General features: G+C 68.6%; 56 protein-coding genes (2 of these 56 cut by a window edge). 23 read left to right on the forward strand and 33 right to left on the reverse strand.

Going from position 1 to position 55,473, the window contains the following annotated elements; genetic code table 11:
- From ABD719_RS03805 to purD, 3 genes are all read right to left on the reverse strand, one after another.
- Positions 1-1,487: the 5' portion of a TonB-dependent receptor plug domain-containing protein gene (locus ABD719_RS03805; RefSeq protein ID WP_344692063.1), read on the reverse strand. 1,183 nt of this gene lie to the left of the window's left edge; the window shows 1,487 of its 2,670 coding nt (coding positions 1-1,487); its start codon is at positions 1,485-1,487; its stop codon lies beyond the left edge, outside the window.
- Between the two features lie 904 nt (positions 1,488-2,391).
- Complete coding sequence (locus tag ABD719_RS03810) at positions 2,392-3,207, reverse strand: hypothetical protein (RefSeq protein ID WP_344692064.1); 816 nt, start codon at positions 3,205-3,207, stop codon at positions 2,392-2,394.
- Positions 3,208-3,246: 39 nt separating this feature from the next.
- Positions 3,247-4,521, reverse strand: coding sequence for a phosphoribosylamine--glycine ligase (gene purD / locus ABD719_RS03815; protein WP_344692065.1), 1,275 nt, complete (start codon positions 4,519-4,521; stop codon positions 3,247-3,249).
- On the opposite strand from purD, the gene xseA reads away from it, so the two are divergent.
- Genes xseA through ABD719_RS03830 form a run of 3 tightly spaced genes read left to right on the forward strand, consistent with a single transcriptional unit; the run spans position 4,520 to position 7,024 of the window.
- Complete coding sequence (gene xseA, locus ABD719_RS03820) at positions 4,520-5,893, forward strand: exodeoxyribonuclease VII large subunit (protein ID WP_344692066.1); 1,374 nt, start codon at positions 4,520-4,522, stop codon at positions 5,891-5,893. The genes purD and xseA overlap by 2 nt on opposite strands.
- A 28-nt stretch (positions 5,894-5,921) precedes the next feature.
- On the forward strand, positions 5,922-6,122 hold the full coding sequence (locus ABD719_RS03825) for a DUF2093 domain-containing protein (RefSeq protein WP_344692067.1): 201 nt from the start codon (positions 5,922-5,924) through the stop codon (positions 6,120-6,122).
- A complete protein-coding gene (locus ABD719_RS03830) occupies positions 6,119-7,024 on the forward strand; it encodes a M23 family metallopeptidase (protein ID WP_344692068.1) in 906 nt (301 codons plus the stop codon). The genes ABD719_RS03825 and ABD719_RS03830 overlap by 4 nt, the downstream gene beginning before the upstream one ends.
- Here the strand turns inward: ABD719_RS03830 and ABD719_RS03835 are convergent.
- On the reverse strand, positions 7,021-7,581 hold the full coding sequence (locus ABD719_RS03835) for a hypothetical protein (protein WP_344692069.1): 561 nt from the start codon (positions 7,579-7,581) through the stop codon (positions 7,021-7,023). The genes ABD719_RS03830 and ABD719_RS03835 overlap by 4 nt on opposite strands.
- 208 nt (positions 7,582-7,789) lie before the next feature.
- On the opposite strand from ABD719_RS03835, the gene ABD719_RS03840 reads away from it, so the two are divergent.
- Positions 7,790-10,678, forward strand: a complete 2,889-nt coding sequence (locus ABD719_RS03840; protein ID WP_344692070.1) for a TonB-dependent receptor domain-containing protein — start codon at positions 7,790-7,792, stop codon at positions 10,676-10,678.
- 105 nt (positions 10,679-10,783) lie between these two features.
- Here the strand turns inward: ABD719_RS03840 and ABD719_RS03845 are convergent, their stop codons facing one another.
- Positions 10,784-11,515, reverse strand: a complete 732-nt coding sequence (locus ABD719_RS03845; RefSeq protein WP_344692567.1) for a FadR/GntR family transcriptional regulator — start codon at positions 11,513-11,515, stop codon at positions 10,784-10,786.
- A gap of 273 nt (positions 11,516-11,788) precedes the next feature.
- Here ABD719_RS03845 and ABD719_RS03850 point away from each other — a divergent pair, with 273 nt between their 5' ends.
- From ABD719_RS03850 to ABD719_RS03860, 3 genes are all read left to right on the forward strand, one after another.
- A complete protein-coding gene (locus ABD719_RS03850) occupies positions 11,789-12,400 on the forward strand; it encodes a TetR/AcrR family transcriptional regulator (RefSeq protein WP_344692071.1) in 612 nt (203 codons plus the stop codon).
- Between the two features lie 172 nt (positions 12,401-12,572).
- Complete coding sequence (locus ABD719_RS03855) at positions 12,573-13,007, forward strand: hypothetical protein (RefSeq protein ID WP_344692072.1); 435 nt, start codon at positions 12,573-12,575, stop codon at positions 13,005-13,007.
- 102 nt (positions 13,008-13,109) lie between these two features.
- A complete protein-coding gene (locus ABD719_RS03860) occupies positions 13,110-13,535 on the forward strand; it encodes an organic hydroperoxide resistance protein (protein ID WP_192125233.1) in 426 nt (141 codons plus the stop codon).
- A 69-nt stretch (positions 13,536-13,604) separates the two neighbouring features.
- Here the strand turns inward: ABD719_RS03860 and ABD719_RS03865 are convergent, their stop codons facing one another.
- Genes ABD719_RS03865 through crcB form a run of 3 tightly spaced genes read right to left on the reverse strand, consistent with a single transcriptional unit; the run spans position 13,605 to position 15,720 of the window.
- Positions 13,605-14,234 (reverse strand): FMN-binding negative transcriptional regulator, encoded by a 630-nt coding sequence (locus ABD719_RS03865; RefSeq protein ID WP_344692073.1) that lies wholly within the window; start codon positions 14,232-14,234, stop codon positions 13,605-13,607.
- Entirely contained in the window at positions 14,234-15,346 is a 1,113-nt protein-coding gene (locus ABD719_RS03870; protein WP_344692074.1) for an RluA family pseudouridine synthase, read from the reverse strand. Before ABD719_RS03870 ends, ABD719_RS03865 begins: the two co-directional genes overlap by 1 nt.
- Positions 15,343-15,720, reverse strand: a complete 378-nt coding sequence (crcB, locus tag ABD719_RS03875) for a fluoride efflux transporter CrcB (RefSeq protein WP_344692075.1) — start codon at positions 15,718-15,720, stop codon at positions 15,343-15,345. The genes ABD719_RS03870 and crcB overlap by 4 nt, the downstream gene beginning before the upstream one ends.
- Before the next feature lie 120 nt (positions 15,721-15,840).
- Between crcB and ABD719_RS03880 the strand changes: the two genes are divergently transcribed.
- The gene (locus tag ABD719_RS03880; protein ID WP_344692076.1) at positions 15,841-16,062 is read left to right on the forward strand and encodes a hypothetical protein; all 222 of its coding nucleotides are present in this window, start codon (positions 15,841-15,843) and stop codon (positions 16,060-16,062) included.
- 50 nt (positions 16,063-16,112) lie between these two features.
- On the opposite strand, the gene ABD719_RS03885 is transcribed toward ABD719_RS03880, so the two are convergent.
- Entirely contained in the window at positions 16,113-16,676 is a 564-nt protein-coding gene (locus tag ABD719_RS03885; RefSeq protein WP_344692077.1) for a glycine zipper 2TM domain-containing protein, read from the reverse strand.
- Between the two features lie 174 nt (positions 16,677-16,850).
- Positions 16,851-17,174: a glycine zipper 2TM domain-containing protein gene (locus tag ABD719_RS03890; RefSeq protein WP_344692079.1), complete on the reverse strand. Its 324-nt coding sequence runs from the start codon at positions 17,172-17,174 to the stop codon at positions 16,851-16,853.
- A 148-nt stretch (positions 17,175-17,322) separates the two neighbouring features.
- On the opposite strand from ABD719_RS03890, the gene ABD719_RS03895 reads away from it, so the two are divergent.
- A complete protein-coding gene (locus ABD719_RS03895; protein WP_344692080.1) occupies positions 17,323-17,967 on the forward strand; it encodes a trimeric intracellular cation channel family protein in 645 nt (214 codons plus the stop codon).
- 226 nt (positions 17,968-18,193) lie between these two features.
- Here ABD719_RS03895 and sppA read toward each other — a convergent pair whose 3' ends face one another.
- The 9 genes from sppA to hisB all read right to left on the reverse strand — a co-directional run bounded on the left by sppA (position 18,194) and on the right by hisB (position 24,665).
- A complete protein-coding gene (sppA, locus tag ABD719_RS03900) occupies positions 18,194-20,131 on the reverse strand; it encodes a signal peptide peptidase SppA (protein WP_344692568.1) in 1,938 nt (645 codons plus the stop codon).
- A 225-nt stretch (positions 20,132-20,356) separates the two neighbouring features.
- Positions 20,357-20,734: a histidine triad nucleotide-binding protein gene (locus ABD719_RS03905; RefSeq protein WP_344692081.1), complete on the reverse strand. Its 378-nt coding sequence runs from the start codon at positions 20,732-20,734 to the stop codon at positions 20,357-20,359.
- Positions 20,734-21,045, reverse strand: coding sequence for a phosphoribosyl-ATP diphosphatase (locus tag ABD719_RS03910; protein ID WP_344692082.1), 312 nt, complete (start codon positions 21,043-21,045; stop codon positions 20,734-20,736). The genes ABD719_RS03905 and ABD719_RS03910 overlap by 1 nt, the downstream gene beginning before the upstream one ends.
- Before the next feature lie 41 nt (positions 21,046-21,086).
- Positions 21,087-21,455 carry an STAS/SEC14 domain-containing protein gene (locus ABD719_RS03915; protein ID WP_344692083.1) on the reverse strand — a complete coding sequence of 123 codons (369 nt, stop codon included), beginning with the start codon at positions 21,453-21,455 and terminating at the stop codon, positions 21,087-21,089.
- Between the two features lie 77 nt (positions 21,456-21,532).
- On the reverse strand, positions 21,533-22,294 hold the full coding sequence (gene hisF / locus ABD719_RS03920) for an imidazole glycerol phosphate synthase subunit HisF (protein ID WP_344692084.1): 762 nt from the start codon (positions 22,292-22,294) through the stop codon (positions 21,533-21,535).
- Positions 22,295-22,457: 163 nt separating this feature from the next.
- Positions 22,458-23,195: a 1-(5-phosphoribosyl)-5-[(5-phosphoribosylamino)methylideneamino]imidazole-4-carboxamide isomerase gene (hisA, locus tag ABD719_RS03925; RefSeq protein ID WP_344692085.1), complete on the reverse strand. Its 738-nt coding sequence runs from the start codon at positions 23,193-23,195 to the stop codon at positions 22,458-22,460.
- Positions 23,183-23,788: an imidazole glycerol phosphate synthase subunit HisH gene (gene hisH, locus ABD719_RS03930; RefSeq protein WP_344692086.1), complete on the reverse strand. Its 606-nt coding sequence runs from the start codon at positions 23,786-23,788 to the stop codon at positions 23,183-23,185. The genes hisA and hisH overlap by 13 nt, the downstream gene beginning before the upstream one ends.
- Complete coding sequence (locus ABD719_RS03935; protein WP_344692087.1) at positions 23,785-24,069, reverse strand: YciI family protein; 285 nt, start codon at positions 24,067-24,069, stop codon at positions 23,785-23,787. Before ABD719_RS03935 ends, hisH begins: the two co-directional genes overlap by 4 nt.
- A complete protein-coding gene (gene hisB, locus ABD719_RS03940; protein WP_344692088.1) occupies positions 24,066-24,665 on the reverse strand; it encodes an imidazoleglycerol-phosphate dehydratase HisB in 600 nt (199 codons plus the stop codon). Before hisB ends, ABD719_RS03935 begins: the two co-directional genes overlap by 4 nt.
- Positions 24,666-24,737: 72 nt before the next feature.
- Between hisB and ABD719_RS03945 the strand changes: the two genes are divergently transcribed.
- A complete protein-coding gene (locus tag ABD719_RS03945) occupies positions 24,738-25,220 on the forward strand; it encodes an SspB family protein (protein ID WP_192125258.1) in 483 nt (160 codons plus the stop codon).
- A 34-nt stretch (positions 25,221-25,254) separates the two neighbouring features.
- On the forward strand, positions 25,255-25,674 hold the full coding sequence (locus ABD719_RS03950; RefSeq protein ID WP_344692089.1) for a GNAT family N-acetyltransferase: 420 nt from the start codon (positions 25,255-25,257) through the stop codon (positions 25,672-25,674).
- 25 nt (positions 25,675-25,699) lie between these two features.
- On the opposite strand, the gene ABD719_RS03955 is transcribed toward ABD719_RS03950, so the two are convergent.
- Positions 25,700-26,290 carry a hypothetical protein gene (locus tag ABD719_RS03955; RefSeq protein ID WP_344692090.1) on the reverse strand — a complete coding sequence of 197 codons (591 nt, stop codon included), beginning with the start codon at positions 26,288-26,290 and terminating at the stop codon, positions 25,700-25,702.
- 62 nt (positions 26,291-26,352) lie between these two features.
- On the opposite strand from ABD719_RS03955, the gene fumC reads away from it, so the two are divergent.
- The 4 genes from fumC (at position 26,353) to gmk (ending at position 28,943) form a co-directional block, all read left to right on the forward strand.
- On the forward strand, positions 26,353-27,744 hold the full coding sequence (fumC, locus tag ABD719_RS03960) for a class II fumarate hydratase (RefSeq protein ID WP_344692091.1): 1,392 nt from the start codon (positions 26,353-26,355) through the stop codon (positions 27,742-27,744).
- 63 nt (positions 27,745-27,807) lie between these two features.
- Complete coding sequence (locus ABD719_RS03965; protein WP_344692092.1) at positions 27,808-28,020, forward strand: hypothetical protein; 213 nt, start codon at positions 27,808-27,810, stop codon at positions 28,018-28,020.
- On the forward strand, positions 28,017-28,226 hold the full coding sequence (locus ABD719_RS03970; protein WP_192125264.1) for a hypothetical protein: 210 nt from the start codon (positions 28,017-28,019) through the stop codon (positions 28,224-28,226). Before ABD719_RS03965 ends, ABD719_RS03970 begins: the two co-directional genes overlap by 4 nt.
- 114 nt (positions 28,227-28,340) lie before the next feature.
- Positions 28,341-28,943, forward strand: a complete 603-nt coding sequence (gene gmk, locus ABD719_RS03975; RefSeq protein WP_192125495.1) for a guanylate kinase — start codon at positions 28,341-28,343, stop codon at positions 28,941-28,943.
- 177 nt (positions 28,944-29,120) lie between these two features.
- Here gmk and ABD719_RS03980 read toward each other — a convergent pair whose 3' ends face one another.
- Genes ABD719_RS03980 through ABD719_RS03990 form a run of 3 tightly spaced genes read right to left on the reverse strand, consistent with a single transcriptional unit; the run spans position 29,121 to position 30,699 of the window.
- Positions 29,121-29,801 (reverse strand): ATP12 family chaperone protein, encoded by a 681-nt coding sequence (locus tag ABD719_RS03980; RefSeq protein ID WP_344692093.1) that lies wholly within the window; start codon positions 29,799-29,801, stop codon positions 29,121-29,123.
- Positions 29,798-30,049 (reverse strand): hypothetical protein, encoded by a 252-nt coding sequence (locus ABD719_RS03985; protein WP_344692094.1) that lies wholly within the window; start codon positions 30,047-30,049, stop codon positions 29,798-29,800. Before ABD719_RS03985 ends, ABD719_RS03980 begins: the two co-directional genes overlap by 4 nt.
- The gene (locus ABD719_RS03990; RefSeq protein WP_344692095.1) at positions 30,046-30,699 is read right to left on the reverse strand and encodes an HAD-IA family hydrolase; all 654 of its coding nucleotides are present in this window, start codon (positions 30,697-30,699) and stop codon (positions 30,046-30,048) included. Before ABD719_RS03990 ends, ABD719_RS03985 begins: the two co-directional genes overlap by 4 nt.
- A 73-nt stretch (positions 30,700-30,772) precedes the next feature.
- Here ABD719_RS03990 and ABD719_RS03995 point away from each other — a divergent pair, with 73 nt between their 5' ends.
- Positions 30,773-31,468: an aspartate/glutamate racemase family protein gene (locus tag ABD719_RS03995; RefSeq protein ID WP_344692096.1), complete on the forward strand. Its 696-nt coding sequence runs from the start codon at positions 30,773-30,775 to the stop codon at positions 31,466-31,468.
- 163 nt (positions 31,469-31,631) lie between these two features.
- Here the strand turns inward: ABD719_RS03995 and ABD719_RS04000 are convergent, their stop codons facing one another.
- Positions 31,632-33,674 (reverse strand): M13 family metallopeptidase, encoded by a 2,043-nt coding sequence (locus ABD719_RS04000; protein WP_425567118.1) that lies wholly within the window; start codon positions 33,672-33,674, stop codon positions 31,632-31,634.
- Positions 33,675-33,980: 306 nt separating this feature from the next.
- Here ABD719_RS04000 and ABD719_RS04005 point away from each other — a divergent pair, with 306 nt between their 5' ends.
- Both ABD719_RS04005 and ABD719_RS04010 read left to right on the forward strand, forming a co-directional pair.
- Positions 33,981-34,988 carry an alpha/beta hydrolase gene (locus ABD719_RS04005; RefSeq protein ID WP_344692098.1) on the forward strand — a complete coding sequence of 336 codons (1,008 nt, stop codon included), beginning with the start codon at positions 33,981-33,983 and terminating at the stop codon, positions 34,986-34,988.
- 61 nt (positions 34,989-35,049) lie between these two features.
- On the forward strand, positions 35,050-37,017 hold the full coding sequence (locus tag ABD719_RS04010) for a CocE/NonD family hydrolase (RefSeq protein ID WP_344692099.1): 1,968 nt from the start codon (positions 35,050-35,052) through the stop codon (positions 37,015-37,017).
- 105 nt (positions 37,018-37,122) lie between these two features.
- On the opposite strand, the gene ABD719_RS04015 is transcribed toward ABD719_RS04010, so the two are convergent.
- The 5 genes from ABD719_RS04015 to ABD719_RS04035 all read right to left on the reverse strand — a co-directional run bounded on the left by ABD719_RS04015 (position 37,123) and on the right by ABD719_RS04035 (position 45,738).
- Positions 37,123-38,454, reverse strand: coding sequence for a BNR repeat-containing protein (locus tag ABD719_RS04015; RefSeq protein WP_344692100.1), 1,332 nt, complete (start codon positions 38,452-38,454; stop codon positions 37,123-37,125).
- A gap of 11 nt (positions 38,455-38,465) precedes the next feature.
- Entirely contained in the window at positions 38,466-41,405 is a 2,940-nt protein-coding gene (locus tag ABD719_RS04020) for a TonB-dependent receptor (RefSeq protein ID WP_344692101.1), read from the reverse strand.
- 117 nt (positions 41,406-41,522) lie between these two features.
- Entirely contained in the window at positions 41,523-42,884 is a 1,362-nt protein-coding gene (locus ABD719_RS04025; protein WP_344692569.1) for an efflux transporter outer membrane subunit, read from the reverse strand.
- 20 nt (positions 42,885-42,904) lie between these two features.
- A complete protein-coding gene (locus tag ABD719_RS04030) occupies positions 42,905-44,083 on the reverse strand; it encodes an HlyD family secretion protein (RefSeq protein WP_344692102.1) in 1,179 nt (392 codons plus the stop codon).
- A complete protein-coding gene (locus ABD719_RS04035; protein ID WP_344692103.1) occupies positions 44,080-45,738 on the reverse strand; it encodes an MFS transporter in 1,659 nt (552 codons plus the stop codon). Before ABD719_RS04035 ends, ABD719_RS04030 begins: the two co-directional genes overlap by 4 nt.
- A gap of 82 nt (positions 45,739-45,820) precedes the next feature.
- Here ABD719_RS04035 and ABD719_RS04040 point away from each other — a divergent pair, with 82 nt between their 5' ends.
- Both ABD719_RS04040 and ABD719_RS04045 read left to right on the forward strand, forming a co-directional pair.
- The gene (locus tag ABD719_RS04040; protein WP_344692104.1) at positions 45,821-46,306 is read left to right on the forward strand and encodes a hypothetical protein; all 486 of its coding nucleotides are present in this window, start codon (positions 45,821-45,823) and stop codon (positions 46,304-46,306) included.
- A 132-nt stretch (positions 46,307-46,438) separates the two neighbouring features.
- A complete protein-coding gene (locus tag ABD719_RS04045; protein ID WP_344692105.1) occupies positions 46,439-46,972 on the forward strand; it encodes a hypothetical protein in 534 nt (177 codons plus the stop codon).
- A 37-nt stretch (positions 46,973-47,009) separates the two neighbouring features.
- Here the strand turns inward: ABD719_RS04045 and ABD719_RS04050 are convergent, their stop codons facing one another.
- The 3 genes from ABD719_RS04050 to ABD719_RS04060 form a co-directional block, all read right to left on the reverse strand.
- The gene (locus tag ABD719_RS04050) at positions 47,010-48,194 is read right to left on the reverse strand and encodes a glycoside hydrolase family 88/105 protein (RefSeq protein WP_344692106.1); all 1,185 of its coding nucleotides are present in this window, start codon (positions 48,192-48,194) and stop codon (positions 47,010-47,012) included.
- Complete coding sequence (locus ABD719_RS04055) at positions 48,194-49,540, reverse strand: MFS transporter (RefSeq protein ID WP_344692107.1); 1,347 nt, start codon at positions 49,538-49,540, stop codon at positions 48,194-48,196. The genes ABD719_RS04050 and ABD719_RS04055 overlap by 1 nt, the downstream gene beginning before the upstream one ends.
- A gap of 72 nt (positions 49,541-49,612) precedes the next feature.
- The gene (locus ABD719_RS04060) at positions 49,613-50,320 is read right to left on the reverse strand and encodes a FadR/GntR family transcriptional regulator (protein WP_344692108.1); all 708 of its coding nucleotides are present in this window, start codon (positions 50,318-50,320) and stop codon (positions 49,613-49,615) included.
- A gap of 79 nt (positions 50,321-50,399) precedes the next feature.
- On the opposite strand from ABD719_RS04060, the gene ABD719_RS04065 reads away from it, so the two are divergent.
- Positions 50,400-51,425 (forward strand): DUF4861 family protein, encoded by a 1,026-nt coding sequence (locus tag ABD719_RS04065; protein ID WP_344692109.1) that lies wholly within the window; start codon positions 50,400-50,402, stop codon positions 51,423-51,425.
- A gap of 125 nt (positions 51,426-51,550) precedes the next feature.
- Here the strand turns inward: ABD719_RS04065 and ABD719_RS04070 are convergent, their stop codons facing one another.
- A complete protein-coding gene (locus ABD719_RS04070; protein ID WP_344692110.1) occupies positions 51,551-52,225 on the reverse strand; it encodes a DsbA family protein in 675 nt (224 codons plus the stop codon).
- Between the two features lie 47 nt (positions 52,226-52,272).
- On the opposite strand from ABD719_RS04070, the gene ABD719_RS04075 reads away from it, so the two are divergent.
- Entirely contained in the window at positions 52,273-53,613 is a 1,341-nt protein-coding gene (locus tag ABD719_RS04075; RefSeq protein ID WP_344692111.1) for a 2OG-Fe(II) oxygenase family protein, read from the forward strand.
- A gap of 89 nt (positions 53,614-53,702) precedes the next feature.
- Positions 53,703-55,473 carry the 5' portion of a M14 family metallopeptidase gene (locus ABD719_RS04080; RefSeq protein ID WP_344692112.1) on the forward strand. Its footprint extends 1,016 nt past the window's final position, so only the first 1,771 of its 2,787 coding nucleotides appear in the window; the start codon lies at positions 53,703-53,705; the stop codon falls past the right edge of the window.

The following is a 55,473-nucleotide window of genomic DNA, read 5'->3' on the forward strand; positions in this document are numbered from 1 at the left end:
GCATAGGGACCCGTGCCATAGGATTGCGGGTCGCCGGCGGTCTGTTCGTAGGTTTCCTTGCGGAACTCGCCGCCCGCCGAGATCGTCAGCGGCGCGGCCAGGCCAAGGTCGGCCGCATAGGTGAAGTCCGCGTTGACGTTCACCTCGCGCTGGATCAGGTCGCCGAAGTCGAAGCTGGTCTGGGTCGCGGGACCGTAGGAGAAGTTGGCGGAGTTATACATTGACAGCGATAGTTTGTTGCGCGCCAGCGTGCCCGACAGGTCGTAGCTGAAGTCGCCCGTCGTACCCTTGTAACCCAGCACGCCGTAGAGTTGCTCGGTTTTCCCGACGAAGCGCGGGGTGAAGCCGGCCGGGTAGAGCGTGGCGAAGCGGAACGTGTTGGCGTCGCGCACGAATCCGCCGGTCGGGCAGGTGGCGTTGCCGGCGGGGCAAGGGGTCAGGAAAAAGGTGTTGTTGTAGACGGCGTTGGCGTTCTGCGGACGCACCACGCCGTTGGTATCGACGGCGGTACTCGACACGGACGGGCGATACTGGAAGCTCTGGTCGCCCTTGCCCCGCGCGAAGTTGGCGAAGGCGTAGATCTTACTGCTGTCGCTGACGTTGATCGCCGCGTTCACCACGGACTTGAAGCCGTGCGAGGGCGAATTGCCCCAGAACTGCACCGGTCCCGGCGCGTTCGGCAGTTGCGACGCCAGTGCGGGGAAGTTGCGCGCGAAATTGGCGGCCGCCGGACGCGTGACCCCGCGGCTGGTCTGCCCCTCGTCCACATATTCGCCGGTGACGTTGACGAAGCCCCAGTCACCCTTCAGTCCGGCATTGGCCGCGATCTGATAGCTTTCGCCGTCGCCGTCATAATATTGCCCGGTGCGGCCGACGATCTCGATGCCCTGATCCTGGCGCAGCCCATAGTTGAGCACGCCTGCGATTGCATCCGAACCATATTGTGCGGTCGCGCCCTCGCGCAGCACCTGCAGGCTGCTGATGGCGAGCGACGGGATGGCGGAAATGTCGGGACCCTGCGCGCCGCGGCCCAGCCCGGTATCGCTGCCGCCATAGACCTGAACCAGCGCCGATCGATTGTACCGTTTGCCGTTGACCATCACCAGTACCTGGTCGCCAGACAGGCCACGCAGCGAGGGCGAGCGCACGAAGGTGGAGGCATCCGAGATCGAGTTCTGGCCGGCATAGAAGGACGGGACAATGTTCTTCAGCTGGTCGATCATGTTGGCGGCGGGCTGCGCGGTCAGTTCGGCGGCACTTATGACGTCGACCGGTGACGCCGAATTGGTCAGCGTGCGATCGGTGCGCCGCGTCCCCAGGACGACAATGTCGCCGGCCGGTTCGTCCGAAGCGGCGGAATTCTGCGGTGCGTCCGCCAGCGCGGTCGGCGCAGCGGATGTGGATCCGGTTTGGTCGGCGGCAAACGCGGGTGCCCCCGCAATAAACGCGAACGCCATTGCAACAGTCGAACTCGTGTGTCTGATCATCTGAGGCCCCTTGTGGTAGTGGCTCCCAGGCTCCTGCCCCGACGTGCTTATCACTTGGCCGACGACTATAACCGTCGCGCCCGATTTGTTGTTTGGCCATCCCGCAAATGTGCCGACGTCGTTCGATTGCATCGTGCTACGTCTCTAATGGCCAGTTGTATTTCACCGGCGCAAGCAAATTATGAAACGTGTATGACGATCTACGTCTAAGCGACAATTCAGCCACACTTTGTCATAGAATGAATATTTGTAGGACAATAACTATGAATATTCTAGACAATGGTAAGCCGTACTTACTCTTTTGTAGAAATGCGGGTCCCATGTTATGTGGCATTAGGTGACATGTTGATACGTGAAGATTTTCGGCCGAACTGAATCATCAGAGCTTCGTATGATGGCCATTTTCGGATTCGCGATTTGTGCAGGCGAAGGGGCTGGTATGGATGGGGCGGGCTTTTTCGCGTGATCCGGCGCCCTGTTGCCATCCGCTACGACAAGCCCGCCAGCCCCCGCATCAGCTTCGTCATTCTCGCCTCAGAACTGCTGTGGCTGCCCTTTGTCCACTTAGCCTGATCTGTCGGTGGAGATTTACCGCGCTACGGCATTCGGCAGGCCGATCTGTGCAACCGGAAAAACGTCGAACAGCTATTTCGGCACGCAACCATTGAGCATGGAATGCACCGGTCGTAGCCTTTACCAAAATCGGACATGAAATGGGAAAACGACCCCGCCAGTTCGACGGTTGGTCACAAGCGAGCAAGATCGCCAGAGTTCGTTCCCGATTTGATTCTCCCCAACGTGTCCGGGGACGATCAGGAAACGGAAAATTTGACCGAGCGGTAGCGGCATCGCGTGGCGGTCGGGTGTCCGTCACGATCCGGCGATCACCGCCGCCCCGTAAACCCTAAAGCCGCCCGAACGCCGCTTCGAACCCCGCACGGTCGCCGCTGGCCAGCAGGCGGGCCTGTTCGAGCCAGCGGTCGCGGGCCATGCGGCCGGTGAAGGGGCCGAGCTGCGCGTCGAGCGAGGCGGCTTCCGCGGGCGACAGGGAGGCGAGCTGGCCGACGGTGGTGATGCCAAGCGCGGCGAGGCGGGCTTCCAGCTTGGGACCGAGGCCCTTCAGGATCGTCACCGGCGTATCGGCGGGATCGGTCGCGGGCGCCTGAGCCGGTTCGGGCCGGGCCGGCATTTCGATCGGGGTGAGGCCGACGGGTGCCGGCTCCGTGGTGGCGACGGTGGCGGGGCTGGCATCGAACGGCGCGGCGGCGGCGATCGGTTCGTCGGCCAGCGGCGTCGGCTCGGGCGCCGCGCGTTCGACCGGGGGCGGGGCTACCGGCGCGGGCGTGGCGGGCGCGGGCATGGGTGCCGGCGCAGGAACGACCGGGGCGGCGGCGACCGGCGCGGGAGGGGGCGGCGCGGGAGGGGGCGGCACGGGAGCGGGCGGCGGGGGTGGCGGCGTGATGGGGGCAGGTTCGGATGCCGGCGTCGCGGCTTCCTCGATGGTCGGCACGCCGGCGTCGCGAGCGTTGCTTTCGACCTTGCGCTCGGCATGGCGGCGGGCGGCGGCGCGGCGCATCCCGACGATGATGATCGCGATCGCGGCGATCGCCACCAGCGCCATCAGCACGAGATGGACCGTCGTGATCGCGCCGATGCCGTCGGGAAGCAGGCTGGCGCCGGACTGGCCGGTCGTCGAGGATGTCGCGCTGGTGTCGTTCATGCGGCCGTTCCTAACGGGGACAGGGGCGGGCGGCGAGTATTAATCGGGTGTCGCCTCCCGCGCCACCTCGCGCCAGCCGATGTCGCGGCGGCAGAATCCGTCGGGGAAATCGAGCGCGTCGATCGCGCGGTATGCCGCCGCCTGCGCCGCCGCGACGCCGTCGCCCAGCGCCGTCACCGCCAGTACCCGGCCGCCCGCCGCGACCAGCGTGTCGCCCTGCGTGCGCGTGCCGGCGTGGAACACGGTCGCGCCGGTCGCTTCCGCCGCCGCGATCCCGTCGATCGCACCACCGGCGGCGGGCGTGCCGGGATAGCCGCGCGCGGCCATCACCACCGTCAGCGCCGCCTGCGACGAAAAGGCGGGGGCGGGCACCTCGTGCAGTCGGCCGGTGGCGGTGGCGAGCATCAGGGCCACCAGATCGCCCTCGTGGCGCAGCATCAGCACCTGCGTTTCCGGGTCGCCGAACCGGGCATTGTATTCGATCAGCTTCGGCCCCTGCGCAGTCAGCATCAGCCCGGCATAGAGGACGCCGACGAACGGCATCCCCTCGTCGCGCATCGCGTCCACGGTGGGGCGGACGATCGTGTCGATCGCCTGTTGCTCCAGATCGGGGGTCAGGATGCGCGCCGGGCTGTACGCGCCCATGCCGCCGGTGTTGGGGCCGGTATCCCCTTCGCCGACGCGCTTGTGATCCTGCGCGGTGCCGAAGGGGACGAGGGTGGTGCCGTCGGTCAGGACGAACAGGCTGACCTCCTCGCCGCCCAGGAATTCCTCGATCACCGCCTCGCCGCCGGGTTGGGCGAACAGCGCGTCTATCGCGGTCATCGCCTCGTCGCGGGTCATCGCCACCGTCACGCCCTTGCCGGCGGCGAGGCCGTCCGCCTTGATGACGACGGGCAGGCCGAAGGTGCCGGTCAGCGCGGCGATCGCGGTGTCGCGGTCGGTGACGCGGCGGTAACCGGCGGTGGGGATGCCGGCGCGCGCGCACAGATCCTTGGTGAAGCCCTTCGATCCCTCCAGCTGCGCCGCCGCCCGGCCGGGGCCGAACACGGGGACGCCCGCGGCGCGCAGGCTATCGGCGAGGCCATCGACCAGCGGCGCCTCCGGCCCGATCACGACCAGCCCGATCGCGTTGGCGGCGCAGAAGGTCGCCACGCCGCCATGATCCGTCGCATCCAGCGGCAGACACGTCGCATGGGCGGCGATGCCGGGGTTGCCGGGTGCTGCGAACAGCGTATCGAGGGAGGGCGATCGCGCCAGTTTCCACGCCAGCGCGTGTTCGCGGCCCCCCGAGCCCAGCAGCAGGACGTTCATGCCCGATCCCTTTTCCGATGAAGTCCGGCTCGTAGCCGAGCCGGTGCCCGGCGACAACGCACTCGCGCTGTCGGTCGGCGAACTGTCGTCGAAGCTGAAGCGGATGGTGGAGGGCGAGTTCGGCCATGTCCGCCTGCGCGGCGAGATTTCGGGGTACAAGCGCGCGACCTCCGGCCATGTCTATATGAGCCTGAAGGACGATGCCGCCGTGATCGACGGGGTGATGTGGAAGGGATCGGCCGCCGCCTTGCCCTTCGTGCCCCAGGACGGGATCGAGGTGATCGCGACCGGCAAGCTGACCATCTATCCCGGTCGCTCCAAATACCAGATCGTGATCGAACGGATGGAACTGGCCGGAGCCGGCGCGCTGATGGCGCTGCTGGAGAAGCTGCGCGCGACGCTGGCGGGGGAGGGGCTGTTCGACGGCGCACGAAAGAAACCGCTGCCGTTCATGCCGCGCGTGATCGGCGTCGTCACCTCGCCCACCGGCGCGGTGATCCGCGACATCCTGCACCGGCTGGAGGATCGTTGCCCGACCCATGTCGTCGTCTGGCCGGTGAAGGTGCAGGGCGAGGGCGCGGCGGCCGAGATCGCCGCCGCCGTGCGCGGGTTCGACGCGCTGGCGCCCGGCGGCCCGGTGCCGCGCCCCGATCTGGTGATCGTCGCGCGGGGCGGCGGCTCGATCGAGGATCTGTGGGCGTTCAACGAGGAGGCGGTGGTGCGCGCGGTGGCGGGCTGTTCGATCCCGATCATCTCCGCGGTGGGGCACGAGACCGACACCACGTTGTGCGACCATGCCGCCGACCTGCGCGCGCCGACCCCCACCGCGGCGGCCGAGATCGCGGTGCCGGTGCTGGCCGACCTGCGGCTGACCATCGCCTCGCACGGCACCCGCACCGAACGCTGCGCGCGCCGCTATGTCGAGCGGGGGCGCGAGCGGCTGGACGCGCTGGCGCGGCTGTTGCCGAAGCGCGACGCGCTGCTCGGGCCGCAGCGCCAGCGCGCGGACGATGCCGGCGCGCGGCTGGACCGGGGGCTGGAACGCCGCGTCACGCGGGCGCGCAGCGATCTGGGCCAGGCGGCCGGGGCGCTGCGCCCGGCGGTGCTGGTGCGGCAGGCGGAGCGGGCGCGCGACCGGCTGGATGCGACGTGGCGGCTGGTCCAGTCGCTCAACCCCGATCGCATCCTGGAGCGCGGCTATGCCCGCATCACCGCGCGGGCCGGCGGCGAGACGCTGTCCAGCGCGGCGGCGGTGCGGCGGGCGGGGGCGGTGTCGCTGCGCTTCCGCGACGGGACCGTCGATGCACGGGTTGAGCGCGGGGGCGGCAAAACCTATGTCGCGACCACGCCCGACCAGCAGACGCTGTTGTGAGGCGCCATCTTTCGCGAAAGCCGCTGCCATGCTGATGTCCAACACCGATCGCCCCGCCCGCCTGCACTTCATGGCCAACGGGTTCCGCGTGCTGGCGCCGGGCGACCATGTGCTGTGCGCGGTATCGAGGGCGCGCATCCCGCTCGACGACCTGCGCTACTGGAGCGTGGCGGAACAGGCCGCCTATGCCAGCGCCGCGATCGCCAGCGAGGCGATGGCGCCGCGATGAGGCGCGCGGCGGCGGCACTGGCGGGCGTCGCCGTCATGGCGGGATGCGTCGGGCCGGGGCCGGGGCCGGGGCCGGTGGCGCAGGCTCCGGTCGGCCACCCCCGCGAACTCCCGCGGCCGGTGCCGGCCGCCACGCCGCCGCGGATCGAGGGTGCGGCGATTCAGGGCGGGCTGGTCCGCGGCATCGCGCGGCCGGGCGCGACGCTGATGCTGGATGGCAGGCCCGTGCCGGTGGCCGCCGATGGCCGCTTCATTCTGGGCTTCGACCGCGATGCCGGCCCGGCGGCGCTGCTGGTCCAGCGCTATCGCGACCCCGCCGGCACCATGCTGGCCACCGAGATAATGCTGACGGTGGCGCCGCGCGCCTGGCGGATCGAGCGGGTCGACGCCCCCTATCGCGCCGGCAAGACCGACGCCGAATTCGCCGCCGCCCGCCCCGCCGAGCTGGCGCAGATCGTCGCGGCGCGGGCGCTGGTGACCGATGCCGCCGGCTGGCGCCAGCCGCTGCGCTGGCCCGCGACGGGGCGGCAATCGGGCTGGTTCGGTGCGCAGCGCGTGTATCAGGGCAAGCCCGGCAGCTATCATTCCGGCGCCGATATCGCGGTGCCGACCGGCACGCCGGTGCTGGCCCCCGCCGACGGCGTCGTCATCCTCGCCGCCGCCCGCCCCTTCACGCTGGAGGGCAACCTGTTGATGATCGACCACGGATCGGGGCTGAACAGCGCGATCCTCCACCTGTCGCGCATCGACGTGGCCGTCGGCGACCACGTCCGTCAGGGCCAGCCCGTCGCCCGATCCGGCGCCACCGGCCGCGCGACGGGCCCGCACGTGCATTGGGGGCTGCAATGGATGGGGGCGAAGCTCGATCCGTTGCTGGTGGCGGGGGTCGGGCCGGCCGGCTAGCGGAGGCGTTTCAGCCGAATGCTGCCGCCTTTGTAGGACCCGATGAAGCTGCCCAGCGCAGCGCGACGGATGTGGATATTATCGCCTGTGTTCGGTGTCAGGCGGACTCGCTCCAGCGTCTGCCAGACCGACCCGTCAGCCAGGTAGATCGCCAGACGATCCCGACCCGACGCAGCGATTCGACGGACGGCGGAGTCCAGCTCGGTGACCTCGATTGCCGCTGGGTCCTGACGGTCCAGTCCGGCGACGGCGGATGCCTGCAGGCCAAACGCCTCACGCTTTTTCTCGGCGATGTCCGAACGGCTCAGCACGACGACCGAGCGTGATTGCTGCGCCTCTGCGAGCGCGGTGACCTGACGGTCATAGCATTCCAGCCTTTTGTCCGATGGGACGATGTCATGACATTCGACGATTCGGGACACGAGCTGATCGCCATCCGTGCGGGTGACACGAACCTGGCCATGGCTCGCGGCCGGCAGTGCAACGGTTGATAACCAGGCCAGCATGATCGGTCCAAGGCCGATCGATACTCTTTCTCTGCGAGCAATAAACGGCATCTATATTGTCCTATTATCAGCATGTGACCGAATTGTCACGACCCGCCGCAATTCATGCTGCCTTGGCGGCACGGGCCGCCCACGCCATTGCCGGGACGACGATAGCATGAATACACAGGGAAATAATCGATTGGTCGAGGAGGGTCGATCGATGTTGATCGCTGAAGGGCAATGGCTCGCAGCGCACTTCGCATAAGGGGATTTCATTATGAAGACATTCCGTTCGCATTTGCTCGCTACGACGCTGGTCTTCGGCGCGCTGACGGCTGTTCCAGCCTTCGCGCAGACCGGCCCGGGTTCCAATTCCGGCACCGGCACGCCGACCAACAACATCGATACCGAAGCTACCGGCGAGCAGGCCGAGGGTGCCGCGATCGTCGTCACCGGATCGCGCATCGCGCGCCGTGATCTCGAAACGGCTGCGCCGATCGCGGTCGTTGGTCAGGAAGAATTCCAGCTGACCGGTTCGGTCAACGTCGAGCAGGTCATCAACACCCTGCCGCAGGTTCTGCCCGGCACGACATCCAACTCGAACAATCCGGGTGGCGGCGTCGCGACGCTCAATCTGCGTGGTCTCGGCACCAACCGAAACCTGGTGCTGGTCAACGGTCGCCGCTGGGTGTTCTTCGACACCTCGCAGATCGTCGATCTCAACACGATCCCGGTTTTCCTGCTGGAAGGCGTCGATGTCGTCAGCGGCGGCGCGTCGGCCGTGTATGGTTCGGATGCGATCGCCGGTGTCACCAACTTCCGCCTGCGGACCGACCTCACCGGTGTCGAAGCGGGTGCGCAGTACAACCTGACGGGTCGCGGCGATGGCCGTCGTTATGAAGCCTATGTCGCAATGGGCACCGCGCTGGGTGACAACCGTGGTCACGCCACCGTGTACGGTGAATATTATCGCCGTGAGCCGATTTTCCAGGGCGCGCGCTCCTACAGCAACGAGGCGCTGGGCGATAACGGCACGAACACCGGCCTGATCCCCGGCGGCTCGTCGACCACCCCGAACGGCCGCTTCACCTCGACGCTGACGGCCGCAGCATGCCCGACGGCCAACGTCTTCTGCTCGCCTGGTGCATACTACCCGACGGCCGGTGCAAGCCGTGGTCGGACCGCGACCGATCTTTATAACTTCGCGCCCGCAAACTATCTGCAGGTTCCGCAGGAGCGTTACCTGATCGGTGGCTTTGCCGACTATGATATTGGTGGTGGCAACACCGCCTATATGGAGGCGACCTACGTCAACAATCGGGTAGCCAACGAACTGGCGGCAACCCCGGTAACGGGCACCTTCAACGTCAATATCGCTGCTGTGTCGCCGTTCATCTCCGCCAGCGATATCGCTGCGCTTCGGCAGATCGACGGCATCGCGGGAACGGGCAACACGGTCGGCGATGGCATCGTTCCGCTATCCGTCCAGCGTCGTGTACTGGAAACCGGCGGCCGCAATTCGCTCGACGAGCGTAACGCCTATCGCCTGCTCGTCGGTATGCGCGGGCAGATCACCGACAAGTTCAACTACGATGCGTATTACAGCTATGCACGCACGCGGAATGCGAACGTGCAGGCCGGCAACATCTCGCGTTCGGCGTTCCAGGCCGGCCTGAACGGCTCGGCCCCGGCGATCAACATCTTCGGTCCGGGTACGCTGACCCCGGCGATGGTCGATCAGATTTCGATCCTGGCGCAGAACGGTGACATTTCGGTGTTGCAGGTGGCCAACGCATCGGTATCGGGCGGACTGTTCAATCTCGGCATGGGCGGCGGCGACGTCAGCATCTCGGTCGGCGGCGAATATCGCAAGAATGCGTCGGAGTTCATTCCCGATACGGCATTGTCGTCGGGTGACGTGATCGGTTTCAACGCCGGTGATGCGACGGCGGGCAGCTACAACGTGAAGGAAGCCTTCGCCGAATTGCTGGTGCCGATCGCGGCTCGTGTGCCCGGTGTATATAATCTCGAACTGAACGGTGCCGCACGCTATTCGGACTATTCGCTCGCCAATGTCGGTGGCGTGTGGACCTATGCAGGTGGCGTGACCTATTCGCCCATTCGCGACATCACCTTCCGTGGGCAGTTCCAGCGGGCAGTCCGCGCGCCCAACGTCGCCGAGTTGTTCGGCGGACAGTCGATTGGTTTCATTGCCGCTAATGATCCCTGCGCGCAGGCTGCCGCAGCGAGCAATACCGCATTGCGGGCGCTGTGCGTTGCCACCGGTGTGCCGAGTGCTGCGGTGGGGACCAGCGGGTTGCAGATCAACACGCAGATTCAAGGTGTGTTCGGTGGCAATCCCGACCTGCAGGAGGAAACATCGGACTCTTACACGGCCGGTGTCGTGTTCCGTCCCAGCTTCCTGCCGGGTCTGTCGGTCACTGCCGATTACTTCAACTACAAGGTGGAGAACACGATCTCGACCTTGGGTGGTGGTCTCGGCAACTCGCTCGACCTCTGCTACAATGTTATTCGGGACATCAACAGCGTCTATTGCCAGGCATTTGTTGGCACCCGCAATGCGCTGGGCCAGTTCGACGGTGTCAACGCACCGTCGATCCTGAACGCGAACGTGTCGACCCTGCGGGTGTCGGGCGTTGATTTGCAGGCGGACTACCAGACCCGTTTCCCGCTCTCCATCATGGGTGACGGCGATTCGAAGCTGGCGTTCTTCTTCCTCGGCACTTGGACCGACAAGTCGAGCCTGACCCCGGTCGCGGCGCTGCCCGATCAGGTCAATCAGTGCGCTGGAAAGTTCGGCATCCTGAGCTGCGGTAACCCGACCCCGCGTTACAAGTGGACGTCGCGCGTATCATGGGTCGACCATGGCCTGACCAGCACTGTCCGGTGGCGGCATCTGTCGGCCGTGCGTGACGACGACGACTCGACGAACTACTTCGTCGATCGTGTCCCGGCGTATAATCTGGTCGATCTTGCCTTCTCGTTCGACATCACCGACCAGTACAACCTGTCGTTGGGTGTCAACAACCTGTTCAACAAGCGGCCGCCGATCATCGGTACCAACCAGGAGCAGGCCAACACCTATCCGGGTACTTATGACGTGCTGGGCCGTGACTTCTTCGTTTCGACCCGCTTCAAGTTCTGATCCACGGTTGAATGAAAAAAGGGGGGGCGTTCAATCGAACGCCCCCCCTTTTTTTTGTTAACAGCGTGCCTGTCGCGTAAGCCTGACAGGCGTGCATATGGTGCCTTATCCCTGATCGGGTCCCATCGCGCTCTTCGTATCGTCCAGCGCCAGGTCGACCAGCAGGCGCATCGCCTCGCCCGCGCCGTCCACGTCGCCGGCGGCGATCATGTCGTAGACGCGGACGTGGTCGGGCACCGGGTTGCGGGGCAGGGCGCGGGCGCGTTGCTTGAACTGGGTGGTCCAGCCGACCGCGGCGCCGATACTGGCGCTGAGCGTCAGCAGCGCGCCGTTCTGCGTCGCGCGCAGGATCGCGTGGTGGAAATCGCGATCGGCGGCGCGGCCCTGATCGGTGGCCAGCGTGTGGCGGCGCATCGCGGCCAGCGCGTCCTTCATGTGGCGCAGGTCGTCGCGGGTGCGGCGTTCGGCGGCGAGACGCGCGGCGGCGGGTTCGACGATCGCGCGGAGTTCGAACAGGCTGCGGACATAGCCGATATCCGGCGTGCCCGCGAACGCCCAGGCCAGCACGTCGGGATCGAGCAGGTTCCAGCGATCGGGCTGCAACACCCGCGTCCCCGCCTTGGGCCGGCTTTCGACCAGCCCCTTGGCGATCAGCACCTGCATCGCCTCGCGATAGGCGCCGCGCGACACGCCCAGCTCGCCCGAAAAGGCGATCTCGGCGGGCAGCACCGAGCCGGGGGGATATTCCCCCGACATGATCGCGGTGCCCAACCGGTTGGCGATCGCGCCGTACAGCCGCCGGCCGGTGCCGCGCACCGAACGGGGGGCGGGGGGCATGTCGGGCAGGGACAGTTCGGGCAGCGCCACGTCGGGCGGCGGCGCGGCGGGCGGGGGAAGATCGTCGGGGGAACTCATGCGCGCCAGTGGAGCGCATCGGCCCGCCGCGCGCAAGGCACCACGTGGGGCGGGCCGATTGTCTGCCAAGAAGTAACACGTCGACCGGATAGGTCCCGCCACGTCGGGGCGGGGGCGGCGGGACGATGCCGGGCCGGGATGTGCCACGGCATGGCGGCTTGTCTTCACGGCGCGACTATTTATATACCGGGCGTTATGGAAACAGCCACCTGCACGGCCACCAAGGGCCGCCCCCGTGAATTCTGCGTCGATCAGGCGCTGGCGGCGGCACTGCGGGTGTTCTGGACCAAGGGGTATGAAGGCGCGTCGCTGACCGACCTGACCGAGGCGATGGGGATCACCAAGCCCAGCCTGTACGCCGCGTTCGGCAACAAGGAAGCGTTGTTCCACAAGGCGCTGGACCTCTACGAGGCGGAGAAGCTGCAATATATGCGGGCCGCGCTGGATCAGCCGACGGCGCGCGGCGTGGCGGAATGCCTGCTGCACGGCGCGCTGGAGGCGCAGACCAGCAGCAGCGGCCCGCGCGGGTGCCTGGGCGTGATCCATTCGGTGGCGTGCGGGGAGGAAGCCGAATCGATCAAGGCGGATGTCGTCGCCCGCCGCGCCTCGTCGCAGGCGGCCCTGATCGCCCGGTTCGAACGCGCCAAGACCGAGGGCGATCTGCCGGCGCATGTCGATGTCCAGGGCCTCCACAGCTATCTCTTCGCGCTGTTGCAGGGAATGGCGATCCAGGCGGGCAGCGGGGCATCGCGCGCCGATCTGGAACGGCTGGTCGATACCGGACTGGCGATGTTTCCAGGCACCTGATGCCGTTCGGATAAGCTGGCCGGATAATTCGTTACCGTTCGGTACGGAAAGTCATTGACGGATCGGTCACTGGCAAATATACCAATCGGTACAGAAGGCGGCGATCAACGGCCCGCCTGCACCGCCGTCCGGCTCCACGCCGGGCGCCGGACCTGCAAGAGGGATAGTGGACATGGCATTCCTGGCATTCAACGAACCCGGCATGGCAGGCGCGGCGCGGGCGAGCCTGGCGGCGACGGCCCCGGCGATGCCGTCGCCCCGGGTCGATGTGGCCGTATCGGCACCGGCGCCCGCGTTGACCGATCTCGAACGCTCCGTCATCGCCATCGCCCGGCACGACCGGGTATCGACCCTGCGTACCCCCGGGCGTGTGTCGCGCTGGCTGGGCGTGTTGTTCGGGCTGCGCGTCAGCCCGCGGCTGGCCGACGACCGGCTGGAGGCGCTGCGCCGGATCGCGGTGCTGAGCTGGCGGCATGGCTATGCGGTGCCGGCGCTGGAATTGCGGACCTTTCTGGCTGCGGGCTATTCGCCGGCCCAGTATGAGATGATCGTCGACACGATCAACGATGCCCGGATCGCCCGCACCGGCCGGGTTGCCTTTGCCTGACATGGCCGGTCGGGCCGATGCCACCGGCTTGCAACCGCAGCGGGGCTTGACCATCTAACCTCGATCCGGCCCGTCGTGACGGTCGTTCTGAGGGAAAGATGCATGTCCGTAAACGTGATCTACAAGACCAATGCCACCGCCACCGGTGGTCGTGACGGCCGCGCCCGGACCGAGGACGGTACCGTCGACGTGAACCTCGTCGTGCCGAAGGAGATGGGCGGACCGGGTGGCGAGGGCGCCAATCCGGAGAAGCTGTTCGCCGCGGGCTATTCGGCCTGTTTCCTGGGCGCGATGAAGGCGGTGTCGGGCAAGGAAGGCGTCAAGGTTCCGGCCGATGCCACCGTGACCGCGACGATCGGCTTCGGTCCGCGATCGGAAGGCGGATACGGCATCACCGCCGATCTCGCCATCGACCTGCCGGGCGTCGATCGCGCCGATGCGGAGCGGCTGATGCATGCCGCGCATGAGGTGTGCCCCTATTCCAACGCCACCCGCAACAATGTCGATGTCGGGCTGACGGTGGTCTGACATGGCATACCCCCCCACGCGCCGTACCATCGGTCACGGAGGCGTGGGGGACTGTCTATTGAGGCGCGGCTATCGAGGCTGAGCGGAAGTGCTGCCCGTGGCATCGGGCATGATATCTTCCATCGCCGTCGCCAATGAAAGATTTCCGGCGGCGCGCAGGCCCGCGACAACGCCTTGCCGATCAGAGAATGATTTGTTCTGGCTTAACTTGGTGGTGCCACGGATCGCGGCGGGTCGCAGTTCATAACCCCGGATACCTTGCAACATAGCCCTGAACCGGATGTCGTTCATCTTGCCACGAGTCCATGGTGCGCCCGGATTGACGCGCGGCTCATGGAAAGCCGCCAGATCGTCCAACTGCGCGATAAGTTCATCTTCATCCAGCGCGTGCAGTCGCCCCTCCACCTCGATCGCGACATAATTCCATGTCGGTACCTGGTCCCCCGGCACGGCATACCAATTGGGACTCAGATAACCGTCCACTGCCGATGCGCTGAGCAGCGCGGATGCCCCGTCCAGATAAGGGGCCGCCCGATTATGCCGTGCGACATGAAAGCGCAGCGTGGCGGCATGGCGCGTCATGGGCGCGTGGACCATCATCAGTCCTTCGGGGGTGACGATGACGATCTGCGCGAAGCCGATATTCACGACCCGCTCCAGCGCCGCATCGTCATCCCGAAATGCCGGAGCGGGATGCATCAGCTACGCGTACCCCGCGACCGGCGTTCGCCCTTGCGGTCCTTGCGGACCGATTTGGCATGGGCCTTGGCACGCTGTTTCAGCACCGCCTTGGGCGGGGGGCCCTTGTCCTCCTCGATCTCCAGCCGGTCGCCCAGCGCCTGGTCGAAGCCGAGGCTGGCGAGGCTTTCGGCGAAGTGCGTCGGCAGTTCGGCGGTTTCGTCGATCCGGCCGCCATCGGGATGGTCGACGCGCAGGCGGCGCGCGTGGAGGTGCATCTTGCGGCTGATCCCGCCGGTGAGGAACGCCGCCGCGCCGCCATATTTGCCGTCGCCGACGATCGGGTGGCCGATCGCGGCCATGTGGACGCGTAACTGGTGGGTGCGGCCGGTGAAGGGTTGCAGCTCGACCCAGGCGGTGCGGTTGCCGGCACGTTCGATCACGCGGTAACGGGTACGCGCGGCCTGGCCGTTCTCCTCGTCGATATGCATCTTTTCGCCGCCGGTGCCCGGTTGCTTGGCGATCGGCAGGTCGACGATGCCGTCCTCGATCGAGGGCACGTCGACGACCAGCGCCCAGTACACCTTGCGCGCGGTGCGGCTGGAAAACGCCTTGGCGAAGAACGCCGCCGCGCGGGAGGTGCGTGCGATCAGCAGCGCGCCCGACGTATCCTTGTCGAGGCGGTGGACGAGCTTGGGCCGCCCTTCCTCGTCGGTGACCAGACCGTCGAGCAGGCCGTCGACATGCGCGGTCGTCTTCGTGCCGCCCTGCGTCGCCAGCCCCGGCGGCTTGTTGAGGACGAAAGCCTGCGGATCGCGGTGGATCACCATGTCGCGGACATAGGCGGTCTCGTCCGCCGACAGGGGGGTACGCACCCGCTCCGGCTTGGCGCCGGGGGGCGGGGGCGGTTCGGCGGGGGGGACGCGCAACTGCTGGCCGGCGGTGATCCGATCGCCGGGGGTGGCGCGCGATCCGTCGACCCGCAACTGGCCGGTACGCGCCCATTTGGCGACGGTGGTGAAGCTGGTGTCGGGCAGGTGCCGCTTGAACCAGCGGTCCAGCCGGATGCCGTCATCGTCATAGCCGACGGTGAACTGGCGGACTTCCTTCGGCTCGGTCTTCGGATCGCTCATGCCGCGACACTCCGTGCGATGAACAACCCGGCGGCCAGCGCGGCGATCGCGCCGGTGACGGACAGGAGGACGTAACCCAGCGCGACGAACGGTGCGCCCCCTTCCGCCAGCATCACCGCATCGAGCGCGAAGGACGAGAAGGTGGTATAGCCGCCCAGCACGCCGACGCCGACGAACAGCCGCCACGGCTCCGCGGCGGCGGCACGGGCGAGTATGCCGACCAGCAATCCCATCGACAGGCCGCCGAGCAGGTTCACCGCCAGCGTGCCATAGGGATAGCCGGGGCCGAACAGCGACAGCGTCGCCCGGCCGGTCAGATAGCGTGCGCCCGAGCCGAGCGCACCGCCGAGCATCACGAGGATCAGGGAAGTCATGCCCCGCCGTAGCCGCTCCCCGCCGGTGCGGCAAATCGACACTGGCGTGCCCGACGCTTATCCCGCGGGTTTCGCGACCGGCGTCTTGTCGCAGGCGGGCGGAGCGGCCATGTTCGGGTCATGCTCAACATCGTCTCGATCTTCGTCGGCCTCGTCACGCTGGCGCTCGGCCTCGTCGCCTTCGTGCCCCTGCTGGGCTGGATGAACTGGCTGGTCATCCCGATCGGCATCGTCGGGGCGGCGATCGGCGCGCTGTCGTCCAGCAATGGCGGGCGCAACCTGAACCTGGTGCTGATCGTGATCTTCGCCATCCGGCTGTCGCTGGGCGGCGGCATCTTCTGACGGAGGGGGCGGCGTGGCCGCCGCCCCCTGATCGTTCAGCGCCCGGCCGTTCAGCGGCAGCGCACGTTGCCGCGATCGACCGACTGGCCGAGCAACGCGCCGCCGCCCGCACCGATCAACGCGCCGAGCAGGCTCGACCGGCCATTGCCGATCACGCTGCCCAGCGCACCACCCGCCAGACCACCCACGATCAGTCCGGTCGTGCCGTCGTTGCGGCGGCAGTAATAACGGCCATTGCCGCCGCGATAGACGCGGTCGTTGCGACCCAGACGCCGCTCTTGATAATAGCGGCCGTCGCGGTAGTAGCGGTCGGCATAATAGGCGCGCTGGCCGGGTTCGTAGCGGTTATAGTCATAGCCGCGATAGCGACGGATATCGCGCAGGTCGCCGCGCCGGTCCTGCCGGGCATCGCGCACGTCGTTGCGGTAATCGCGCTGCGCCTCGCGCACGTCGCGGCGCGAATCGGCGTTGCGGACGTCGCGGCGATAGTCGCGGCGGGCATCGCGCAGCTCCTCCCGATATTCGCGGTTCGCCTCGCGGCGGGTATCCTGCGCGGCGGCGGGCAGGGCGGCGATGGTCGTGGCGGCGAGCGCGATCGACAGCATGATACGCATTACTGGCTCCTGTCTTGATGACGGAAGTGAAACGGTCGGGTGACCGGCGCGGTTGCGTGAACCACAAACTACGTGCCGTTCATGTCCCGGATCACCAGCGGGCCCGTCGGACACGGAAAAGGGCACCATGGGGTGCCCCATGATGCCCTTTCCCGTCGTGCTTGACCCGAAGGATCAGCGGCAGCGGTCGTTCCCGCTGCCACGATCGATCGCACGTCCCGCCAGCGCACCCGCCGCCGCACCGCCGAGCGTACCCAGCGTGCGATCGCCGCGCGTGTCGACCGTGCGGCCGAGCAGGGCGCCGCCGACGCCGCCGATGATGGCGCCGGTCGTGCCATCCTTCTTATTGCAGCGCAGTCGGCCGCGATTGTCGCGATACACGCGCCCGTTGCGGTCGCTGTCGCGATAGCGACGCTGTGCATCCGCCGTCGTCACCGTGACCATCAGGCTGGGCGCGACCATCGCGGCGCAGCCCAGCGCCAGTAGCATCTTACGCATTACAACTCTCCCGTCTGGAAATCCGTACCATGAGCGTAACGTTGTCGCCGGGCGCCGGTTGCATGAACGTCAGACAACGATCGGATCGCCCGTCCGGCATGACAAGTCCGTTCCCATCGCGGGACGATCGGCGGTAAGGGCGGGGGCGATGATAGCCTCCGTTCCCCCCCTGTCGGTACCGATCCTGCCGACCGCCGCGCCGTGGCTCGACCTTGCCGGGCTGGCGGTGTTCGCTGCCTCGGGCGCATTGGCGGCGGCGCGGCGGGGGCAGACGCTGGTGACCCTGTCGTTCTTCGCGCTCATCACCGGGGTCGGTGGCGGCACGGTGCGCGATCTGCTGATCGGGGCGCCGGTGTTCTGGGTGCGTGACGGGGATGTCGCGGGGCTGTGCCTGATCGTGGCGATCGTGATCTGGGCGACGCCGCGCCGCTGGTGGTCCAGCGCGGCGCTCGACTGGTTCGACGCGGTCGGGCTGGCCGCCTATGCCGCCTATGGCGCGGCGAAGGCGATGCGATACGGGGTCGCGCCGGTGCCGGCGGCGGTGATGGGGGTGGTGGCGGCGTGCGTCGGCGGCATCATCCGCGACGTGCTGGCGGGCGAGCCGTCGATCCTGATGCGGCCCGAACTCTATGTCACCGCGGCCGCGCTGGCCTCCGCCAGCTTCGTCGCGCTGGCGATGGCGGGGATGGACCCGACCACCGCCGGCATCATCGCGGCGGCGGCCGGCTTCACCTTGCGCGCGGTAGCGATCCGGTGGAAACTGGCGCTGCCGGCGTATCGCTGGACGGATTGAGGGCAGCAGGACGGGGCGCTGCGTGAGCATCTGTTCGTCATGACCAGAGCATGATGACGTGAACCCTGCCCATCCGTCATTGCGAGCGTAACGAAGCAATCCAGCGCGTCACGCGCGCGGCCGGTGGATTGCCGCGTCGCTTCGCTCCTCGCAATGACGGTTCAGTGAGGTAGGGCGTGATAGACGGGCCGGAACCCGGTGGATGGGTCCACCGGATCGCCGCCCGTCAGAACCCCAGCCGCGCGATCAGCAGGTCCAGCAGGCGGCTGTCCGCCGCATTGGCGGTGCCCGGCCCCATCGCGCCGCATTCCAGGCAGCGCGCCTGCACCGACCCGCCACGGGTCAGGCGGGCGACGTCGCCGATCGCGCGCGCCACCAGCAGGCGACGGTCGGCGGCGGCATGGGCGAAGACGTCGCCCGAGGGGCTGGCCCCGTCCTCGTCGTTGCCGCTGCCCAGAGATTCGACCAGTCGCGCGGCCCAGCCCGGTGCCTTTTCCAGATAGACGGTCTGGACCCTGGCGGGATCGAGCTTCGCACGCTTCGCCGCCTCCGCCACCGCATCGGCGAGCGAGCCGAACCGGTCGACCAGCCCGATCTGGCGCGCGGTGCCGCCATCCCACACCCGGCCCTGTCCGATCTCGTCGACGCGCTGCGGCGTCATGCGGCGCGCGTCGGCGACACGGCCGATGAACTGGCGATAGCCGTTCTCGATGCCCGCCTGCAGGATCGCGTCCATCACCGGCGTGGTGCCGCCGAAGACATCGGGCTGGCCGGTCAGCGGCGTGCTCTTCACGCCGTCGGTGGTGACGCCGATCTTGGCCAGCGTGTTTTCGAAGGTGGGGATGATGCCGAAGATGCCGATCGATCCGGTGATCGTCGCCGGTTCCGCGAAGATCGTATCGCCCGCGGTCGACACCCAATAGCCGCCCGATGCGGCGAGCCCGCCCATCGACACCACGATCGGCAGCCCGCGCTTCTTCGCCTCCAGCACCGCCAGCCGGATGCGTTCGGACGCGAGCGCGGAGCCGCCCGGCGAATCGACGCGCACCACGACCGCCTTCAGATTCTTGGTCGCGAGGCCGTCGAGCATCGCCTTGGCGATCGTGTCGCCCGCCGCAGTGCCGGGGCCAGCCTCGCCATCGACGATATCGCCCGCCACGGTCAGCACGCCGATCGCATCGCCGGTGGTCGACATCGGATTGGCGGCGACCCAGCGATCATAGCCGATGGTGCGGAACGAGCCGATCGGCTTGCCCGCCTCCATACCGGCGAGTTTCGCCACGCGCTGCCCGAACGAGGTACGGTCGCCCAGCCGGTCGACCAGCCCGGCACGCAGGTTGGCCTGCGCGATGTCGCCGTTGGTCGCCAGCACCGCCTGTTGCGGCTGGCTGAGGAACTGCGCGACCTGTGCCTTGGGCCGTGCCCGCGTCACACCCTCGCGCCACTGCTCCAGCAGCGCGCCGTACAGCGCCTGCGACGCGGCGCGCGCATCCGGACTCTGGTCGGCGCGGGTATAGGGTTCGACGAACGACTTGTAGCGACCGACGCGATAGACATGGGTATTCACCCCCAGCCGGTCGATCAGGCCCTTGTAGTAAAGCTGCGTGCCGCCCGGCCCGGTGAACAGCGTGCCGCCCATCGGATTGACCCACACCTCGCTCGCCGCCGCCGCCAGCCGGTAGCTGCCGTCGGTATAGGCGGTGGCATAGGCCAGCACCGGCTTGCCCGACTGGCGCACCCGCACCAGCGCATCGGCCACCTCGCCCAGCGCCGCCGGATAGCCGCCGCCGAACCGGTCGAGATCGAGCACCACTGCCTTGACCCGCGCATCGGTGCGCGCGGCATCGATCGCGCGCAGCACGTCGCGCAGGCGATATTGCTTGGCGACCGACTGGCCGGACAGGGTGGCGAGGGTATCGACCTCCGCCGGTTGTTCGACGATCGATCCGTCCAGATCGAGCAGCAACGCGCCTTCGCCGATCGCCTTCGTGCCTGGCCGCGCGTTGAGCGCGGCGAACAGCAGCGCAAAGAACAGCAGCAGCGCGATCAGCACCAGCGCGTCCTTCACCGCGACCAGCAGTTTCCACACGCCGCGCACCAGCCGCCAGCCGCTGCGTCCGCGCGGCGGCCGGCCGTCGGAAAAGGAGGGGGCGGGGCGGGGCATGGCGCTGTCGGTCATCGCCGCTACGGCTAGAACAACGCCGTGTGGCTGGCAATCGCGATCGAGGTGTTCGAGCGAGGCACGTTCACGCGAAACCGTGAAGACGTGATGGTTCGTGCGGGGGGGCTACGTCTGCGACAATTGTGTTCCGACCATCAGGCGGCCGATGATCGGCGTCGACATCGGCCCCGTGCGCAGCACCTCCGCGCCTCCGCGCGAAAAACCCTGCTACCGTGCCAGCATCGGCCCCAGCGGCTGGCCGCCGAACAGATGGACGTGGAGGTGCGCCACCTCCTGCCCGGCATCGCCGCCGACATTGGCGAGCAGCCGGTAACCCGCCGCGACCAGCCCGTGGTCGCGCGCGACCCGGCCCACCGCGCGGACGAAGCCCGCAATCTCCCCCGCCGGGGCGCGTTCGCTGAAATCGTCCCACGAGACATAGGGGCCGCGCGGGATCACCAGCAGATGCACCGGCGCCTGCGGGGCGATATCGTGGAAGGCGATCGCCCAGTCGTCCTCATACACCCGCTGCGACGGAATCTCGCCGCGCAGGATTTTCGCGAAGATGTTCTGGTCGTCATAGGGCAGGGTGGCATCGATCGGCATCACGCGTTCCTTGCGGCCTTTTCGGTATGGCCCGACACGCCCTCGCGCCGGGCCAGTTCGGCGCGCACGTCGTCCAGCGTGACATCGGCATCGGCGAGCAGGACGAGCAGGTGGAAGATCAGGTCGGCGGCCTCCGACACGATCTTGTCGGGCTGGGCCATCGCCGCGATGACGGTCTCGACCGCCTCCTCGCCCAGCTTCTGCGCGATCTTGGGGCGGCCCTTCGCGAACAGGCTGGCGACGTAGCTGGAGCCGGGATCGGCACCGCGGCGGTCGCGGATCGTGGCGGCTAGGCGGTCGAGCGGGTCCATGCCCGCTTGGTGACCGCTCGCCGCCGGTCGGTCAATCCGGCTTATGCGGCCTGCGCGTCGGCCTCGGTCAGCCAGTCGAGCGCGAGGGCGGCATCGTCGAAGATGCGCAGATAGGACTGGGTCATGAACCGGCGGACCTGCAACCGGGCGATCGCACTGCGGGTGACGATCGCGATCCGGTCGGCGCGGGGGAAGTCGCCGAGGCGGCGGTTGATGAGCGTGGCGGCCGCCACCGGCTGCACCGCGCTGTCCGTCATGTCCATGCGCAGGCGATAGCCGGGCCGGAACCCCTCCCGCACGAACTGCGCGATCAGTTCGCGCGCATAGGCATCGACCACTTCCGCCGTGAACTGGCCGGTCCAGCGGATGTCGAGCAGGTTGATATCGTGGCGGAAGCGGATCGCGTACATCGGCCCCGGCTCTGGCAGCACGACCTTTGCGAAATCGCTAACGCTGCCGGTCGGGACCGCCCCGTCAGTGTCTACCGTCAGTGCGCGCGGACGGGGATGCCGGCGGCGGCGAGCGCGGCATGGGCATCGGCGACGCTCGCCTCACCGAAATGGAAGATCGAGGCGGCGAGGACGGCGGAGGCATGGCCCTGCGCGATCCCCGCGACCAGATCGTCCAGCCCGCCGACCCCGCCCGATGCCACGACCGGCACGCTCGTCCGGTCGGCGATCGCGCGGATCAGATCGAGGTCGTATCCGCTGCGCGTGCCGTCGCGGTCCATCGAGGTGACCAGCAACTCGCCCGCGCCAAGGTCGGCGAGGCGCAGCGCGTGCGCCACCGCGTCGATCCCGGTCGGGCGGCGGCCGCCATGGGTGAACACCTCCCACCCGTCACCGGACCGGCGCGCATCGACCGAGGCGACGCAGCACTGGCTGCCGAACCGCTCGGCGATATCGGCGACTACCTCGGGCCGGGTGACGGCGGCGGAATTGACCGCGACCTTGTCCGCCCCCGCCAGCAGCAGCGCGCGCGCATCGTCGGCGGTGCGGACGCCGCCGCCGACCGTCAGCGGCATGAAGCAGACCGCGGCGGTGCGGCGCACCACGTCGAGGATGGTGCCGCGATCCTCGTGGCTGGCGGTGATGTCGAGGAAGCACAGCTCGTCCGCCCCGGCCGCGTCATAGGCGCGCGCCTGTTCCACCGGATCGCCGGCGTCGCGCAGCTCGACGAAGTTCACGCCCTTCACGACGCGGCCGTTCGCCACGTCGAGACAGGGGATCACGCGTGCGCGGACGGTCATGCCGTGCCTTTCGCGGGGTTCGGTGTCTTCACCCCATACGCCTCCCCGGCGGAGGCCGGGGCCCAGGTGGGAAAGCGTCGATGGTCGATCACAGAGGTCCGCCCGACCGGGCCCCGGCCTCCGCCGGGGAACAGACAAGGTCGGGAGCTGGCCCCAGCCATCATCACGCCGCTGCCGCCACGTTCAATGCCGCCGCCAGATCGAGCCGCCCGTCGTACAGCGCGCGGCCGGTGATGACGCCTTCGATCCCGTCCTTCGCATGGAGTGCCAGCACATGGATGTCGGCGATCCCCGCCACGCCGCCCGATGCGATCACCGGGATCGACACCGCGCGCGCCAGATCGACCGTCGCCTCGACGTTGCAGCCCTTCAGCAGGCCGTCGCGGCCGACATCGGTGAACAGCAGCGCCGCGACGCCGGCATCCTCGAACCGGCGGGCGAGATCGGTGGCGGTGGTGGTCGACACGTCCGCCCAGCCCTTGGTCGCGACCATGCCGTCCTTCGCATCGACCGCGACGACGATGCCGCCGGGAAAGTCGCGCGCCACGCCGCGCACGAAATCGGGATCGTCCAGCGCGGCGGTGCCGATCACCACGCGCGCGACGCCCAGATCGAACCAGCCCTCCACGCTCGCCCGCGTGCGGATGCCGCCGCCGAGCTGGACATGGCCGGGAAAGCGGCGGACGATCTCGCGCACCGCGTCGCCATTGACCGACGCACCGGCGAACGCGCCGTCGAGATCGACGACGTGGAGATGGTCGGCGCCCGCATCCGCGAACAGCATCGCCTGCGCGGCGGGATCGTCGCCGTACACGGTGGCGCGGTCCATATCGCCCTCCGCCAGACGGACGACCTGCCCGCCCTTCAGGTCGATGGCGGGGAAGACGATCAGGGCGCCCATGACAGGAATCTCTCCAGCAGCGCCAGCCCGTAGGACTGGCTCTTTTCGGGGTGGAACTGCACCCCCAGCATCGTATCGCGGCCGATCGCGGCGGTGACCGGGCCGGCATGGTCGGTGACGGCGATCACGTCGTCGCCGTCGAAGGCATAGCTGTGGAGGAAATACGCCTCGCCCGCCCGTACCAGCGGATGCGGCGTGACCGGCACCACGTCGTTCCAGCCCATGTGCGGCACCTTCGCGTCCATCGTATCCAGCGCCAGCTTGCGGACGCGGCCGGCGATCCAGCCGAGGCCGGGATGCGTGCCCATCTCCTCGCCGGCATCGGCCATCAACTGCATCCCCACGCAGACGCCGAGGAAGGGCGTGCCCTGTTGCCGCACGCGGGCGGACATCGCCTCGACCATCCCGTCGATCGAGCGCAACGCCCCCGCGCACGCGCCGAACGCGCCGACGCCGGGCAGCACGATGCGATCCGCCCGCGCGACCGTATCGGGATCGGCGGTGACGATCAGATCGGTGCAGCCCGCCGCGCGCAGCGCGTTTTCGACCGAATGGAGATTGCCCGCGCCGTAATCGATCAGCGCCAGCGTCATCCCTTCAGCAGGTCCAGCCCCGGCGCGACCACCGAGGGCGCGACCTCGATGAACCGGTATTCGGCAAGGCCGTGGACCGCGAACGGATCGGTCGCCGCCCATGCCTCGACATCGGCGCGCTCGCCCTTGCACAGGAACATGCCGCCGGTCAGCGGCACCTGCCGCCCCGCGCACAGCAGCATCCCCGCCGCGACGCCCTCGTGCAGCCACGCCAGGTGCGCAGGGCGGTGCGCGTCGATCGATTCGACGGGTACGACGTAATTCAGGATGACGACGATCATGCGGTTCCTCCCAGTGTGCCCTTGGTCGAGGGGATCGCATCCCCTTTTCGCGGATCGATCTCGATCGCCTTGCGCAGCGCGCGGGCCAGGCCCTTGAACGCGCTTTCGGCGATGTGGTGGTTGTTCTCGCCGTGCAGCGTCTCGACGTGGAGCGTGATGCCCGCCGCCTGCGCGAAGCTGTGGAACCAGTGCTGGAACATCTCGGTATCCATCTCGCCCAGCCGTTTCTGGCTGAACTCGGTCTTCCACACCAGCCATGGCCGGCCGGAGATGTCGAGCGCGACGCGGGTCAGCGTCTCGTCCATCGGCGACAGCGCGTCGCCGTAGCGGTGGATGCCGCGCTTGTCGCCCAGCGCCTTGGCCACCGCCTCGCCGATCGCGATGCCGGTATCCTCGACGGTGTGGTGCTGGTCGATATGCAGGTCGCCCCTGGTGCGGACGTGCAGGTCGATCAGCGAATGGCGCGACAGCTGTTCCAGCATATGATCGAAGAAGCCGACGCCGGTCTCGATATCATATTGGCCGGTGCCGTCGAGATCGACGGTGACGGCGATCTTGGTCTCGCTGGTGTCGCGGGTGATGGTGGCGGTGCGCATATCCACCCCATAACGCGCATGGCTCGCCATGCAATCTTGACGCTGGGGGTAGGGCGGGCCTACCCACGGTTCATGAGCGACGGTCTGCCCGATAGCCTGATCCCGTATGACGAGATCGTCCAGGAAGCCCTGCGTGCCGTGGTCGGTCGCGTGCTGGGGTCGGTCGCGGAGGCGGGCGGCCTGCCCGGTGAGCACCACTTCTACATCACCTTCAAGACGCAGGCCCCCGGCGTCGACATCCCGCGCCGCCTGATCGAGCGGTTTCCGGACGAGATGACGATCGTCATGCAGAACCGCTACTGGGACCTGACCGTGGACGACGAGCGGTTCTCGGTCGGCCTCAGCTTCAATCAGGTGCCGTCGAAGCTGGTCATCCCCTATTCGGCGATCACCGGTTTCCACGATCCGGCGGTCAATTTCGAACTGCGCTTCCAGGCGCAGGAGGACCCGGATGCCGCCGCCGAGGTACATGACGCCGAGAACGACGGCCCGATCGCGCAGCCGGTCGAGGACGGATCGAACGTCGTCAGCGTGGATTTCAAGCGGAAGAAGTGAGCCGGGGCGAGTTGGGTCGCGAAACGATGCGGCCATGACCATTCCCGAGATCATATCCGGCCCGACCGATGCGATCCGCGACGCGATCCTCGCGCCGTTGATCGCCCATAACGAATCGATGGTCGGCCCGACCGAGCGGCACACCGTCGCGATCGTCCTGCGCGACGGTGGCGGTGCGATCGTCGGGGGATTATGGGGCCTGACCGGCTTTCGCTGGCTGTTCGTCCAGTATCTCGCGGTACCGCCGGCGCTGAAGGGGCAGGGGCGGGGTCGCGCGCTGATGCTCGCCGCCGAGGACGAGGCGCGACGGCTGGGGTGCATCGGCATCTGGCTCGACACGTTCAGTTTTCAGGCGCGCGGCTTCTACGAGAAGCTGGGATACGGCGTGATCGGCCAGATCGACGATTTCCCGCCCGGCGAGGCGCGGTTCTTCCTGCGCAAACGGATCGACTGACCAACGGCCCGCGCGCCGCTCCGAATCACTTCGTCGGTGGCACCACCACCCGGCGCATCGGCGTGGCGCAGGCATAGGCTTCCTTGTACGGCCGATCCCAGCAACGCCGGAAACCATCGAGCACGTTTAGGTTCATCGGCCATCGCACCGTCACGGGGTTGCCATCCGGCCCACGCGGATCGAACCCGGCGGGGCGGGGCAGCACCGCCAGTGTCGCCCGGGCCCTGTCGAAGCCGGCGCGATCCCGCCGCAGGAAGGCGATGCTGCCGTCGACATACAGGTTCCAGCCGAAGCCGGCGTCTTCCGCCGCCGTCTTGCGCGATCGGTCGAACAACGCGATCGCCGCGGCGGTCTGCCCGGCATTGGCGCGCAACTGCCCCTCGTGCCAGAACAGGATGCTGGCATTTCGCAGGCCCGCGCCGGTATGCGCGGCCCGCCAGTCGCGCATCAGGTCCGCAGCCTCGGGGTCACACCCCGCCATCGCCAGCGCGCGCCATCCGCCGGTCATATCCTGATCGAACGCCTGCTGATCGAGCGTCATCAGGCGGGCGCGATCATGGGCACAGGGCGAGGTGGCGACGATCGCCTGCGCGACGAGAAGGGTAAGGATCGGCATGGGCCGATGGTGCCGTATCGGCCCATGCGCAACAACATCAAAACCACGCAGTTGAGGACGACATGACCGACACCCGCACCGAAACCGACTCCATCGGCCCGATCGAGGTTCCCGCCACCGCCTATTGGGGGGCGCAGACCGAGCGCAGTCTCGAAAACTTTCCGTTCGGCGCGCGGGAGCGGATGCCGATCGGCATCGTCCATGCGCTGGCGATCGTGAAGCGCGCCTGCGCCCGCGCCAATCGCGCGCACGGGCTGGACGGGGGCAAGGCGGACGCGATCGAATCGGCGGCGGCGGAGATCGTCGATGGCCGGCTCGACGACCAGTTCCCTCTCGTCATCTGGCAGACGGGCAGCGGCACCCAGTCCAACATGAACGTCAACGAGGTGATCGCCGGCCGTGCCAACGAGGTGCTGGCCGGCACGCGCGGCGGCAAGACGCCGATCCACCCCAATGACGACGTCAATCGCGGCCAGTCGTCCAACGACAGTTTCCCCACCGCGCTGCACGTCGCCGCCGCGATCGCGGTGACGACGACGCTCTATCCGGCGCTCGATACGCTCCATGCCGCGCTGGATGCCAAGGCGCGCGAATGGGACGATATCGTCAAGATCGGCCGCACCCACTTGCAGGATGCGACGCCGCTGACGCTGGGGCAGGAATTCTCCGGCTATGCCGCGCAGATCGCCAATGCCCGTGCCCGGATCGAGGGCACGTTGACGCGCAACATCATGCCGCTGGCGCAGGGCGGGACGGCGGTCGGCACCGGGCTGAACGCCCCCGCCGGGTTCGGCGACGCGGTAGCGGCGGAGATCGCCGGGCTGACCGGCCTGCCGTTCACGAGCGCCGCCAACAAGTTCGAGGCGCTGGCGAGCAATGACGGCCTCGTCGACCTGCACGGTACGCTCAATGTGCTGGCGGTGGCGCTGACCAAGATCGCCAACGACATCCGCCTGCTCGGCAGCGGACCGCGATCGGGGCTGGGCGAGCTGGAACTGCCCGCCAACGAACCCGGCAGCTCGATCATGCCTGGCAAGGTGAACCCCACCCAGTGCGAGATGCTGACGATGGTGGCGGCGCAGGTGATGGGCAACAATGTCGCGGTCACGATGGGCGGGATGCAGGGGCATCTGGAACTGAACGTGTTCAAGCCGCTGATCGGCGCCAACGTGCTGCGCTCGATCGACCTGCTCGCCACCGGCATGACCAGCTTCGCGGAACGGACCGTCACCGGCATGACCGCGGATCGCGAGCGGATCGGCGATCTGGTCGACCGGTCGCTGATGCTGGTCACCGCGCTGGCCCCGGAGATCGGGTACGACAATGCCGCCAAGATCGCCAAGCATGCCCATGCCGAACGGCTGACGCTGAAACAGGCGGGCGTGCAACTGGGGCTGGTCGACCCCGAGACGTTCGATCGCGTCGTCCGGCCGGAGGGGATGATCGGGCGCTGATGGGGCCGGGGCGGAACCGGATCGTCCGTCCCGCGCTATGCATGGCACGAAGGAGATCGGACCGTGGGTGCAACGACAATCGGCGCGCTGGTGGGTGGCGTCATCGACAGCATGGGTGGTGACGAAGATGCCAGCTGGGACGGCGCGCTGAAGGGCGCGATCGTCGCCAATGTACTGAAGGTCGTGGTGCCGATGGCGATCACCTATGCCGTCGGCTGGGCCGTCCTGCGCGGGGCGGGCGAGCTGAAAGACACCGTTTTTGGAGATGTGAAATGATCGGCAAGATTATCGGTGCTTTGGTGGGCCGCGAGATGGACCGTCGCGACGGCCGTGGTGGATTGAAGGGCGCGGCGATGGGCGCGTTGGTCGGCGGCGGGCTGCGCCGGATGGGGCCGCTCGGCATGTTGCTCGGCGGCGGTTATGTCGCGAAGAAGGCCTATGACCGGCGTCGCGCGGGCCGCTCGGTGCCGCCGACGTTCTGATCGCGGATTGGCCGGGCAGGTGGCTGGCGGCTTGACGCCTGCCCCCGTGCCCGGCCAAAGGCGCGCATGGCGCACCATTTCCCTGACGATGCACACAGCCTCAAGCGGCGGGGCATGTTGTTCGTGCTCTCGTCCCCGTCGGGGGCCGGCAAATCCACCATCGCGCGCAAATTGCTGGCCGACGATGCCGGGCTGGAGATGTCCGTGTCCGCCACCACCCGCGCGATCCGCAAGGGCGAGGAGGACGGGCGCGACTATCATTTCGTCGATCTCGAAGAGTTTCGCCGGATGGCGGCGAACGACGAGTTCCTCGAATGGGCGCATGTCTTCGACCACCGCTACGGCACGCCGCGTGCGCAGGTGGAGGCATTGCTCGACGCCGGCAAGGACGTGCTGTTCGATATCGATTGGCAGGGCGCGCAGCAGCTGTTCCAGATCGCGGGCGGCGACGTGGTGCGCGTGTTCATCTTCCCCCCCTCGATGCCCGAACTGCGCGACCGTCTGGAAAAGCGCGCGACCGATTCGGCTGCGGTGATCGACGCGCGGATGGCGCGGGCCGCCAACGAGGTCAGCCACTGGGACGGATACGACTATGTCCTCGTCAACGACGATGTCGAGGCGTGTTTCCAGGGCGTGAAGACGATCCTCGCCGCCGAACGGCTGAAGCGTTCGCGGCAGACCGGGCTGATCGGGTTCATCCGCCGCCTGACGCGGTAATCCGGCTGGTAGCCGGGCCGACACTCCCCATTCCGTCCTGGTGACCGGGCCAACCTCATCCATTCCGTCATTGCGAGCGTAGCGAAGCAATCCAGAGCCCCGCACGTGACGCGCTGGATTGCTTCGCTACGCTCGCAATGACGGTGAAGGGGATGCGATGCCGCGCTGTCAGATCGATCAGCTGACCGCCGCCAGAAACCGCGCCGCCGCCTCGAAATCGCGGCGATGGGCGGCGGTGGTGGCGGTCGCCAGCGCATCCTCGCCCCATTGCTCCGCCTGCCAGTCGTCGTCGACCCGTGCCGCCGCCCACACCGCGTCGGGCGTCATCGCCGCTTCCGCCAGTGCCAGCCCCAGCACCAGCGATCCGGTGATCGTCACGATCGGCGACAGGGCGGCGAGCGTCCAGGCGTCCTTCGCCCCGATCGCCTCGCCCAGCCGGGTGATCGTCGCGGGTGGTTGCGGCCGGTGGACGATGCCGGCGGTGGTCTCGATCCGCACGTCATAGCGCTGCCGCGCCCAGTTCAGGGGCGGGTCCCACGCCGCTACCTGCCGTTCGACCAGCGGCGCGGGCGTTTCGGCACGGTAGCAGAGCAGATCGGTCTCGCCATATTTCGCCAGCCCGGCGGCGAAGGCGCGCGGATCGGGGGCGATCCGCTCGATCGCGGCATTGGCCAGGCCGGTGGCGGGCATCGCGTGCGGATCGACCTCGCCGGTGACGGCGCGCCATTCGTCGGCGACCAGCGTGGCGAGCGCCGGCGTCGGCAGCACCAGCGGCAGCCGCCCTGGCGTCCGCACCGGCCGGCCGTCCAGCAGGATGCCACCATCGACGATGCCGACCTGATCCCAGAACCGCTTCATGGCACGGGCGGACTGCGCCAGCGATGCGCCAGACTGGCGGGCACCACCGCGATCACCACCAGCGCGGACAGGACCAGCGCGATGCCGATCAGCTTGGGCAGCAGATCGTGCGCGCGCGCGGCCAGCACCATGCCCAGCATCGCCCCCGCCACCCCGGCAAGGCGGATGCCGACCAGCACCAGCCAGCGCCGCTGCGCGATCTGCGGGGGTACGGGGTCGGCGCCGACATCGTCCGGAAACTCGTTCATCCCAGCAAGCCCGGCAGTTCGCTGGCATGGGTGGCGACCGTGTCCGCGCCGGCATCGGTCAGTTCGGCGGGGGCGTGGTAGCCCCATGCCACCCCCACCGCGCGCGTGCCCGCGCTGCGCGCCATCGCCATGTCGAAACTGGTGTCGCCGATCATCACCGTCTCCGCCGCCGTCGCCCCGGCCTCCGCCATCGCCGCACGCAGCATCGCCGGATCGGGTTTGGAGGGGTGCCGGTCCGCGGTCTGGAGCGTGACGAACCGGTCCGTCAGTCCATGTCGCTCCAGCACGTGCGCCAGCCCGCGATCGGACTTGCCGGTGGCGACGCCCAGCGTCCAGCCGGCCGACACCAGCGCCTCGATCGCCGCCGCCACCCCATCGAACAACGGTTCGTCGTCCAGCCCGCCGTCGCGGCGCAATTGCTGATAGACGCTCTTGAAATCGGCGGTCAGCTTTGCGTGATCGGCGTCGGGGCGCAGCACCTGCATCGCCTGCGGCAGGCTGAGGCCGACGATCCGGCGCGTCTCGGCACGGGGCGGCGGCACCAAGCCGGACAGCGCGAACGCCGCGTCCATCGCCCGGCCGATATTGGCCTGCCCGTCGACAAGGGTACCGTCGCAATCGAACACGGCAAGGCGGACGGGACGGGTCATCGCCCCCGCCATAGCGCGATCGCCGCGCGTGTCAGCCCCGCAATCGCCATAAAGCCGCGTCATCCCGACGACCATGAAGACGATCGGCATCATCGGCGGCATGAGCTGGGAAAGCTCGCTGGAATATTACCGCATCATCAACCGGGCGGTGCGCGACCGGCTGGGCGGCCTCCATTCCGCGCGCATCCTGATGCTGTCGGTCGATTTCGCGGATATCGCGGCGCGGCAGCGGGCGGGAGACTGGCCCGCGCTGACGGCGCAGATGATCGACGCGGCCCGCGCGCTGGAACGCGGCGGCGCGAACGGCGTGCTGATCGCGACCAACACGATGCACCTGATGGCGGACGAGGTGGCGGGCGCGATCGGCGTGCCGTTGCTCCATATCGGCGACGCCGCCGCGCGGGCGGTGCGCGCGGCGGGCCATGGGCGGGTGGGCCTGATCGGCACCGCGTTCACGATGGAACAGCCCTTCTATGCCGAACGGCTCGCACGGCACGGGCTGGACGTGATCGTCCCCGCCGCGGACGACCGGCGGGCGGCCCATGCGATCATCTATGACGAACTGGTGCAGGGCCGGATCGAACCGGCCAGCCGGGCGGTCTATCGCGCGATCATCGCCCGGCTGGTCGCGCGCGGGGCGACGGCGATCATACTGGGCTGTACCGAGATCATGCTGCTGGTGAGCGACGAGGACAGCGCGGTGCCGCTGTTCGATACGACGACACTGCATGCGCAGGCGGCGGTGGCGTGGGCGCTGGGGGACTATTGAGCGGGCACGACGCATCCATTCGCCCTTCCCCGGCGGAGGCCGGGGCCCAGTTGGGTGAAGTTCTGCCGTTATTCACAACGGCTTTCCCAACTGGGCCCCGGCCTCCGCCGGGGGGGTAGGTTGGCGGAGGCGGTTTCACCCCCGTCAGAGTGGTAGACGTGGCCTACCAGATCCGCACGCGATCCTTCGGCGCGATATATTGTTTCGCGCCCGGCTGGATATCGAACGCCTTGTACCACGCATCGACGTTGCGCAGCGGGTTCACCGCGCGGATCTGGCCGGGGGAGTGTGGGTCGCTGACCAGTTGCTGGCGCAGCGCCTCCGTCCGGGTCAGCGTGCGCCATGCCTGGCCCCAGCCGAGGAAGAAGCGCTGGTCGCCGGTATAGCCGTCGATCACCTTCGCCGGCTTGCCGCCCAGCGAGGTGTGATAGGCGTCGAGCGCGATCAGCACGCCACCCAGATCGCCGATATTCTCGCCCATCGAAGCGGCGCCGTTGATGTGCAGGCCGGGCAGTTCGGGGAAGGTATAGGCCTCGTACTGGCCACCCAGGCTGGATGCCTGCGCATCGAACTTGGCGGCATCCTCCGCGGTCCACCAGTCGCGCAGCACGCCCTTGCCGTCGGACTTGCGGCCCTGATCGTCGAAGCCGTGGCTGATCTCGTGCCCGATCACGCCGCCGATCGCGCCGTAATTGACCGCCGGATCGGCGTTCGGATCGAAATAGGGTGCCTGCAGGATGCCGGCGGGGAAGACGATCTCGTTCTTCACCGGGCTGTAATAGGCGTTCACCGTCTGCGGGGTCATGCCCCATTCGCCCCGGTCGACCGGCCCGGCCAGCCGGTTGCGGCGATAATCCCATTCGAACCGGCCGGCGCGTTCGGCATTGCCGACCACGTCACCCGCCTGCACCTGCAACGCGCTGTAATCGCGCCACTTGTCGGGATAGCCGATCTTGACCGAGAAACCGGCCAGCTTGGCCAGCGCCTCCTGCTTGGTCGCCGGGCCCATCCACGTCAGGTTGCGGATACGCCCGCCCAGCGCGACGCGCAGGTTGGCGACCAGCTGGTCCATCTTCGCCTTCGACGTGGGCGGGAAATACAGCGCGACGTAATCGCGGCCGATCGCCTCGCCCATCGCGCGATCGGCGAAGGCGACGGCGCGCTTCCACCGGTCGCGCTGCTGCGGCTGGCCGTTCAGGAATTTGGAGCGGAACTCGAAATTGGAGTCGACGAACCGCTTCGACAGCATCGGTGCGATATCGTCGGTGATGCGGAACGCCTGCCACGCCTTCAGCGTGTCGAGATCGGTCGCGGCGAAGACGGCGGCGATATTGGGGAAGGCGGTGTTCTGCCCCACGATCGCGCGTTCCGCGCCGCCGATCCCGGCGGACTGCCAGAACGCCGCCCAGGGAAAGCCGGGCGCGGTCGCCTGCAACTGCGCCAGCGTCATCGGGTTATAGGTCTTGTCGCGGTCACGGCTCTGCGCGCGGGTCCAGTGCGCCTGCGCCACCTGCGTTTCCATCGCCACCACCTTGTCGGCGGCGGCGGCGGCATCGGGCCAGCCGGCCATGCCCAGCATCTGCGCGACATACTGGCGATACCGGTCGAGCTGCGGTTTGAACTTCGCATCGACATACAGGTCGCGGTCGCCCAGCCCCAGCCCCGACTGGCGCAGGTACAGCGCATAGAGATCGGGCTGCTTGGCATCGTCGCTGACGCCGGGGCCGAAGAAGGTGCCGCCGAACCCGCCGATCGACCGGCCCATCAGCCGGGCGATGTCGTCCTTGTTCGCCGCCGCCTTCACCGGGGCCAGCCGCTGCACCAGCGGTGCCGCGTCGGCGCGTTCCACCGCCGCCTGATCCATGAAGCCGCGATAGAGCATCGCGACCTTGGCGCGGTCGGGATTGGCGGCGTCGGTCGGCTGATACCCCTCGATCAGCGTCCGCTCGCGCGCTTCGGACAGGTCGCGCAGCACGCCGAAGGTGCCGTAGTTCGACCGGTCGGCCGGGATCGGCGTGTTCTTCTCCCAGGTGCCGTTGACGAAGCGGAACCAGTCGTCGCCGGGCTTCACGCTCTTGTCCATGCCGGCCAGGTCGATGCCCCATTTGCCGTAAGGGGCGGGCGTGGCGGCGGCGGGCGCCGCGGTCTGGGCGGCGGGAGGCAGGTTGGCAGGGGACAGGGCTTCACGGGCGGCAAGGGGAGCCATCGCCACCAGCGCGACGGTGGAGGCAAGCAGCAGCTTCTTCACAGACAGTATCTCCGGGGGGGGCGTTGAAAGGCATGAATATTTCCCATGGTTCGCACGGCCCGTCCGGTCGTGCAACCGGGAAGGGCAGGGCGCGATACCGGGCATGATCCGTCACCCCGGGCCCGTTCCCGGGGCCACGGTGCCGCAAGAGCAAGGGATGTTGAACAAGGGGAACGGTGGACCTCGGAACAGGCCCGGGGTGACGGATCGGTTTATCGGCGATAATCATCGGCTTCCCTGTCCCCGTCCGCCGGAATCCCCGCCATGATCGATCGTCGCCACGCCATTCTCGGCACGCTTGCCGCCGGTCTCGCCGCACCGGTTCTGGCGCAGGGTAAGGTCGGGGGCGGGGCCGCGCCCGCCGACCCGGTGGAGACGATCGAGCTGTGGCCCGGCGCCGCGCCGGGGATGCCGGCCACCCCGCCGGTCGAGAAGGTCGAAGAACGCAGCCGGGAGCCGGGATACCACAACCGCACCGTCACGGGGATCGTGCGGCCACGGCTGCTGGTGTTCCGGCCGGCGCGGGCCAACGGATCGGCGCTGCTGGTGATCCCCGGCGGTGGTTATTCGCTGATCGCGATGGATCATGAGGGCCATGCGGTCGCGCGGCGGCTGGCGGCGCAGGGGTGGACGGTGTTCGTGCTGCTCTATCGCCTGCCGGGGGACGGCTGGGCGGCGGGGCCGGACGTCGCGCTGTCGGATGCGCAGCGGGCGATGCGATTGATCCGCGCCCGCGCCGCCACTTACGGCATCCGGCCGGAACGGGTCGGGGTGCTGGGCTTTTCGGCGGGCGGGCATCTGTGCGGCGATCTCGCCACGCGGTTCGCGGCCCCGACCTATGCGCCCGTCGACGCGGCCGACCGGCTGGACGCGCGACCGGCGATCGCGGCGCCGATCTATGCGGTGCAGTCGATGACGCTGCCGATGGCGCATGCCGGATCGCGCGCGCTGCTGATCGGCAAGGATGCGTCGCCCACCCTGGAACGCGCCCATTCCACCGCGCTGAACGTCGGCGCGCAAACCCCGCCCTGCTTCCTGGTCCATGCCGAGGACGATGGTGCCGTCGATGTCGGCAACACGCTGGAATTCCGGGCGGCGCTGAAGGCGGCGAAGGTGCCGGTGGAGACGCATCTGTTTGCCGAGGGCGGCCATGGGTTCAGCCTGACGCTGCCGGACAGCAAGCCCGCGTCGCGGTGGCTCGACCTGTTCACGGTCTGGGCGGGGACGCACGGGCTGGGCCAGGGCGCCGCGTCGCCGCAACGAGGCGGTTGATCCGGCGGCGCGGGCGCGCCACGATGCGCCCGTCCTGTCTCCGTCCGGAAGCCATGCCCGCATGATGAAGCCGTTACTCTGCGCCGCCGCCGTTTCGCTGGTCGTCGCCCCCGTCCTTTCCCCCGTCTATGCCCAGCAGGGGCCGGCTCCCAAGGATGCCGCCGCCCGCGCCGAAGGTGCCGGTGGCGACGTGCCCGCGAAGTTCACGCCGCCCGCCACGCAGAACGACTACGACAAGCGCGTGATGATGGTGCCGATGCGCGACGGCACGAAGCTCTACACCGTCATCGTCGTGCCGAAGGGGGCGACCAACGCGCCGATCGTGCTGACCCGCACCCCCTATAACGCCAAGGGCCGCGCCAGCCGCAGCGACAGTTCGTCGATGCTCGCCACCCTGCCGCTGGCGGACGAAATGTTCGTGAAGCGCGGCTATATCCGCGTCTATCAGGACGTGCGCGGCAAATACGGGTCGGAGGGGGATTACGTCGTCACCCGCCCGGTGATCGGCCCGCTCAACCAGACCAAGGTCGATCACGTCACCGACGCCTACGACACGATCGACTGGCTGGTGAACAAGGCGAACCTGCCCGAATCGAACGGCCGGGTCGGGATGATCGGGTCGTCCTACGAAGGCTTCACCGTCGTCATGGCGCTGCTGAACCCGCATCCCGCGCTGAAGGTGGCGGCGCCCGAAAGCCCGATGATCGACGGCTGGATGGGTGACGACTGGTTCCATCACGGCGCGTTCCGCCTCGCCAACATCGCGTGGCTGGGGTCGCAGACCGGGTACAAGGGGGCGGGCGCCGCGCCGCCGACCGGCGGCTGGGACGATTACGAGAATTTCCGCGAGGTCGGCTCGGCCGGCGCCTGGGCGCAGAAATCGGGGTACGACCAGTTGCCCTATTGGCAGCGGATGGTCAGCCATCCCGCCTATGACGGCTTCTGGCAGGGGCAGGCGCTCGACAAACTGGTCGCCGCCAACCCGTCCAACGTCCCCACCATCTGGGAACAGGGGCTGTGGGATCAGGAGGACATGTACGGCGCGATCACCGCGTGGGAGGCGCTGAAGGCCAAGGGGAAGACGGGCAACAACTTCCTCGTCATGGGGCCGTGGCGGCACAGCCAGATCAACCGCGAGGGGCGGTCGCTCGGGCCGTTCCAGTGGAATGGCGACACCGCGCAGCAGTTCCGCGAACAGATGGTGATGCCGCTGTTCGACCAGTATCTGCGCGACGGCGCGCCCGCCAACCTGCCGGCGGCGGCGATCTACAACACCGGCGAGAACCATTGGGACCGGTTCACGTCATGGCCGCTGGCGTGCGCGCAGGGCTGCGCCGCGCCGCTGACGCCGATCTATCTGGGCGCGGACGGCAGCCTGGGGTTCGACAAGGCGGCGGCGGGCAGTGACAGCTACGTCTCCGATCCCGCGAAGCCGGTGCCGCATTTGCCGCGCCCGGTGAATTTCGAGGACGGTCGCTGGGGCGACTGGCTGGTCAGCGACCAGCGCGGCGTCGACGGGCGCACCGACGTGATGACCTACAGCACGCCGGCCCTCACCGCGCCGGTCCGCGTATCGGGCGCGCCGATCGCCGATCTGTTCGCGCGCACCACCGGCACCGACGGCGATTTCATCGTCAAGGTGATCGACGTGTACCCGGCGGAGAACGCGACCGATCCCAAGATGGGCGGATACCAGCTGGCGATCGCGCAGGACATCTTCCGCGGCCGTTACCGCGATAGCTTCGCCAAGCCGTCGGCGATCCCGGCGAACAAGGTGCAGGAATACAAGTTCCGGCTGCCGACGGTGAACCACGTCTTCCAGCCGGGGCACCGGATCATGGTGCAGGTGCAGTCGAGCCAGTTCCCGCTCTACGACCGCAATCCGCAGACCTACGTCCCCAACATCTTCCTCGCGAAGAAGGCGGATTACAAAAAGGCGACCGTGACGATCCAGCGCGGCGGCGCCACGCCCAGCCGGGTGTGGTTGCCGGTGGTGCCGGTCGATCAGGCGGCGGTGACGGCGCGGTAACCCCCCGTTCGTGCTGACCGAAGTCGAAGCACTGCGCCGGACGCAGGGCCTTCGACTTCGCTCAGGCCGAACGGCGATAGGGGAGGGGGCGTGCGATACCGAGAGTCACCGCGGCATCACCAGTCGCAGCACGGTGGGATCGGGAATATCCTCGCCCGGCAGGTCGCGGTGCGGCGGCAGGGTGGCCCAGGCGAGCGCGATCCCCGATCCGCCCACATCCTCGACCGTGTTCAGCGTCATCCCCGCCGGCACCGCGAACCGGCCTGCCAGCCGCTCGGCCAGCAGGCTGCCCGGCGTCTCCGACACGCGTTTCAGCGTCGCAGCATCCAGCAGGAAATCGATCGGCTTGCCGTCGCGGATCACGCTGACGCGGATGCGGTTCTGCCCGACCGGCTCCGCCCCCTTCACGAACAACCGGCTCTCCAGCGAGCCGCCGCCCCGGAAATCCCAGCGGAACCCCTGCCAGTCGCTGACCTGCGCGATCCGCCAGCCCTTCGGCTCCGCGCGGGCGACGTAAATCTGCGTGTTCCCCTTGGCATCGAACTTGTGGAAGGTAATCATCGCGCGGCCGGCGGGGTCGAAGCCGATCACGGTGTTGTTGTTGATCATCCCGCCCTCGACCGGCACCGGATCGACGATCTCGGCGGTCTTCAGCGTGATCGGCAGCGTCAGCGGCTTGCCCGCCGCCGTCTCCCAATGCACCAGATCGCGGCTGCGCGCATAGGACAGGTCGTGGTTGGTCTCCGCCATCGGCGTCTCGCGCCAGACCCAGGCGATGTGGAAATACTTGTCCGGCCCCAGCACCGGCCCCACGAAATACGCGTTCCGCTGCCCCTCGCCATCGGTCAGCGGCACCTGCAACAGATGCCGCCACGTCCTGGTGGCGGGATCGTAGACGTTGTAGATCTCGTTGCCGTTGCCGCTGCTGCCGTCGCGATATTTGTAGACGAGGCGGCCGGCGCCATCGCGCAGGAAGATCGGATAGGTCATCTTCCCCTCTACCCGCGTCTCGACCATCACCGGCTGGCGGGTCAGCGTCCGCACGTCGCCCGCCACGGCGGTGCGGTAATAGACCAGCGGATCGCCGTGCATGTTGGCGGAGACATGGACCTGCCCGTCCGCATCCACCGCCATCGCGATGTAATTGTGGCTGTCCCAGCCCAGCCAGCTGTCCAGCTTGTGATACACCCACGCCGCCGACCCGCGCGATCGCGACGCCACCGTCAACTGCCGGTTGGCGTCGTAATAGGCGACGGTGATCCGCGCCGCCGTCACCGCCAGCGCGAACCGGGCGCTGTGTCCGGACCACACCCGGTCGATCGCCGACAATTCGGGGGTAGCTGCCGCGGCCCCCGCCCGTGCCGGTTGCTGCGCCCCCGCCGCAGCGGGAATGGCGAGCGACAGGAGCAGGGCGACGCGGAGGGGGTGGAGGGTCATGGGGGCTTTCCTTACAGCGCGAAGCGCACGCCGATCTGATAGGTGCGGCCATCGAAATCCGCGCGGCGGGGCTTGCGTTCGTTGTTCTCGAACTCGATCCGCCTGGCGTTGGTCAGGTTGAACGCGTCGGCGGTCAGCGAGACGTTTTCGGTAATGTTGAGCGAGGCGGACGCATCGAGCTGGCCACGCGCCTTCACCTGCCGCGCCGCGCCGGCAAAGGTGCCGCCCGCCGCCAGATCGTATTGGCTGCGATAGTTATAGGTGCCGCGCACGCCGAACAGCTTGGTCTCGTAATAGCCGATCAGGTTGACGACGTGCTTCGACACGCCGGGCAGGATCGCCTCCGTCCCGTTCGAGGCCCGGCCCTTCACGTCGGTGAACGAATAGTTCACCTGCCCGCCCAGCCCGGACAGGAAACCCGGCAGCCAGTCGAAATTCTGCTGTACCGACAGTTCCACGCCACGAACGGTGATCGGGTTGGGCGAGTTGATGTTGCCGCCGACGACCACCTGCACCGGCTGTCCCGCCGAGACGAGCGTGGTCGACTGGCAACTGTCGCCGACGAGGCGCAACGGCCCCAGCCCGAAGCCACCGCCATCGGCGGGGCACAGCAGGCTGCGATCGGTGATCGGCGCGATCAGGCCGGAAATGCGCTTGGTGAAGGCGGCGGCGGAAAAGACGCCGCCCGGCCGGTTGTAGAATTCGACCGACGCATCGAACGAATCCGCGCTGAACGGCTTGATGCCGACATTGCCCAGCGTGACGTTGAACAGCGTGCCGCCGCCGCTGATGACGGTGGAGGGCGACACCTGCCGTGGCTGCGGCCGCACGAACGACCGGTAATAGGCGCCGCGCAGCACCAGCTTGTCGGTCAGGTCGGCGGCGATCAGCACCGATGGCAGCCATTCGCCGTAATCGCTGGTCCGCTCGACCCGCGCCGGCTGGCCGAGCAGCAACTGCGTCGATTCGGTCTGCTGGCGGGTATATTCGTAGCGCAGGCCGATATTGCTGCGCACGTTGATCCCCGCCACCATCGTATCCAGCTTCGCCATCGCATAGCCCGAGGCGATATCGTTGGAGAGCTTGAAGTTCAGCGAGCCGACGCCGCCGTCGGCGGTGTTGTTGACGAAACCGTTGGCGGTCAGCGACTGCCCCGGTGCCAGCGTCACCGGTTTCAGCGCGGCATCGACCGCCGCGAAATCCAGCGTCTGCCAGTTGGTGCTGTAACCGGGGACCTTGCCGCCGAAGAAGTCGGTCGCGAACGGGCTCTGCACGATCAGGCCGGGGGCGATGTTCTGCTGCTGCACCCCGAACACGGTGGAACGGTATTGCTGCGATTCGAACTCCGTCGCCTCGAACCGCGCGCCGATCTGGATGCTCTTGAGCGGCCCGGCGTTGATATAGCGTTCGAGGTCGCTCTGCCCGGCATAGAGGTGGTTCTTGGCGATCCCCTCGCTGCCCGCGACGATGAAGATGTCACCCGATGCGTTGCGCAACTGGTTGGCGTCGAGCACCGCGAACGGCCCCGGCGTGAAGGTGACGGCGGACGCGGGGTTCAGCAGGAAGCGGAAATCCTCGATGTTGGTGCCGCCCGAATAGGCGGACCCGCTGGTGCCGTTGCCCGCCGCGCTCGGCAGCTTGCGATAGTCGAACTGCGTCTGGATGACGGAGTTGCTGGCATCGGAATAGGAGAAGGTGGTCAGCGACCGCCAGTCCTCGTTCTTGTACCCGATATCGCCATAGAGGCCGTAGGACCTGATCTTCGACGGTTCCGCCCGGGTCGAGGCGAAGACCCGCGCGTTGCGATAGTCGTACCGGTCGATGTAGCGGTTGCCGTCGGGCAGCGTGAAGACCTCGCCGGTGGGGTTCACCACCGTATTGGCATCGCGCATGTCGTAATCGATGATGTCGGTGTTGGCGTCGCTATAGTCGCGGCGCGTGTACAGGCCGTTCAGCCCGAAGGTCAGCTCGTCCGTCGCCGCCCATTCCGCGCCGGAGGCGATGGTGAAGCGGTCGCCCTTGTTGGTCTTCACGAACTGGCGGATGTCGGACGGGAACAGCACGTTGGCGCTGCCGGTGCCGCCGAAGCGCGCCACATAATCCGGCGTCGTCGTCCGCGACAGCGGCGTATATTGTGCGAAGGTGATCGAATCGCGGCGGAAATTCTGTTTCGAATAGGCGCCGACGAAATACAGCCCCAGCGTGTCGTTCAGGAAGTGCTTCGAGTAGGACAGCGACCCCTGCGGATTGAACTTCTCGGTCAGCTCCTCATACGCGCCGGACAGGCGGACGGTCAGCGCCCCGTCCTTGCGGGCGAGCGCACGCTGGATCTGGAGGTCGACATTGCCGCTTATCCCGCCCGGCTGGTCGGCGGCGGAGGGCGACTTGATGATCTGGAACGCGCTGAACACGTCCGATTCGAACGCGCCGAGCGGGCTGGACCCGTCCAGCACCGGGTCCGCAAAGGTGCTGCCGTTCAGCGTGGTGCGCGCATAGGTGCCGGGCAGGCCGCGCAGGTTGATCGTCGCGTCGCGGCTTTCCGCCTCGCGGTTGATCTGCACGCCGGGCACGCGCTGCAACGCCTCGCCCACGTTCAGGTCGGGGAAGCGGCCGATGCCGTCCGACGAGATGCCGTCGGTTACGCCCACCGCGTTGCGCTTGGCCTGCAGCGCGTTGGCGTAGCTGGCGCGGATGCCGGTCACGACGATGTCGGCATCGCCCGCCCCGTTGCCTGGCCCGTCGCCCGCCGCCTGCGCGGCGACGCCGGCCTCGATCTGGGCGGGCGGGGCGGTATCGGTCTGCGGATCGGTGCCGGCCACCGGCGTCGGCGGCCGGTCGGTCTGCGAGGTTGCGGGCAGGCCCGGCGCGGTCGACTGGCTCTGTGCGGATGCCGGGGCGGCCGCCGCCATCGCCGCGCCTGCCATCAATACGGCGTACAATTTGCCCTTCATCGTCATCCCCCCTTGGTCGACATCACGATCCCCTTCAGGGCTTCGTTCCGATATCCGGGAATATGTACTACGAGTTGGAACCAGGCAAGCCGCAATCGTATGTCGTCGGACGGTCGCCTACCGCGTGGTGACGGCGACATCCTCGCGCGACCAGCCGCCACCCAACGCCTGATACAGCGTGACATAGGCGTTCAGCCGGTCGGCCTGCGCCTGGATCAGCGTCAGCTCGGCGGTCAGCAGGCCGCGTTGCGCATCGAGCTGGTCGATGTATGACGAATATCCCGCACGGTAGCGATTGGACGCGTTGCGCAGCGCCCCGGCCAGCGCGGCGCGCTGCGCGGCCAGCGCGATGGCCTGCTGCCCCGATCGCAGCACCCCGGCCAGGCTGTCGTCGACCTCGCGGAACGCGGTCAGCGCGGTGCGGCGATAGGCGAAGGCGGCGGCATCGCGGCGGGCGGCGGCGGCATCGGCCTGCGCGCGCAGGCGGCCCGCATCGAAGATCGGCGACAGGATGCTGCCCCCGACCGAGAAGACGCCGATCGGGTTCGCCAGCGCGGTCGACAGCACCACCCCCGCCGATCCGGTCAGCGACACCCCCGGCAGCATCGCCGCGCGTGCGCTGTCCAGGCTGCGATCGGTGGCGACCAACGTCTGTTCCGCCTGGAACAGGTCGGGCCGGCGGCGCAGCAGGTCGGCGGGCAGGCCATCGGGGATCGCGGGGGCCAGCAGCCGGTCGATCGGCAGGCCGCGCGCGATCGGCCCCGGCGCGTCGCCGATCAGCACCGACAGCGCGTTCTCCTGCCGCGTCACCAGCAGTTGCGCCTGTGGCACCAGTTGCTCGGCGGCGTGATATTCCCCCTCCGCCTGCCGCAGTTCGAGGTTGGAGGTGTACCCCGTCGTCGAGCGCCGCCGCGCGATCCTGAGCGCCTCCGCCCGTGCCGCCAGCGTATCGCGCGCGACGCGCAGCCGCTGATCGAGCGACCGCAGCGTGATATACCCGGTCGCGACGCCGCTTACGATGGCGAGCCGCACGGTATCGCGCGCGCCCTCGCTCGCCAGTGCCTGCGCGCGCGCGGCGGCGCTCGCCTGCCGCAGCCGGCCGAACAGGTCTAGATCGTAGCTGGCCTGCACCAGCGGCTGCACGCCGATCGCATCGCTGGGCCGGCCGAGCGGGCTGACCGTCTGCCCGTCGGTCAGCGGCACCCCCGCGCTGACCAGCGGCGCCTGTTGCGCCCGGGCGAGGCGGACGGCGGCGCGCGCCTCCTCCACCCGCGCCGCCGCACTGCCCAGATCGGGACTGTTGGCGAGCGCGCGGGCGACCAGCCCGGCCAGCACCGGATCGCCGAACGCGTTCCACCAGTCCGCCCGGATCGGCGCGCCCGTACCCAGCGCGGTGCGCCATGCCGGCGGCGGCACCACCGCCACGCTCGCCGGCGGGGCGGGGCGCGGACCGATGCAGCCCGCCAGCGTGGCGGTCATCAACAGGACGGCAGCGTATCTCACCGGACGCGCGGCCCCCCGGACGTGTCGACCCGCGCCTGCACCGACATGCCCGGTCGCAACCGGTCGATCAGCGGCTGGCCGGGATCGATGCGGATGCGCACCGCGATCCGCTGCGGCACCTTGGTGAAATTGCCGGTGGCGTTGTCCGCCTTCAGCACCGCGAACTCCGATCCGGCGGCGGGCGACAGGCGCTCGACCCGCCCGGTCAGCCGCGCATCGGCAAGGCCGTCGACGGTGAAACTGGCGGGCTGGCCCACCGCCATCCGCGCGGTCTGCGCTTCCTTGAAATTGGCGATCACCCAGGTTTCGGGCGGGACGAGGAACATCAGTTGCGACCCGGCGGTGACATACTGGCCCAGCCGCACCCCCACTTCGCTCAGTCGCCCGGACTCCGGCGCACGGATCAGCGTGTTGGCGAGGTCGATCTGCGCCAGCCGCCGTGCCGCCTCCGCCCCCGATACGCCCGCCACCTGTCCGCCGCGCCCGACGATCACGGTGCGCACGTCCTGCCGGGCGATCTCGCGCGCGGCGTTCGCCTGCCGCACCCCGGCCTGTGCCTGCCGCAGCGCCGCCAGCGTCTGGTCGCGTTCGCGCAACGACACCGATCCGTCGGTGACGAGGTCGTTGACCCGGTTCATGTCCGCCTGCGCGCGCATCAGCTGCGCGCCCGCATTGGCGACGACGGCATCCTGCGCCGCCAGATTCGCCGCGCGGCTGCGTTTGGACTGGGCGGCGTTGGCCAGCGTCGCCCCCTGCGCATCGACCTGCGCCTGCGCCTGTTCGACCCGCTGGCGATAGATGCGGTCGTCGATCCGGACCAGCGGCTCGCCCGCCTTCACATCGGCGAAATCGCGGACCAGCACAGCGGTGACATAACCCGACACCTGCGGGCTGATGACGGTGGTGCGCCCCCGGACATAGGCGTTGTCGGTCGATTCATAGGGCGTGACGAACGGCGGCAGCCGCCACGCCGCCAGCACCGCGAGGATGCCCGCCACCGCGACCAGCAGGATCACCACCAGCGCGGTCGCGCTCGGCCGGCCCGGCCGCCAGCCCGATCCGGCGGGTGGCCCGGCTGATGGCGCCGCCGGGGCAGCCGGGGCGGCGGGCGGCGCCTCGGCCGCCCGTTCCTCGGTGATCGGGCCGGGTGATACGGGAATACGCGTGTCGGTCATGCTGTCCCCGAGATGGTCTTCGCCCGCCGTTCGCGCCAGTCCCGTCGTGCCAGCAGGAAGAACAGATAGCCGAACGTCGCCGCCGCCAGCACCGCGACCAGCCGGAACACATCGGCATAGGCGAGGATGTTCGCCTCGCGCGTCGCGGTCTGCGACAGGATCGCCGCGCCTTCCGCCGATCGCAGCGCGGGGTCGCCGACGACCCGCGCCACCGCCGCGCCGCCCGCCTGGATGCGCTGCGCGACGATCGGATCGGTGGCGCTGATCTGCTCGACGATCGCGGCGCTGTTCGCCTTCTCCCGGATCGTCTGGTACGTGCCGAGCAGCGCGGTGCCGCCCAGACCGCCGATGCCGTTGATGATCCCGAACAGCGCGATGAAACTGATGATGTGGCCGGTGCCCGCCTGCAACGCCCGCGTCATCCCGAACAGCAGCGACGGCCCCAGGAAGAACGTCGCCGAAAACGCGATCAGCGCCTGCGTCACATATAGCTGCGGCGCGCGCGTCAGGCTGGTGGAATGGGAATCGGCGAAGGCGGCGATCGCGACGATCCCGATCGCCAGCATCACCGGATGCGCCAGCTTCTGCACGTTCAGCAGCACCGCGCTCGCCACCACGCCGACCACGGAGGCGACGAAGATGATCGAGAAGAACGGCACCAGCTGGTCGTTGTTCTGGCCCAGCACCGTCAGCAGCCCGACCGCCGCGAACGTCTGTTCCGACAGCACGATGCGCGCCATGATCGTGACGATCGTGAAGCGGACGATGTCGGCGCTGCCCAGCCAGCGGGTGTTGAGCAGCGGGTTGACGCGATGATGCTCGATCAGCAGCGCCGCCGCCAGCATCGGGATCGCCGCGATCAGCGCCCAGCCGATCCACGCCGCCTGCGTCCACCACACGATCCGCCCCAGCCCCAGCACGGCGGCGAACAGCGCGGTCGCGCCGGCGAACAGGATGAAGGTGACGAAATCGAGCGGCTCGAACGCCTTTTGCCGGTTGGTCGGCGGCAGGCGCAGCCACGCGACCGCCGCCAGGCTGCACAGCGCCAACCCCAGTTCGAACAGGTACAGCGTCCGCCACTGCGACATCGACAGCAGTTCGGGTGAGAACAGCCGCGCCAGCGGCGTCGCGCATTGCGGCACGCCGATCCCCAGCACCACCGCCTTCAGCCGCCATTTCGCGGGCAGCGCCTGCATCATGTAATAGAGCGCGAGGCTGGATACCGCCGCCCCCGCCATGCCGCTGGCGGCGCGCACCGCGATCGCGGAGGCGAAACCGTGGACGAACAGGTGCGCGAGCGTCAGCACCGCATAGACGAACAGGAAGATCATCGCGAACGGGCGCAGGCCGAACTGCTGCCGGAATTTGATCATGATGAGGTTGATCGACACGTTGGTCATCACATAGACCGTCGGCAACCACGCGATCTGCGCCGGATCGAGCCCCAGTGCGCCCTGCAACGTATAGGTGTTGGCGGAGATCAGCGCATTGCCGAACCCCGCGGTCAGACCGAGCAGCACCGAGATCAGCCCATAGGCGATCCGGCGCGGGTGCGGATGGTCCGGCGACCCCGGCGATCCCGGCATGACCGGCACCTCATGGGGGGCGAAGTCCCACCGTTCCTCCGACAGGAATCGACGCAGGCGGCTATACATATCCGCCGCTTAGACCCGGATGACGGGCACGGGAAGCGGGGTGCGGTTTGACCGGGCCATGCGGCATCCATAGCCTTCCGGGATGACGCCGACCGATCGCTATCACATCGTCGAGCATCGGCACACGCCGACGCCCCGCATCGTCGTGCGTCGGATGGATGGGGGCGGGGGCGAACCGGTCGTCCTTGATGCCGCCTGCCTTCTTGCGCAATATACCGTATCCCGCACCGACGCGCTGCTCGTGCTGGACGAGGATACGCCTTACGAGGAGCAGTTGCACCTCGTCCTGCTCCGCGACGATCGCGTGCTGGACCACATCACGATCGGCGCGCCCTATACCACCGGTGCGTTCCGCCCGGTCGAGCGGTCGGTCGATACGCTTCGGTTCCGGTTCGAAAGCGACTCTGGCTGGACGCTGGCGATCGATATGAATGGCCGGCCGGGGATCGGCGGCCTGCCCCCGGGCGCAAGCCGCCGATTTCCGGCCGGCCTGCTGGCGCCACGTTACATCAAGCTGGACCGGAGTGAGCAGGCGGCACTGGTGGCGAGCGTGCAGGCGGTGCGCTGAAATGACGCGTCGGCGCATGTCGTGCAGCCGATCACGGGTGGACTTGAGAATCGTCCCGAATCCATAAGCTTGCCCGTATATTTGCATCCATCCTCGTTGGACATAACGGGTACAGATGATTAACGGCGGGGGATGGCGGCATCCCTGTTCCTTCTCCTCGCGGTGATCCTGGCGTTCACCGCGGGAACCGGGCCGTGGATTATCGTCGCCACCGTCGTGCTGGCGACGGCGGCGGGGACGCGGCTCCCCGATCTGGATACGCCGCTGCGGCTGGGGCACCGCAGCGCGCTGCTCCACAGCATCCTGCCGTTGCTCGTGGCGCTGCTCGATCCGCGGACCGGGGCGGTGGCGGCCGGTCTGGGCTTCGGGATCGGGCTGCACCTGGCCGCGGACCTGTTTCCCAGGACGATGCGCGGCTTCGCGACGATCAAGCTGCCGCTATGGGGATCGATCGGGATGTTCCCGTCCTATCTGTGGATCGCGCTGAACGGGGCGGCCAACATCGTCGGCGGTTTCGTCGTGCTGGAACGCATCGCGGCGCGGCAGGTGGTGGCGGGCGCGCTGGCCGGGATCGGCGTGCTCGGCACCGCCTATCTGATGCGGACCGATGGCGGCTGGGGCGCGATGGCGCTGATGCTGCTGATCGGCTGGCTGATCTTCCGGTGACGCGGCGTCTCCGGCCGGGAAACGCCGCGCCTGACCGTCAGCGCGCCGGGCCCAGATCGGCGATTGCGGTGGCGGCCATCAGGAACGCGCCGACGCCGTAATATTGCGTATCGCCCGCCTCGACCTTTTCCGGGCGGTCGCTCACCTGCTGCACCCAGCCGAGCCGGCCGTCGGGCTGGATCGCGCGGTTCAGCGCCGCCCAGCCCTTGCGCGCGACGGGTTCGTAGCGGGCGCGGGGCAGCAGGCCCGCCTTGATCCCCCATGCCATGCCATAGGTGTAGAAGCCGGTGCCGCTCGATTCCGGCGGCGCGTTCTCGGGGGCCAGCAGCGATGGCGCCCAATAGCCGTCCGGCTTCTGCAATCCGGCCAGCTTGTCGGCCATGCGCACGAACAGCGCCTCCATCCGCACCCGGTCGGCGCTGCCCTTGGGCAGCATCGGGATGATGCGGGCCATGCCGCCGAAGACCCAGCCATTGCCCCGGCTCCAGAACTGCTTGCGCTGCCGGTCGTCGCGGCGGTCGAAGAAGCGGCTGTCGCGGTAATAGAGCTGTTCGACCGGATCGAGCAGGAAGTCGGTCGTCGCCCAGAATTCGCGCAAGGCGAAGTCGCGGTAGCGGGGGTCGCCGGTCTGGCGCGACAGCTCGACCATCGCGGGCGGCGCCATGAACAGCGCGTCGCACCAGCACCAGCGCGTCAGGCACTCGGTCGCGCCATAGCCGGCGGGGGGCACCACGAAGGCGAGCGTCGTCACCGCCGGATCGCCCACCACCCGGTCGAACGTCGCCTTGGCCGGGGCCAGCGCCGCCGCGCCGGCGCCGTTGCGCGCGGACCACAGATAGGCCTGGGTGATGACGTGATCGTCGGCGAAATAGGGCTTGGCCCCCGGCTGCCACCGGTTGGCCCGGCCCATCGCCAGGATCGCCTGCTTGATCTCCGGCCCGACGCGGTAACGGCCGCCGGCATCGGCCAGCACGGTCATCGCCGCCCAGAACACGCCCTGTTCCCAGGCCCGCGGGTTGCGCGTCTCGCTGGTCGCGCGCGACACGGTGGCGGTGTCGGTCATCCGCGCCAGTTGCCAGCGGGCAAGCGCGGTGGCCGCGTCGATCGCGGCTTGCGGGCTGGTGGTTGCAGCGGAGACGGGGGCGGGCGGTGGCGTCTGCGAGGCTAGCGGCGCCGCCAGCAACTGCGCGGCCGCCAAGGCGGCAAGGGAACGGACGATCATCACACGGTCTCCGGCAGGGAAGTGTCTAGCCCGGCGCGCGTCGGCGTCAGGCGCGGGCTGAGCAGGTGCAGCGCCACCAGCGCCACGAAATAGGCACCGCCCGCGACCGCGAAGATCGGCGCATAGCTGCCCGACAGGTCGAGGACATAGCCGACGAACTTGGCGATCAGCATCCCGCCGATCGCCCCGGCGGTGCCGCCGATGCCGACCACCGATCCCACCGCCGCGCGCGGGAACAGGTCGGACGGCAACGTCAGCAGGTTGGCGGAGAACGCCTGATGCCCCGCGGTCGCCAGCCCGATCAGCAGCACAGCGACCCACAGATTGTCGATATACTGCACCGTCACGATCGGCAGGATCAGGAACGCGCAGCCCAGCATCGTCAGCTTGCGCGCGGCGTTGGCGGAGCGGCCGGCGCGCATCATCCGCGACGATACCCACCCGCCGATCACGCTGCCCAGATCGGAGATGACGTAGATCACCACCAGCGGCGGCCCGAAGCTCTTGAGGTCCAGCCCATATCGCTTGCCGAGGAAATCGGGCAGCCAGAACAGGAACATCCACCAGATCGGATCGGTCAGGAACTTGGGGATCGCATAGGCCCAGGTCTCGCGCACCGAGAACAGCCGACGCCACGGGATGACGCCCACGGGCACCACCGGATCGCTGCGGATCAGCGCCAGCTCCGCCGCCGAGACGCGCTTGTGCTCCTCGGGCCGGCGATAGATGGCAAGCCACGCGATCAGCCAGACGACGCTGAACGCGCCCGTCGCGATGAACGCCATCCGCCAGCCATAGGCAAGCGCGATGGCGGGGACGAGCAGCGGCGTCACGATCGCGCCGACATTGGCGCCCGCGTTGAACAGCCCGACCGCGAAGGCGCGCTCGCGCTGCGGGAACCAGTCGCTCACTACCTTCAGTCCGGCGGGGAAATTGCCGGATTCGCCCAGGCCCAGCGCGAAGCGGACCATCGCGAACTGGGTGATGCTGCCGACGAAGCCGTGCGCCATGTGCGCCAGCGTCCAGAAGGTGAAGGCGACCGCATAGCCGACCCGTGCGCCTGCCACGTCGATGAACCGGCCGACCGTCAGGAACCCGATTGCATAGGCGGCCTGGAACCAGAAGACGATGTCGGCATACTGGCTTTCCTTCCAGCCCAGATCGGCCTGCAACGACGGCTTCAGCACGCCGATCATCTGGCGGTCGATATAGTTGATCGCGGTCGCCGCGAACAACAGGCCGCAGATCACCCAGCGATACGATCCCGCCCGGCGCGTGGCGCTGGCGATGGTGGCATCGACCGGGGCGGCCTCCGGGATGGCCGGTGAGTCCCGGTGTCCTTGCATGGGCATCCTCCGTCGGCGTTCGGCGGGCTGACGCCGCATCGCCATAATGTTGTCATATCAATATCGGGGGCGTCAACCGGCCTTTTCGCGCAACCTTCTAGTTTCGCTCAATTCGGTATGGCGGCTAAGGCTTTCCTGCATGTGCCGGCGTGCGGCGCCGCGGGCGCGTTCCGGGTCCATCCGCACGATCGCCTCCAGAATGGCATCATGTTCGGCCCGGACCAGCGCGGCATAGGCGGCATGTGCCGCGTCCGACTGCCCCTCCAGATACAGGCTGCGCGGCGGCACGAGGCGCAGGCCGAGAAAGTCGATCAGCCGCACGTAATAATCGTTCTGCGTCGCGCGGGCGATCGCCAGATGGAACGCGATGTCGGCCCGGGCGGCGGCGGCGGGATCGTGGCTGACATCGGCCATCTCCTGCAACGCCTCGCGGATCAGGCCGATATCGGCGGTGGTCCGGCGCGCGGCGGCCAGCGCGGCCATCTCCGTCTCCACCGCCAGCCGCATCTCCAGCAACTTGATGACGTCGGCCAGTTCGCTCAGTTCGTCGCGCGTCACCTGGAACGCGCGATAGGCGGCGGTTTCGGCGACGAACACGCCCGATCCCTGGCGCGACGTGGTCAGCCCCTGCGCCGCCAGCCGCGCCACCGCCTCGCGCACCACGGTGCGGCTGACGCTTTCGGCCGCGCAGATGTCCTTCTGGGTCGGGAAGCGCGAACCGGGGGGCATCGCGCCCGACCGGATGCGCGCCTCCAGCTTTACGAACAGATCGTCGGTCAACGATGTCGTCCGCTCCACCACTTGCGCTCTCCCCCCATCGTCCGGTCCCGCGTACCTTGTATGGCGGCGCGGCTCTTGTATGATGAATCTAGCATCGTTCGATGGCAAGGTCGATCCCGGCACGACGATCCGGACGGCGAGTAGAGGAAAGGCGACAATGGCACGGATGACGGGATCGTGGCGGCGACATGGCATGGCGATCGCCGGCATCACGCTGCTGGCGACGGGCGTGATGGCCCAGCAGCAACAACAGGCACCGGCGACGAAGACGCTGCAAGCGCCCACCGGGGCCGCACGCACTCCGCGCGCGACGGTGATGCTCGCCGATTACCGCTATGACGATCTGTTGTGGGAAAATGATCGCACCGCGCATCGCATCTACGGCCATGCGCTGGAGGCGGCCGAGCCGCCCTCGGGATCGGGCCTCGATGCGTGGGGCAAGAACGTGGCGTGGCCGTTCATGGACCGGCAGCTGCGCACCGGCGACCAGCATGCCTTCCACGGCGAAGGGCTGGATTTCTACAATGTCGGCAGCGCGCGCGGGGCCGGGGGCCTCGGCATCTGGCATGACAACAAGCTGTGGACCTCGCGCAATTTCACCGCGCACCGCATCCTGAAGAACGGCCCCGACGCCGCCGATTTCGAGGTGGATTACGCGCCATGGCCGGTCGATGTCGGCCGCAAGGTATGGGAGACGCGGCGCTTCACCCTGCCGCTCGGCACCGCGTTCACGCGGCAGGTGTCGACGCTGCGGTCGGATCGGCAGGAGCCGCTGATGGTCGGCATCGGCATCGGCAAGCGCGCGACCGGCGATGGCGGCAAGCTGACCGTCGACCGGGCGCGCGGGCTGCTGTCGTTCTGGGGGCCGGACGATCCCGGGCACGGCGCGATGGGGATCGCGATCCGCGTCGATCCGGCGATGATCGCCGATATCCGCGACGATGCCGACAATCACCTCGTCATCCTGCGCGTGATGCCGGGCAAGCCCTTCGTCTACTATACCGGCGCGGCATGGAGCCGCGGCGTCGGCGACATCCGCAGCCGCGCCGACTGGGACCGGTACGTGGCGGCCGAAAAGCTGGATTTCACCGTGCCGGGGAAGTGACGACCCCAACCCCCAACACCCCCCTCCGTCATTGCGAGCGTAGCGAAGCAATCCAGGGCGTCGAGCGTGGTCGCTGGATTGCTTCGCTGCGCTCGCAATGACGGATCAGGAGTAGCGGGCCGACCCTATCCCCGCGCCTCCGCGAACGCCGCGCGAAACGTCGCCGCGTCGATCGCGCCCGTCACCAGCACCGGGCCGATCAGATAGGCTGGCGTACCCGGCAGGCCCAGCCGGCGGGCGTCAGCCTGATGGCGGATCAGCTGCGCGGTGATCGCGGCGTCGTGGTCGCGCAGGTCGGCCGTCACCCGCGTCCAGTCGCCGCCCGCCCGCGCCACCGCCGCCCGCAGTACCGCATCGTCCACGGGCACCGGCCCGGTCATCAGCGCATCGTGGACGGCGGGATAGAGGCCCTGCCGCGCCGCCGCGATCGCCACCCGCGCCGCCCGTTCGGACCGGGGGCCGAAGATCGGCCAGTCGCGCCAGACGACGCGGACATGCCCGTCAGCGGCCACCGCTGCGGTCATCGCGGGGTGCGCGGCGCGGCAGGCGGGGCATTGGTAATCGGTGAAGACCACCATCGTCAGCGTCGCCCCCGGCACATCCTGCATCGGCGCGTCGCGGTCGCGCAGGATCGCCCGTGCCGCCGGATCGCCGCCGACATCGCGGCCGATCGGCGCGGCGCGCTGGATCAGCCGCCCGGTCATCCAGCCGAGCAGGATCACCGCCAGCAGCGCGATCACCAGCCGACCGCGCGGCGCGGCGCGCGGATGGTTGCGGTCGCGCTGTGCCGGGCTATCCATGGGCATGGGCTATCGGGCGGGGATCGATGCGGCAAGGGACGGAAGCGGTGACGACGGCCGACCATGAGCGGCTGGCACGGGCACGGGCCGGGGTGGCGGCGCGTCCCGTCAGCGCGGTGGCCGAACACAATCTCGCCTCCGTCCTCGGCGATCTGGGCGACTTCGCCGGCGCGGAGGCGGCGACCGCGCGGGCGCTGGCCAAGGGCGGCGATGCGGCGGAGACGTGGCTGGTGCGCGGCCGCGCGTTGCAGGGGCTCGCCCGGCTCGACGAGGCGGAAGCGGCGCTTGCGACCGCGATCGCGCGGCGGCCGGATTATGCGGTGGCGCACCGCGATCTGGCGCAACTGCGCTGGATGCGCACCGCCGACATGCGCCACGCGCTGGCCGCGATCGCCGCGGCCCCCGCGACGACGGACCTGATCCGCGTCCACGCCACCGTCCTGACCGAGGCGGGGGAGGGCGCCGCCGCCGCGGCGCTGCTGACGCGGGCGGTGGCGGCACGACCCGGCGATCCCGATCTGCGGCTGATGGCGGCGGCGGCCTGCGGGCGGCAGGGCGATGCGCCCGCGCAACTGGCCCATGCCACCGCCGCGCTGTCGCTGGCGCCCGGATCGACCGGGGCGGCGAAGGCGGCGGTCGAGGCGCTGCTCCACGCCGGCCGCGCGGGGGAGGCGGCGGCGCTGGCCGAGCGGCTGATCGCGGCCATACCCGACGATCAGGGCGCGATCGCGCTGGCCTGCACCGCGTGGCGGCTGACCGGCGACCCGCGCCATGCCGCCTGGTGCGAGGACCCCGCCCTGGTGTCCGCCGCGACGATCCCGACCCCGCCGGGCTGGCCGGACCTGCCCGCCTTCCTCGCCGATCTCGCCGCCGATCTGGCGGCGCGGCACCGCTGGCGCACGCATCCGCTGGAACAGTCGGTCCGCCACGGCAGCCAGACGCAGGAGGATCTCGCCCGGCTTGACGTGCCGGTGCTGCGCGCGCTGTTCGCCGCGCTCGATGCGCCGATCGCCGCGCATCTCGGCGCGCTGGGGGCGGGCGACGATCCGGTGCGGCGGCGCCTGTCCGGCGGTTACCGCTTCGCCGGGGCATGGTCGGTGCGGCTGACGCCCGGCGGGTTTCACAGCGACCATGTCCATCCACGCGGCTGGCTGTCTTCCGCCTTCTATGTCGATCTGCCCGATGCGGTGGCGCAGGAGCCGGCGGGGTGGCTGGCGCTGGGTCGTCCCGGCGTGCCGACCCGCCCGGCGCTGGGGCCCCTGCGTCATATCCGGCCCCGGCCGGGGCAGCTGGTGCTGTTCCCGTCCTGGCTGTGGCACGGCACCGAACCGTTCGCGGGCGATGCGACGCGGCTGACGGTGGCGTTCGATCTGCTGCCGGCGGAATAATTTCGAGGCGTGACGTGCGGTTGCGCGCGTCCCCCGCGTCATTGCAGACAGGGGCACGATGTCCGGTACGGATGATGGGGGATGGCGCGATGAAGACGATCGGTTTCTTGACGGGCACGGCGATGCTGGCGACCGCGGGCGCGCTGCCGGCGCAGGTCATCACCCCGCCGGTGGCGGGCGTGACCGCGCCCTCGCAAGGCTTCCCGACCGAGCCGGGCAGCGATTACTATCTCGCCAATTACGACGCCTATGAGGCGTATCTGAAGAAACTGGCGTCGCAGTCGGACCGGATGAAGCTGGTCGATATCGGCAAGTCGGCGGAAGGGCGGACGATGTGGATGGCGATCGTCTCCACCCCCGCCAATCTCGCGAAGCTCGACCGCTACCGCGACATCGCCCGCCGCCTCGCCAAGGCGGATGGCGTGACCGAGGCGCAGGCGAAGGCGCTGGCGGCGGAGGGCAAGGCGGTCGTCTGGATCGATGCCGGGCTGCACGCGACCGAGACGGTGACGACGCAGAGCCAGATCCACGTTCTCTACCGCATGCTGACCGGCACCGATGCGGAAACGATGCGCATCCTGGACGAGACGATCGTGCTGTTCGCGCACGACAATCCCGATGGCCTGCAACTGGTGGCCGACTGGTACATGCGCAACAAGGACCCCAGGGACCGCGAATTCCGCACCATCCCGCGCCTGTATCAAAAGTATGTCGGCCACGATAACAACCGCGACAGCTTCATGGCGCAGATGCCGGAGACGGCGGCGATCAACCGCGTGCTGTTCCGCGAATGGTTTCCGCAGATCGTGTTCAACCAGCACCAGACCGGCCCCGCCGGCATGGTCGTGTTCGTGCCGCCGTTCCGCGACCCGTTCAACTACAACTACAATCCGATCGTGATGACCGAATTGCAGGAGGTCGGCGCGGCGATGCACAGCCGGCTGGTGTCCGAGGAGAAGGCGGGGGCGGGGATGCGCAGCGCCGCGCCCTATTCGACCTGGCATAACGGCATGGTCCGCTCGATCGCCTATTTCCACAACTCGATCGGCCTGCTGACCGAGATCATCGGCGGCCCGACGCCGGAGAAGATTCCGCTGATCGCCGACACGCAACTGGCGCGCAGCGACGAGCCGCTGCCGATCTCCCCGCGCGAATGGCACTTACGCGACAGTCTGGAATATCAATGGTCGCTCGACCGCGCGGTGATGGATTACGCCGCGCGCAATCGTGAGCGGCTGCTGATGAACATCTGGCGGATGGGCGATCAGGCGATCCGTCGCGGCAATCGCGACAGCTGGACGACGACCCCGGCCGAGGTCGATGCGCTGAAGGAAGCCGGCAAGACGAAGAAGGCGGACGAGGGCTTCGTCGGCTCCAACAGCCGCGCCCGCGAAGGCATGGTCGCCCCCGACCTTTACAAGACGGTGTTGCAGGACCCGGCGAAGCGCGACCCGCGCGGCTATATCCTGTCCGCCGACCAGCGCGACCTGCCGACGACGATCGCGTTCCTCAACACCCTCATCAAGAACGGCGTCGATGTCGACCGGGCGACGACGGCGTTCACCGTCGCCGGCAAGCGCTATCCGGCGGGGTCCTATGTCGTGAAGACGGGCCAGGCCTATCGCCCGCACGTGCTCGACATGTTCGAGCCGCAGGATCACCCGCACGATCTGGAATATCCCGGCGGCCCGCCCAAGGCGCCCTACGACATCACCGGCTATACGCTGGCCTACCAGATGGGGGTCGGGTTCGACCGCGTGCTGGAGGGCTTCACCGCGCCGACCGAACGGGTGGCGGACCTGATCGCACCGCCGCCGGGCCGGATCGCCGGCTCCGGCCGCGCCGGCTGGCTGGTCGGGC

Source organism: Sphingomonas cynarae, from assembly GCF_039537815.1.
GTDB classification, from domain to species: domain Bacteria; phylum Pseudomonadota; class Alphaproteobacteria; order Sphingomonadales; family Sphingomonadaceae; genus Sphingomonas; species Sphingomonas cynarae.

Coding starts and splice junctions, on each gene's coding strand:
- ABD719_RS04045 (WP_344692105.1), top strand. CDS start 46,439: ATGGCGGCATCCCTGTTCCTTCTCCTCGCGGTGATCCTGGCGTTCACC.
- ABD719_RS03840 (WP_344692070.1), top strand. CDS start 7,790: ATGAAGACATTCCGTTCGCATTTGCTCGCTACGACGCTGGTCTTCGGC.
- ABD719_RS04005 (WP_344692098.1), top strand. CDS start 33,981: ATGATCGATCGTCGCCACGCCATTCTCGGCACGCTTGCCGCCGGTCTC.
- ABD719_RS03935 (WP_344692087.1), bottom strand. CDS start 24,069: ATGATCGTCGTCATCCTGAATTACGTCGTACCCGTCGAATCGATCGAC.
- ABD719_RS03970 (WP_192125264.1), top strand. CDS start 28,017: ATGATCGGCAAGATTATCGGTGCTTTGGTGGGCCGCGAGATGGACCGT.
- ABD719_RS03825 (WP_344692067.1), top strand. CDS start 5,922: ATGCTGATGTCCAACACCGATCGCCCCGCCCGCCTGCACTTCATGGCC.
- ABD719_RS03985 (WP_344692094.1), bottom strand. CDS start 30,049: ATGAACGAGTTTCCGGACGATGTCGGCGCCGACCCCGTACCCCCGCAG.
- ABD719_RS03890 (WP_344692079.1), bottom strand. CDS start 17,174: ATGCGTAAGATGCTACTGGCGCTGGGCTGCGCCGCGATGGTCGCGCCC.
- ABD719_RS04030 (WP_344692102.1), bottom strand. CDS start 44,083: ATGACCGACACGCGTATTCCCGTATCACCCGGCCCGATCACCGAGGAA.
- ABD719_RS03995 (WP_344692096.1), top strand. CDS start 30,773: ATGAAGACGATCGGCATCATCGGCGGCATGAGCTGGGAAAGCTCGCTG.
- ABD719_RS03810 (WP_344692064.1), bottom strand. CDS start 3,207: ATGAACGACACCAGCGCGACATCCTCGACGACCGGCCAGTCCGGCGCC.
- ABD719_RS03945 (WP_192125258.1), top strand. CDS start 24,738: ATGAGCGACGGTCTGCCCGATAGCCTGATCCCGTATGACGAGATCGTC.
- purD (WP_344692065.1), bottom strand. CDS start 4,521: ATGAACGTCCTGCTGCTGGGCTCGGGGGGCCGCGAACACGCGCTGGCG.
- ABD719_RS04020 (WP_344692101.1), bottom strand. CDS start 41,405: ATGAAGGGCAAATTGTACGCCGTATTGATGGCAGGCGCGGCGATGGCG.
- ABD719_RS03860 (WP_192125233.1), top strand. CDS start 13,110: ATGTCCGTAAACGTGATCTACAAGACCAATGCCACCGCCACCGGTGGT.
- ABD719_RS03895 (WP_344692080.1), top strand. CDS start 17,323: ATGATAGCCTCCGTTCCCCCCCTGTCGGTACCGATCCTGCCGACCGCC.
- ABD719_RS03830 (WP_344692068.1), top strand. CDS start 6,119: ATGAGGCGCGCGGCGGCGGCACTGGCGGGCGTCGCCGTCATGGCGGGA.
- ABD719_RS04050 (WP_344692106.1), bottom strand. CDS start 48,194: ATGATCGTCCGTTCCCTTGCCGCCTTGGCGGCCGCGCAGTTGCTGGCG.
- ABD719_RS03915 (WP_344692083.1), bottom strand. CDS start 21,455: ATGTACGCGATCCGCTTCCGCCACGATATCAACCTGCTCGACATCCGC.
- ABD719_RS03845 (WP_344692567.1), bottom strand. CDS start 11,515: ATGCCCCCCGCCCCCCGTTCGGTGCGCGGCACCGGCCGGCGGCTGTAC.
- ABD719_RS04025 (WP_344692569.1), bottom strand. CDS start 42,884: ATGACCGCCACGCTGGCGGGCTGCATCGGTCCGCGCCCCGCCCCGCCG.
- ABD719_RS04040 (WP_344692104.1), top strand. CDS start 45,821: ATGACGCCGACCGATCGCTATCACATCGTCGAGCATCGGCACACGCCG.
- ABD719_RS03950 (WP_344692089.1), top strand. CDS start 25,255: ATGACCATTCCCGAGATCATATCCGGCCCGACCGATGCGATCCGCGAC.
- sppA (WP_344692568.1), bottom strand. CDS start 20,131: ATGCCCCGCCCCGCCCCCTCCTTTTCCGACGGCCGGCCGCCGCGCGGA.
- xseA (WP_344692066.1), top strand. CDS start 4,520: ATGCCCGATCCCTTTTCCGATGAAGTCCGGCTCGTAGCCGAGCCGGTG.
- ABD719_RS04065 (WP_344692109.1), top strand. CDS start 50,400: ATGATGAATCTAGCATCGTTCGATGGCAAGGTCGATCCCGGCACGACG.
- ABD719_RS03835 (WP_344692069.1), bottom strand. CDS start 7,581: ATGCCGTTTATTGCTCGCAGAGAAAGAGTATCGATCGGCCTTGGACCG.
- ABD719_RS04055 (WP_344692107.1), bottom strand. CDS start 49,540: ATGCAAGGACACCGGGACTCACCGGCCATCCCGGAGGCCGCCCCGGTC.
- ABD719_RS04035 (WP_344692103.1), bottom strand. CDS start 45,738: ATGTATAGCCGCCTGCGTCGATTCCTGTCGGAGGAACGGTGGGACTTC.
- ABD719_RS03910 (WP_344692082.1), bottom strand. CDS start 21,045: ATGGACCCGCTCGACCGCCTAGCCGCCACGATCCGCGACCGCCGCGGT.
- ABD719_RS03865 (WP_344692073.1), bottom strand. CDS start 14,234: ATGCATCCCGCTCCGGCATTTCGGGATGACGATGCGGCGCTGGAGCGG.
- ABD719_RS03905 (WP_344692081.1), bottom strand. CDS start 20,734: ATGCCGATCGATGCCACCCTGCCCTATGACGACCAGAACATCTTCGCG.
- hisA (WP_344692085.1), bottom strand. CDS start 23,195: ATGGGCGCCCTGATCGTCTTCCCCGCCATCGACCTGAAGGGCGGGCAG.
- hisH (WP_344692086.1), bottom strand. CDS start 23,788: ATGACGCTGGCGCTGATCGATTACGGCGCGGGCAATCTCCATTCGGTC.
- ABD719_RS03885 (WP_344692077.1), bottom strand. CDS start 16,676: ATGCGTATCATGCTGTCGATCGCGCTCGCCGCCACGACCATCGCCGCC.
- crcB (WP_344692075.1), bottom strand. CDS start 15,720: ATGACTTCCCTGATCCTCGTGATGCTCGGCGGTGCGCTCGGCTCGGGC.
- ABD719_RS03850 (WP_344692071.1), top strand. CDS start 11,789: ATGGAAACAGCCACCTGCACGGCCACCAAGGGCCGCCCCCGTGAATTC.
- ABD719_RS04000 (WP_425567118.1), bottom strand. CDS start 33,674: ATGGCTCCCCTTGCCGCCCGTGAAGCCCTGTCCCCTGCCAACCTGCCT.
- ABD719_RS04010 (WP_344692099.1), top strand. CDS start 35,050: ATGATGAAGCCGTTACTCTGCGCCGCCGCCGTTTCGCTGGTCGTCGCC.
- fumC (WP_344692091.1), top strand. CDS start 26,353: ATGACCGACACCCGCACCGAAACCGACTCCATCGGCCCGATCGAGGTT.
- gmk (WP_192125495.1), top strand. CDS start 28,341: ATGTTGTTCGTGCTCTCGTCCCCGTCGGGGGCCGGCAAATCCACCATC.
- hisB (WP_344692088.1), bottom strand. CDS start 24,665: ATGCGCACCGCCACCATCACCCGCGACACCAGCGAGACCAAGATCGCC.
- ABD719_RS03990 (WP_344692095.1), bottom strand. CDS start 30,699: ATGACCCGTCCCGTCCGCCTTGCCGTGTTCGATTGCGACGGTACCCTT.
- ABD719_RS03855 (WP_344692072.1), top strand. CDS start 12,573: ATGGCATTCCTGGCATTCAACGAACCCGGCATGGCAGGCGCGGCGCGG.
- ABD719_RS04070 (WP_344692110.1), bottom strand. CDS start 52,225: ATGGATAGCCCGGCACAGCGCGACCGCAACCATCCGCGCGCCGCGCCG.
- ABD719_RS04015 (WP_344692100.1), bottom strand. CDS start 38,454: ATGACCCTCCACCCCCTCCGCGTCGCCCTGCTCCTGTCGCTCGCCATT.
- ABD719_RS03955 (WP_344692090.1), bottom strand. CDS start 26,290: ATGCCGATCCTTACCCTTCTCGTCGCGCAGGCGATCGTCGCCACCTCG.
- ABD719_RS03880 (WP_344692076.1), top strand. CDS start 15,841: ATGCTCAACATCGTCTCGATCTTCGTCGGCCTCGTCACGCTGGCGCTC.
- ABD719_RS03980 (WP_344692093.1), bottom strand. CDS start 29,801: ATGAAGCGGTTCTGGGATCAGGTCGGCATCGTCGATGGTGGCATCCTG.
- ABD719_RS03870 (WP_344692074.1), bottom strand. CDS start 15,346: ATGAGCGATCCGAAGACCGAGCCGAAGGAAGTCCGCCAGTTCACCGTC.
- hisF (WP_344692084.1), bottom strand. CDS start 22,294: ATGACCGTCCGCGCACGCGTGATCCCCTGTCTCGACGTGGCGAACGGC.